21 protein-coding genes (2 of these 21 running past the window's edge) are annotated in these 57,671 nt (G+C 47.4%); 1 reads left to right on the plus strand and 20 read right to left on the minus strand.

The features are described 5' to 3' along the window. From nuoH to ACEW9O_RS18945, 20 genes are all read right to left on the minus strand, one after another. Window positions 1-406: the 5' portion of an NADH-quinone oxidoreductase subunit NuoH gene (nuoH, locus tag ACEW9O_RS18850; protein ID WP_373551741.1), read on the minus strand. It extends 614 nt beyond the left edge of the window; only the first 406 of its 1,020 coding nucleotides appear in the window; the start codon lies at window positions 404-406; its stop codon lies beyond the left edge, outside the window. Further along, window positions 403-1,353: a 2Fe-2S iron-sulfur cluster-binding protein gene (locus ACEW9O_RS18855; protein ID WP_373551742.1), complete on the minus strand. Its 951-nt coding sequence runs from the start codon at window positions 1,351-1,353 to the stop codon at window positions 403-405. The genes nuoH and ACEW9O_RS18855 overlap by 4 nt, the downstream gene beginning before the upstream one ends. A 229-nt stretch (window positions 1,354-1,582) precedes the next feature. Beyond that, on the minus strand, window positions 1,583-2,932 hold the full coding sequence (gene nuoF / locus ACEW9O_RS18860) for an NADH-quinone oxidoreductase subunit NuoF (protein WP_373551743.1): 1,350 nt from the start codon (window positions 2,930-2,932) through the stop codon (window positions 1,583-1,585). Continuing rightward, window positions 2,929-3,438, minus strand: coding sequence for an NADH-quinone oxidoreductase subunit NuoE (gene nuoE, locus ACEW9O_RS18865; protein WP_373551744.1), 510 nt, complete (start codon window positions 3,436-3,438; stop codon window positions 2,929-2,931). The genes nuoF and nuoE overlap by 4 nt, the downstream gene beginning before the upstream one ends. An 86-nt stretch (window positions 3,439-3,524) precedes the next feature. After that, window positions 3,525-4,739 carry an NADH-quinone oxidoreductase subunit D gene (locus ACEW9O_RS18870; RefSeq protein WP_373551745.1) on the minus strand — a complete coding sequence of 405 codons (1,215 nt, stop codon included), beginning with the start codon at window positions 4,737-4,739 and terminating at the stop codon, window positions 3,525-3,527. After that, window positions 4,739-5,251, minus strand: coding sequence for an NADH-quinone oxidoreductase subunit C (locus tag ACEW9O_RS18875; protein ID WP_373551746.1), 513 nt, complete (start codon window positions 5,249-5,251; stop codon window positions 4,739-4,741). The genes ACEW9O_RS18870 and ACEW9O_RS18875 overlap by 1 nt, the downstream gene beginning before the upstream one ends. Window positions 5,252-5,263: 12 nt before the next feature. Next, entirely contained in the window at window positions 5,264-5,803 is a 540-nt protein-coding gene (locus ACEW9O_RS18880; protein ID WP_373551747.1) for an NADH-quinone oxidoreductase subunit B, read from the minus strand. Between the two features lie 69 nt (window positions 5,804-5,872). Further along, window positions 5,873-6,247 carry an NADH-quinone oxidoreductase subunit A gene (locus tag ACEW9O_RS18885; RefSeq protein ID WP_373551748.1) on the minus strand — a complete coding sequence of 125 codons (375 nt, stop codon included), beginning with the start codon at window positions 6,245-6,247 and terminating at the stop codon, window positions 5,873-5,875. A 517-nt stretch (window positions 6,248-6,764) separates the two neighbouring features. Continuing rightward, window positions 6,765-8,666 carry a hypothetical protein gene (locus ACEW9O_RS18890; RefSeq protein WP_373551749.1) on the minus strand — a complete coding sequence of 634 codons (1,902 nt, stop codon included), beginning with the start codon at window positions 8,664-8,666 and terminating at the stop codon, window positions 6,765-6,767. A gap of 88 nt (window positions 8,667-8,754) precedes the next feature. Next, complete coding sequence (locus tag ACEW9O_RS18895) at window positions 8,755-10,575, minus strand: hypothetical protein (RefSeq protein WP_373551750.1); 1,821 nt, start codon at window positions 10,573-10,575, stop codon at window positions 8,755-8,757. Window positions 10,576-10,648: 73 nt separating this feature from the next. After that, window positions 10,649-12,478, minus strand: coding sequence for a hypothetical protein (locus ACEW9O_RS18900; RefSeq protein ID WP_373551751.1), 1,830 nt, complete (start codon window positions 12,476-12,478; stop codon window positions 10,649-10,651). Window positions 12,479-12,541: 63 nt separating this feature from the next. Next, on the minus strand, window positions 12,542-13,042 hold the full coding sequence (locus tag ACEW9O_RS18905; protein WP_373551752.1) for a T9SS type A sorting domain-containing protein: 501 nt from the start codon (window positions 13,040-13,042) through the stop codon (window positions 12,542-12,544). A gap of 77 nt (window positions 13,043-13,119) precedes the next feature. After that, window positions 13,120-32,709 (minus strand): GEVED domain-containing protein, encoded by a 19,590-nt coding sequence (locus ACEW9O_RS18910; RefSeq protein ID WP_373551753.1) that lies wholly within the window; start codon window positions 32,707-32,709, stop codon window positions 13,120-13,122. A 342-nt stretch (window positions 32,710-33,051) separates the two neighbouring features. Further along, window positions 33,052-47,994: a GEVED domain-containing protein gene (locus ACEW9O_RS18915; protein ID WP_373551754.1), complete on the minus strand. Its 14,943-nt coding sequence runs from the start codon at window positions 47,992-47,994 to the stop codon at window positions 33,052-33,054. A 59-nt stretch (window positions 47,995-48,053) separates the two neighbouring features. Then, entirely contained in the window at window positions 48,054-49,922 is a 1,869-nt protein-coding gene (locus tag ACEW9O_RS18920; protein WP_373551755.1) for a hypothetical protein, read from the minus strand. A 75-nt stretch (window positions 49,923-49,997) separates the two neighbouring features. Next, a complete protein-coding gene (locus ACEW9O_RS18925) occupies window positions 49,998-51,806 on the minus strand; it encodes a hypothetical protein (protein WP_373551756.1) in 1,809 nt (602 codons plus the stop codon). A gap of 64 nt (window positions 51,807-51,870) precedes the next feature. Further along, window positions 51,871-53,679 carry a hypothetical protein gene (locus tag ACEW9O_RS18930; RefSeq protein WP_373551757.1) on the minus strand — a complete coding sequence of 603 codons (1,809 nt, stop codon included), beginning with the start codon at window positions 53,677-53,679 and terminating at the stop codon, window positions 51,871-51,873. A 60-nt stretch (window positions 53,680-53,739) separates the two neighbouring features. After that, window positions 53,740-54,216 (minus strand): T9SS type A sorting domain-containing protein, encoded by a 477-nt coding sequence (locus ACEW9O_RS18935; RefSeq protein WP_373551758.1) that lies wholly within the window; start codon window positions 54,214-54,216, stop codon window positions 53,740-53,742. A 627-nt stretch (window positions 54,217-54,843) separates the two neighbouring features. Next, complete coding sequence (locus ACEW9O_RS18940) at window positions 54,844-55,539, minus strand: response regulator transcription factor (protein ID WP_373551759.1); 696 nt, start codon at window positions 55,537-55,539, stop codon at window positions 54,844-54,846. A gap of 6 nt (window positions 55,540-55,545) precedes the next feature. Further along, complete coding sequence (locus tag ACEW9O_RS18945; RefSeq protein WP_373551760.1) at window positions 55,546-57,027, minus strand: sensor histidine kinase; 1,482 nt, start codon at window positions 57,025-57,027, stop codon at window positions 55,546-55,548. Between the two features lie 175 nt (window positions 57,028-57,202). Between ACEW9O_RS18945 and ACEW9O_RS18950 the strand changes: the two genes are divergently transcribed. Further along, window positions 57,203-57,671, plus strand: partial view of a GLPGLI family protein gene (locus ACEW9O_RS18950; RefSeq protein ID WP_373551761.1) — the 5' portion only. 314 nt of this gene lie beyond the right edge of the window; the window shows 469 of its 783 coding nt (coding positions 1-469); it begins with the start codon at window positions 57,203-57,205; its stop codon lies off the right edge, out of view.

Consider the following 57,671-nt stretch of genomic DNA (forward strand, 5'->3'; position numbering starts at 1 on the left):
TGCCATATACCCCAAGAGAAACTACCCCAAAAATGTAAAGAATCCCCACATTGAGATCAGCAATTTGCAGCGCATATTTTTGTCCGCCGATTTCGAAATACTTGGGACTCCAGGGAATCACTGCACTGGTCATCAAGGCCGTCAACATCGCAATGCTGGGACCGAGAATAAACAAAATCCGATTGGAACCAGCCGGACGGTGTTCTTCCTTGAAGATCATTTTGACCCCATCGGCAATGGGTTGCAACAACCCTAAGGGACCCGCCCGGTTGGGGCCGATCCGATCTTGCATGAATGCTGCAACTTTGCGCTCAAAATAGGTGCTGTATGCAGCAACGCCCAGGGTAATCACAAACAGGACCACCGCCAACAATATTTTGAAAGTAAATACAGATGCTAGTATCATTGCGCTGCTCCAATTTGAGGATGAACAACATCCAATTCGTAAGGCAAGTGATTTTGAGCAATGACCGAATGGGTATCAATTCGGCGTGGCCCTTCAATCACCCAATCTGATTTTTGCTTGGTTTCAAAGCGGCAGGTGTTGCAGATGAACTCGTCCACTTCGCCATACTGGTCTTTTCTTCCGGTTACCCGCAAGACTTCTTCGCCCTGGAACCACAAAGTGACCTTGCCACTACACTTGTCGCAATGGCGATGTGCATTCATTGGGTTGGTGAACCAAACCCGGCTTTTGAAGCGGAAGGTTTTATCGGTCAATGCACCTACTGGACACACATCTACAACGTTACCTGAAAAGTCATTGCTGATGATGTTTTCAATGTAAGTGCTGATTTCAGCGGCATCGCCACGGTTGATGATGCCATGTACCCGTCCATCGGTGAGCTGATCAGCAACGTATACGCAGCGGTAGCACAAGATGCAACGAGTCATGTGCAACTGGATATAGGGGCCAATGTCAATTTTATCGAAAGTTCGACGGCCAAAATCATACCGAGTAGTGGCTGCACCATGCTCGTAGGAGAGATCCTGCAAGTGGCACTCGCCCGCCTGATCACAAACCGGGCAATCCAATGGGTGGTTGATTAACAACAGTTCTACAACTCCCTTGCGTGCTTCGATGACTTCGGGAGAAGTGACGTTTTCTACTACCATCCCATCTGCAATTTGGGTACAGCAAGAGGCGACCAGTTTGGGCATCCCCCGTGGGTTCTGTTCCGAAGATTTGGTCACTTTTACCAAACAAACCCGGCACTTGCCTCCACTGCCTTTCAGCTTGGAATAGTAGCACATGGCTGGTGGCACGTTTTCTCCGATCATCCTGGCTGCATTCAGGATGGTGGTACCGGGTGCTACGTCGATGGTGATGTTGTCGATGGTTACCTTTGGCATTGTTTTCGTCGTGTCTCCCACGGCTAAAGCCATGGGTTGAGTTTGCCCCACGGCTAAAGCCATGGGTTGAGTTTTTATATGGCCTCCCATGGATGAATCCATGGGGTGGCAAGATCGTAGGGGCAACCCTATGTGGTTGCCATTGGTAGGGGCAACCCTATGTGGTTGCCTTTGGTAAGGGCAACCCTATGTGGTTGCCTTTGGTAGGGGCAACCACGCAGGGTTGCCCTTACGCCGTTACCGGTTCAGCAGAGCGACCCATGCCATAATTGCGGCGGGTAGCTTCCTGAGGCTGGAGGACGTGCCACTCGAATTCATCACGGAAGTGACGAATGGCAGCAGCTACCGGCCATGCCGCAGCATCTCCGAATGGACAGATGGTGTTGCCTTCAATTTTGCGTTGTACGTCCCACAGCAGGTCGATGTCTTCCATGCGACCGTGGCCGTGTTCCAGGCGGTGCAGGATTTTCTCCATCCAGCCGGTACCTTCCCGACAAGGGCTACACTGGCCACAAGATTCGTGGTGGTAAAAGCGGGAGAAATTCCAGGTATTGCGCACTACACATTGGTCTTCATCAAATACGATAAAGCCACCTGAACCCAGCATACTTCCGGTAGCAAAACCACCGTCGGCCAGTGACTCGTAGCTCATCAAGCGCGGCTCACCTTTGGCGGTTGTAGTAATCAGGCGTTGGGGCAGAATGGGTACAGAAGACCCACCAGGTACGAGGGCCTTGAGTTGTTTTCCTCCTTTGATGCCCCCACAATATTCGTCGGAGTAAATGAATTCTTCAACTGGAACGCCCAATTCAATTTCGTATACGCCAGGCTTGTTGATGTTGCCGCAAGCGGAAATCAATTTGGTGCCAGTACTTGCTCCGATGCCAATTTTGGCGTAAGCCTCGCCACCTTCATTGATGATGAAAGGGACTTTACAAATGGTTTCAACGTTGTTAACGATAGTGGGACAGCCCCACAAACCTTCCACGGCTGGAAATGGGGGTTTGATGCGCGGGTTACCCCGTTTGCCTTCCAGGGATTCAATCAGTGCGGTTTCTTCACCACAGATATAAGCACCACCACCGGGGTGGACATGTAAATCGAGGGAGTAGCTGGTACCCAGGATGTTTTCACCTAGGTAACCTTTGGCATAGGCTTCATCGATGGCCTGCTGAAGGATGTGCAGGATGTACATGTACTCGCCACGAATGTAAATGTAGGCAGTACGTACGCCAAGTGCAAAACTGGAAGCAATCATGCCCTCAATCAACAGATGAGGAATTTTTTCCATCAGGAGCCTATCCTTGAAAGTACCGGGTTCGGATTCATCAGCATTGCAGAGCAGGTAGCGAGGTTTGTCGCTGCCTTTAAAAATGAAACTCCACTTCATGCCCGTTGGAAAACCAGCTCCACCACGGCCACGCAAACCAGATTTTTTCACTTCTTCGGTGACTTCGTCGGGTTGCATTTTTTTCAATGCTTTTTCCAGCGAACGGTATCCACCGTTTTTGATGTACCCTTCAATCCCCGTGATTTCAGGTTTATTGATGTGCTCGGTCAATATTTTCAACCTACTCATAGCTGTGTGGCGTTTTGTCTGAAGGCCTCCAATAGTTGATCAATCTTCTCCTCGGTCAAAAACTCGTGGTATTTTTCACCCACTTGCATCATTGGCGCGTAACCGCAAGCTCCAAGGCATTCCACCGTTTTGATGGTGAACATACCATCTGGAGTAGTTTCCCCATCCTGAATGTTCAACTTTTGCTCCAGGTACTTCACAATGTTGTCGGAGCCAACCAGCATACAAGGCCCGGTACGGCATACTTCCAACACGTTTTTGCCAACGGGATGCACGTGAAACATGGTGTAAAAAGTAGCCACTTCATACACCTCAATGTGCTGAATATCGAGCAACCCAGCTACATAGTCCATCACCTCTACGCTGATCCAACCAAAGTCTTTTTGAGCCAGGTGCAGAATGGGCAAAATGGCCGACTTCTGCTTTCCTTCCGGGTAACGCTTCAGTAGCGTTTGAACCTGGGCCAGACGTTCTGGTGAAAAAGTTATATTTTTTGTCTCGATCATTGATCAACTTTTAACATCACTACTAAAAAAGGCTTTCGTCGTACGGGTACCCCTCGCGGGTACCCCGGCACCCGCGAGGGGTGCCGCTACGCATCTAATTCACCCGCAATCACGTTCATGCTACTCATCGTCAGGATGGCGTCTGAAAGCATCGAACCCTTGATCATTTCGGGGAAAGCCTGGTAATAAATAAAGCAGGGGCGTCTGAAATGTAGGCGATAGGGCTGGCGACCACCATCGCTGATGAGGTAGAAACCCAATTCACCATTTCCACCTTCCACAGCGTGGTATACTTCACCTTTGGGGACATCAACTTCACCCATCACAATTTTGAAATGCCAAATCAGAGCCTCCATTTTGGTGTAGACGTCCTGCTTAGGAGGCAGGTAAAACTCGGGTACATGGGCGAAATAATCCCCTTTGGGCATTTGTTGCAACTTGGCGTAGGCTTGCTCAAGGATGCTCAAACTTTGCCAAATTTCTTCATTTCGCACACAGAAGCGATCGTAAACGTCCCCGGATTGGCCAATGGGAATGATGAAGTCGAAGTCTTGGTAGGAAGAATATGGATTCATCACCCGTACATCGTAGTCCAAACCAGCAGCGCGCAGGTTGGGCCCTGTGAAACCATAATCGAGTGCGTCTTCTACACTGATGCCACCAACGCCAATGGTCCTGTCCATGAAGATGCGGTTGCGGGACAACAAACCTTCAAATTCTTTCCACACTTTGGGGAATTCATCCAAAAACTTGCGGATGCGGCGCATCACATTGTCATCAAAGTCGCGTTCAAAACCGCCGATGCGGCCTATGTTGGTGGTCAGGCGTGATCCACAAATGGCTTCATAAATTTCGTAGACATGCTCCCGTTGCTGGAATACGTAGACGAAGCCGGTTAAGGCTCCAGTATCTACCCCGACCACACTATTACAAATCAAGTGATCAGTGATGCGGGCCAATTCCATGATGATCACCCGCATGTAGTCCACCCGTTTGGGGGTTTGTACATCCAGGAGCTTTTCTACAGTCAATTGCCAGCCAATGTTGTTGATGGGGGAGGAGCAATAATTGAGCCGGTCGGTGATGGGGGTGATTTGGTAAAAAGGCCGATGCTCCGCCAATTTTTCAAAGGCGCGGTGGATGTAGCCAATGGTGGCCTCACCGGATACGATGTATTCGCCATCCATTTGCAGCACGTTTTGGAAAATACCGTGCGTGGCTGGGTGGGTAGGACCTAGGTTGAGCGTGTTGTACTGCTTTTCCTCTTGGAGTCCGGGTGGAGTGGTTTGTAATGTATCCATCAGCGGCCAAAATATTTGTCGTCCTTGTCGGTGCGGGTTCCATCTTCGAGTGGATACTGCTTCAACAAAGGGTGATAGTCCATATCGTCAACATTCAGGATGCGGCGCAAATCAGGATGCCCGATGAACCGAATGCCAAAAAAATCAAAAGTTTCTCTTTCCATCCAATTGGCAGCTTTGAACACTGTCGTAGCGGTTGGCACCACTGGATCATTGGCTGGAAAAAAGGTGCGCAAGCGCAAGCGAACGTTGTGCACCAGACTATGCAAGTGGTAAATAACGCCTAATTCCTGTCCGCTTTGTTCAGGAAAATGGACACCACAAAGATCAGTCATGAAAATGAACTGGAACGCAGCATCTTCCTTCAGCCATTTGATGATGTCGATCACGTCTTCACGAGGCACGTTTAACGAGAGCAGACCAAATGGTTCATCATGGCTAAGAATTTTACCCGGGAATTGGGCAGAAAGTCTTTCCACAATTGATTCGTGGGTAATATCGGTAGCAGTCATAATGGACTTCGATTATTCAATGCCGTAAGAATTCAATAATTGTTGGTATTCATCACTGTTGCGGCGGCGCAAAGATTCGTTTTTAATCAATTCCTGGATCTTCATCACCCCGTCAATGATGGCTTCTGGGGTAGGGGGGCAACCTGGCACATACACATCTACCGGAATCACCTTATCGATGCCCTGCAAAACACTGTATGTATCAAAAATTCCCCCTGAAGATGCACAGGCACCCACCGACAATACCCAGCGAGGCTCGGCCATTTGCAGATAAACCTGCTTGAGTACCGGCCCCATCTTTTTAGCAATGGTACCCATCACCATGAGTAAGTCGGCCTGGCGAGGTGAAAAGCTAAGGCGTTCGGAACCAAAACGGGCCAAATCATAATGTGCACCCATGGTTGCCATAAACTCGATGCCGCAGCAGGAAGTAGCAAAGGGAAGTGGCCAAATGGAGTTGGCACGAGCCAAACCAATGGCTTTATCAAATGAGGTGGCAAAAAAACCTTGTCCAGTGTGACCTTCGGGACCTTCAACCAGTTTAACAGCCATTTTTTTTAGTTATGAGTGATGAGTGATGAGTGATAAAACCCATGCCTCTACTTGTTTTAAAAATCAGGATTACATCTGTCCTTTTTCCCAATTGAGGGCTCCTTTTTTCAAAACATAAAGATAGCCTAAGAACAGGGGGGCGATGAAGAGCAGCATCTTCAAGTAGCCTGCTCCACCCAATTCCTTGAAATTGACTGCCCAAGGGTAAAAGAAGATCACCTCCACGTCAAACAACACGAAGAGGATGGCAGTAAGGAAATACTTGATGGAAAAAGGCAAACGAGCGTTACCTACCGATTCAACCCCACACTCAAATGCCTCGGCTTTTTGAGCGGTGTAACGTTTGGGCCCCAACATGTGGGTGGCCACCATTGTAGTGACAACGAAACCTCCGGCTACCAGTAGTTGAATCAGAATTGCGATGTAATCAAATTGACTCTCCATAGTTCAAATGTATTTGGGCGATTACCATTGCAACAATTGGCACCAACAATCCATGAATATATTCGTGGGACAGTGCAACTTATTCGGTCAAAATTGTGTCAATGGGAATTCGGAAGCAAAAGTATCAAAGCATTTTCAAATTATTAACAGTATTGCAAAGTAAAGGTTTGTAATGATTTTATTTGTACGAAGTCTAAATAAATAAATTAAAGCCTTGATTGCTAGTGACTTGTATTTTCAATCGATACTGAAAATACAGTTTGATTTGGAAAAAAAACCAAAAGCGGAATAAAATGTGGAGGATTGGGGAAGGAGTAGAATAAGGTTTCCTGCAGCAAAGGATAAAAAAGTCGCCTTGTAGCCTAAGCAGTCAGGTGAACGAGGGAATGGAAGACATATTTTTTTATTTTGTATTTTTTGTAGGACGGTTTGCTGAAGTTGCAATTGTGTGACAATAAATCCGGTTTTGGAAAACATTTTTCCAAAACCGGATTATCCTTCAGCAAATAAAACAGCATCAGCGATTGACCATCGCTTGTTGTAAAAATTCATTCGGATTGCGGTGCATCCTTTTTAAGGTATTGACTGGATCATTGAACATTTGAGCCAAAACAGGATGGGACAAATCGTACCCTTTCCCTTTTAATCTAGCTGCTGTTCCAGCGAACAATTTTTTGATCAGGGCAGCATTCAAATCTACATTCCGGTCAAATGCTGCATCATCCATTATGTTGTTTTGGAATACCGAAGTGGGTGTTGAAGCAGTGCCAGTCAAGGCCAAAGCTGGATCCTCGGTTACAGAAGTGGCATCAAGCACGTCTTTTTCCCCCAAAAGAGTGAGGGCTTGATCTAATTTACGTTCTATTTCATCCACTTTACCCGCCAAAGCATTGGATTTGATACCCACCCCAGCATTGATTAAATTGAAAGGCAAATTATTTTCAGCACTTTCCCAAGCAACGCCTACGATTTTTGCATAATCTGCAATCGACAACGCATCAGGATTTACGGCAATTCCAAACCCATCATTGTTTCCAGAGGGAAGGATGTAGTCGCCAGCTTTAACTTTCCCCATCACCCGCACTGGAACTTGGCCCATGAAGGCAATTTTTTCAAATTTGTCTTCTGAGCCTGGAGCAGGTGTTTTTCCTAAGAATGCAGGGAATGCTGAAACAACCATATTTCGACTGGAATGTGCCGTATTCAGTGATGCAACACCCCCATTAACGCCAACAATTTCACCATAAACCATGTCTCTTTCACCCTTATTGCGCAGCAGCCATTCTGCATAATCCCCTGCTCCCGAAGAATAAGAAACGCCAACTGCACTGCGGATTCGATCGAAAGAAGTACCAGTAGCAGTAAGATAAGATGCTAATTCTACAACCCAAACATCCAGCTTAACTCCACTGGCGACAGCACCAATTACAAGTGCAGGAACATCACTGCAAGCGATTGTTCCCAGCGAAACACCACAAATTACAGAAGCTAAAACTCCGGAAGCTGTTTCCCCCGCAATTTTGAGGCTTATTTCTGCAATTTTCCCGACCAGTGCAGCAGCATTCAGGGTGGTTACAGCGACCATGGTTGCGTAGGAATCACTTGCTTCTAATTCCGAAAGTGTTTGGCCTTCAATCCGGCCTTGAACACCGATATCGTCAGCAAAAGTGACAAAATTGTTGGATTTTGAACGGGAGCCGTTAATTTCCACCCAAACGCCCTGTGTATTGTTCGCACCTTCCACGACCACTGGATAAAAACTCTTATCATGATCAGGTCCTGCCGCTACCTCGGAAATCAATTCCAATTTACCAAGGGTAGTTAGCGTTAGAAAAGCTTTGTTATTGGTTTTGAAAACCAAATTGGCATTGTCCTTGGTTCCAACAAAATGGACATTGGGATTGGTCGCCAAGTTGCCAGAAGTGGTCCAATAAATAGATTGAAATCCACTTTTTTCAATAGGCTGATCGTCATCAAGGATGCTGGGATCATAGAGCGCAGAAGTAGTAGCAGCATGCATGGCGTAAGGCACTGCCAGCAATGGAGATTTGCTAACTAGATCAAATTGGTTGGTCTCTTTCTGAGCCATTTCAATCTGCAACCAAAGTTGTTCACTAGCCCAGGGGAGCGCAGTGAGTACCCCATTTTTTTGTTCCCCTTTACCAATCATCAACTCAAACCTTCCATTTTGATCAGTGAGTACCTTTTGGATCTCGGAATAATACCCTTCGTGAGCTTCATTGTTGCTTTTGATGCTAATTTTAAGGGTTACTTCTTGATTTACAATGCCTTGGCTAGCCGCATCCCGCAGCATGGCTTGGTATCTAAAACCAGTGGAAAAAGTGGACTGTCCAGACAGTGTTAAGGACATTAAAAGGCAAAAAACAGCCGGATACCACCACAAAAAATACTTTTTCATGTGTTTTTATTTTTGCCACCAGCATGATCAGGTTATTGAAAAAATTAAGCTTGGCGAAAATTTTCAATGACCTGATCATTATTAGCGGTTATTTTTTCATCTGGATTTTTTGATCAATCATACCCCATTGTGTGGTGTATGCAGGATCACGACGCAGTTTTTTGGTTGTTTCAATGGGGTTGTTAAATAACTCTACCAAAAGTGGATTAGCATGGTAATTGATGTTCTGCGTTTCAAAGTGAGTTTTGACCTGCTCGTAGAGCAGCTTGATGTCCCATGCATGCTCATCCAGATATTGATCAAATTCAGTATCGCTCAAGGTTTTCGAATAGTTTGTACTGGCACTTTTGAGTAAATTTGGATCTAAAGCATGGCTTGAATTGGCATAATCAGCATTGACTTTACTCATCAGGTAGGATTCAACCTGGGCAATCTTTTTTGCTAGCGCTTCTACTCTAGGTGCTAAATCATTGTTGTTTATGCCAACTGCCACCGTGACAATATTCATTGGCCGGTCCTCTGCTGCCTCCCAGGCTACACCCAAAATTCTGCCATAATCCAGGGTTTTCATATCCACCGGATGAACTGCAATGGCAAACCCGTCATTGTTTCCAGAGGAAAGGATGTAGTCGTTTAGCGCTACTGGTCCAGCAACTCTTACGGGTACTTGCCCCATAAAAGCTATTTTTTCATATAAATTTTGTTGGTCTGGTTGGGGGGAATTGCCCAACACAATTGGCGCTTTGGAAACCACCATCAGATGGTCTGCGTTTTTGGTATCTAAAGAAACTTGTCCGTTTTTAACCCCTACTACTTCTCCAAAGGTTAAATCTCTGACCCCGGGCTTGCGCATTAACCATTCTGCGTAGTCCCCATTTCCCGATTTGTACGCTACCCCAACTTTACTTAGGATTTGATCGGCCCAAGCTCCATAGGCGGTTGCCAACGAAATACCTTTAACGGTCAAGTTGGCAATTTTGGCAATGACGGCAATACCCGCCAAGGTAGACCAGCCACTGGCAACTTTTGCGGGGGCTTCAATAGCTAAGGCCGCAATTTCACCAATCAGCGAGACGTTGTTAATCGCATAAAGAACGGTTTGGGTAACGAATATTTCCGAAGTTTCCAGTTCAGAGCGGGTCTGACCTTCAATTCTTCCCTGAATGCCAAAGTCATCTACAAAAGTCATAAAATTGTTGGCACTGGAGCGCGAGCCATTGATTTTGATCCACATGCCCTGAATATTCTGCGTGCCTTCTACCACCATTGGATAGCTGGCCTTCTTATCCTGTGAACCAGCAGCAATTTTTGACCTCAATTCCAACTTACCTTGAGTGGTCAAGGTCATGTGAGCAATGTTGTTTGTTCTAAAAGTGACATTTTGGTTGTCCGCGGTTCCCAAGAAATGAGTGGGCGGTTGGGTTCCTGCGTTGCCGGAGGTATTCCAATAAATGGACGACGCTTTTTCCAAACTACTTTCGGTGGGTGGTATCAGGTTTCTCGATGTTTTTGCATGAAAAGCAAAAGGCACCGCCAACAATTGTTTATCACTTACCAATTCATAGGTCTGTTGTTCATTGGAAGCGATCTCAATCCGCATCCAAATTGATTCTTTTGACCAAGGGACCTCGACCCAACGACCATTGAGGGGATTACCTCTACCGATTGCAATTTTAAAGGCACCTATTTCATCGGTAGATACTTTATGGTTTTCTACATAAAATGGAAGGGCCGAATGGTCATTGCCAGATAATGACACGCGCAACCGAACTGAACGGTTTTTCATGGGCTGGCCATTGTCATCCAGCGCAACTGCTTGATAGTTCAAGGCTTGCCATGCTGAAGATTGAGCCTGTGCTGAAATTGACCAGCCAAGGGCAACAAAGCATAGGATGAGCATTTTTTTCATGCGCTTTGCATTTTTTTATCAGAAATCAAGTGCAATCATTTGAAATAAATTCTGCATTTGTAAGGCCTGATGCTTATTTTGTCGATTGAATGGTGTGATCGATGCTGTTCCAATAAGTTAAAAAATTTGGATCTCGACGCAAGGTTTTGATCGCTTTAACGGGGTCAGCAAAAATTTGGTTGAATTGCAGAATGGTTTGGGCGTTGTACCCTTGTTCGATCATTTTGGCTTTGGATAAAGTAAATATTTGTTGGATTATGGCCTGATTTTGGTCGATATATTGGTCAAAACCCTCATCAGAAATTAATTTGCCAAAATTGGTACTGGTTTTTTGAGGGGATGAATTTGTTGCAGCTTGTGGGGAATAAGGCTTAAATTCAGCTTTCCCTTCCAAGTAGGCTAAAATATTGTCCATTCTCTGGTTGAGTTCATCCACCTTGCCTGCCAAATCATTCGCGTTGATTCCAACAGCTACGTTGATGTAGTTTGCCAGACCGTTTTCCGAGTTTTCCCAGGCTACACCCACAATTTTATCGTAATCCCCGGGCAGCATTTTAGCAGGAGAAATGGCTACACCACAGCCATCATTGTTCCCAGAAGGAAGAATGTAGTCCCCTATTTTTACCTCGCCGACCACCTTTACCAGAACTTGCCCTAAAAATGCTACCTTTTCGTATTGATCTGCATCTGCCTTGGCTGGTGTATTTCCCAACACAATCGGATCTTTTGACACAACCATCAAGTGTCGGGCATTTTTGGTATTCAAACTTATTTCTCCGGCATCCACGCCTACAATTTCACCAAAGTAGATGTCTCTTTCTTCTGGTTTCCGTTTCAACCACTCTGCATAGTCTCCGTTGCCTGAACTATAAGCTACCCCTACGGTTTTATGAACGCGTACACTCCAGGCAATGGAGGCCGCCAGCAAGGAAGCTGCTTGAATGGTGTAAGTGACTGCTTTGGCAATCATTGGAGGAGCTTTGGGGCTTTTCCAAAATCCTACACCAACGTCTGCTATTTCAAGACCTAAGGCTACAATGTTGGCAGCCAGAGCGATGCCGTTTAAGGTAAATACAGCAGTTGTATACTGATAGGTAAAAGAGGATTCCAACTCTGCAACAGTCTGGCCTTCAACTCTTCCCTGAATCCCACTTGCATCTTCAAAAGTGAGGAAATTATTGGCTTTTGACCTGCTTCCATTGATCTCAATCCAAATTCCCTGAGTATTTAGGGTGCCTTCTACAACCACCGGGTAGCTTGATTTTTGACTATCAGGACCTGCGGCGGTTCGGTTGGTTAGTTCCAGGCGCCCCGTGGTGGTCAAAGTCATGGCAATCACATTGTTCGTCTTAAATACCAAGGGTTTATTGTCGGTTGTGCCAATAAAATGAGTAGTAGGTTTGGTACTTGTATTTCCTGAAGTAGTCCAATAAATGGATTGATTTTTTTCACTAGGTAAATCCAGCTCGGTGTCAGTGACAATTTGTTCAGCAGTAGCGGCATAGTAGGCATAAGGTACCGCAGCCAGTTCAGTTCTATCGACCAATTCAAAATTTTGGCTGCCAGATGTAGTAATCTCGGTTTGTAAAAAAATCGAATGATCAGCCCAGGGAATGCTATCTAAGCCACCTTTTAAGGCCCCGCCAGATCCGATTACAAAATTGAATAGACCCAGGTTATCGGTGGTTACTGTATGGGTTTCCGAAAAATGCTCCTGATCAACTCCTGCCTCATTTTTTGAAACAAAAGAAAGCCTGAATGTGACCCTTGAATTGGTCAATAGTTTACCAGCAACATCTCGGGCAACTCCTTGATAATTAATTCCCTGTAGGGCTGATTGAGCCGAGAGAAATGAAACACCCGTGATGGCAAAAAGCAAAAGGGCAAGTAGAATTTTTTTCATTTTCGCTACAATTAATAATGGAATAGTTGAAGCTGATTAATGGCCTCCTAACAAGGAACTAAATTATTGCGTTTTGACCACTTTAAAGGTCTGTAAAGGCGCTTCGTTGTAGTACTGAAGGGATAAGAAATAAACTCCTGCTGGGTATTTATTTAAATCCAATTCGGTATTGCCAATGGTTAAATGGCGCAATTTTGTAAGTACTCTCCCCTGAACATCGCTGAGGATGGCGGACAATTCTTTTTCTTCCTTTTGATCAATGGTCAGAAATAGTTGGGATTGAACTGGATTTGGAGCGATGCGTACCAACGCAATGCTTGGGTTTTGCAGGTTGCTTACCTGCAAAACAGGCTGGTGAAAACCTTCCGTGACTGAACCACCCCCTGGAGTTGTCCAACGCAATACCGCAGTTTCACCCAAAGTCCAGGCTAAGCGAATTTGCTTGGAAGGACTGTTAATGGTTCCTCCCGCGGTACTCAGTACTTCCGGAGTCAAAGACTGAGCCTGGCCTGAAAGTGCAGCTACAATAATTGCGACCACCAACGTAAACTTGCAAAATTTCATGATTGAAAAATTGACAGCTGCCTTCCGATTTTGCCCCGATCAAAGATCGTGACAAAATCGGAAAGTACACTGGGTGATTAACGGTTCAACAGAATCATCTTCTTGGTATCGGTGAAGTCAGCGGTTTCGAGGGTGTAATACAACACGCCGCTGGCTCTCAAATCAGCTTGCTTCAGAATGACCTTGTTTTCACCTTTGACATAATTGCTCTCCGTGCGGTAAACCAAACTTCCTTTGGTATCGCGGATGGTCAAAGTGCCCTTGGCGGCCTTTGGCAGATAGAACCCGATGAGGGTTTCATCCTGGAAGGGGTTAGGTGTATTCTGGCGCAGTACAGCAAGGTCTTGAGTGACATCGGCACCGAAGCTGAGCTTGATACCGATGGACTCATTTTGCTTATCGTAGGCTTCGGCAGGAGTAAGGCGACTGCTGATGTTCAGCACCTCGCTCAATTTCACCCCCGTTTTGGCTTTCAATTTCAAGGTAAACAGCACCTCATTGCCAGCGGCATTGAGGCCACTGCTGAGGTTCCAGCTAGTGGTGATCATTCCCTTGTCCTTGAAGATTCCAAAGTTATCAGCCTTGGCTACTCCATATTCAATGCCTTCCAGCTCAACGGCATTCAGGTCGTAGTTCAGTGTGAACTGGTAACCCTGAATGTTTTGCAAGTCTTTGGCACGGATGGCAATGTTGTATTGATTGTTGGCCTTCATGGCTACTTCTTCCGCGTTCAACAGCATCGTGCGGTCGGTACGGATTTCGGTAGCAGCTAGTCCAGAGGTGGTTGCTGCATTGCCATTGACATCGCCCATTTTGACAGCGATGAAGTCGGCTTTGACATTACCAACCAGGTCGTTGACGTTGACTACCTCTGGATACTCAGCCGTGAATGGGTTTTGAGCATCCGGGAACTTGTAAGTCGCATCAATGAATTTCCAGCTTGGTACATTGTTGAACTTGGTATCGATGTTCAGAATCAACTTGCGAATCTGGATCATGTCCAGGGTACTGATCGACTTGGAGTTGTTGACGTCAGCGGCAATCATGCGGTATGCGCCTTCCAGCGGCTTGACCCCAAGGATGTGCTTTTGAATCAAAACAAGGTCGAAGGTAGATACCCCGTTGAGGTGATCCTTATCCAATTGAGCACTTACACTGAAGTCACTTCCTTTTACCAGCGAATTGAAGGTGAAGGTACCTACTGCAGGCGTATTGTACTTCATGGTTGCGGCACCACTCAGGTCTACTTGTACACCCAAGACTGGTTCAGCTTCGTCGGTGGTGATCAAACCAGAGATGCTACCCAGGTCTACATTGCCCGAACCTCCGCAAACTTTACGGTTGTCCTGTACTTCTATGTAGGTTACACAGAAGTCGTGGTTGCCCGCATTGTCCCAGGCATGCAATTCAACCAGGATGTTTTTGCCAGCGTCAGCACAAGTGAGCGGCAAGCTGGTCTGAGCCTCAACCACTGGGCTACCCACCCGGTTGATGGAGTACTTGGTGACCAGTTTAGCACCCGCTGCATTGGTTTCAGTACCCTGACCGTTGCAATCGTAGATTTTGGAAGCTACGAAGTCGGAAGCCCACACGGTCATCATACCAGCACCAGCGCCATCCGGCATCAGTTCTGTACTCAAGCCATTGATACAAATTGGAGCCGGAGCCTTACAGTCTTCGACCGTAAATGGAATCCGAGTGGCATCACTGAGGTTACCACACTCATCGCGGACTACTATGATGAGGTCATGTTTGCCTTGAGGCAAGTTGCTGACGTTGATCTCGAACTGGCCGTTGCCCAATGCTTTAGTGCTCCAGCGAGGAGTACCGAATAGAATCATGCTACCTGTATTCAGGGTCTGGAATGGAGCAATCATCAAGTATTGGGTTTCGAGGGTCACTTCGTTGCTGCAGTTGTCCTTACCTGTAACGATCATTTTGATGTTGGCCAGGCAATCGCCACCTTCGCGGATGCAGAACTTGGCTGGATCACCGGTCACCACTGGTTTCACTTCGTCGTATACCTTAATGATCTGGGTATACATGAAGGAGTGGTAGAACTCACCCACGGGCAAACCATAAGGATTGTCGCGGAAAGCATCTTCACAGAATGGTGGAACAAAAGCTTCATCGTTTCCAGAAAGTACTTTGCCATCGCTAAGGGTATTGACTGGCGTTTCATTGACCGTTTCGTCCAAAGACAAGTAGAATTCTTCGCGTTGGTTTTTGTCTTTGTCGCGAACCAAGACATAGATTGGCGTTTTGCCGTATTCATTGTAAGCGCGATCCACCACATAAACGCTGCCTTCCTGCATTGGATCACCACAACGATCATCGTAAGCACACCAGTCGATGACGGTGTAGGTACGGAAGATTTTGTAGCACTCTGTATCCGAAGCATCGTAGCGCTTATCACTAACGTTGACTGCGAGGATGTCACAACCCAACTCTTTAACGAAGGCGGTATCGATCACTGGTACTTTGCAGTCGCGTTGATCTACGTCTTTAGGGAAGCAGATGTTGTATTCGCGAACGGGCAGTACCCGGATGATTTGTCTGCAGCTCAAGCTTTGATCCCCTTTGACCGTCTTTTTGGTGAGGGTCCAAATCCGTTCAATGGTACCCGCTCCACACTTGAGGCGTTTAATAACAGTGTAAGTAGTATCGAAGTCAGCACACAGGTTGCCACTGGTAATGATCACATCACCAAAAATTCTGGCTGACTGTATTTTATCGTCAATGAAAGCGAGGTTTTTATCATCGCAATAAATGGTCTGTTCCCAAGGGGCAGCACATTGTGGCGCAATTTTATCCTCAATTTCGATGTTGTTCCAGCAGTAGTTGCGGTTGCCAGCTTTGTCTCCTCCCCACAATTCAACCATGACCGAACCGCGATCACAACAGAAGAAAGGCACGGAATCCATAAGCGGAGTCATCAACAACTTGGAGTTCGAATCGATGGTGAAATATTCTCCGGGATCGGCCTTGCGGTTGCGGTTGACGTCCACATAATCCTGTTCTGTGGTCAGCGCTGGATTGTAAGCATCAATTTTGCCGTTTCCGTTGGCGTCTACGACCCCTTTGATTCCGATGAAGTTAGGATTGCAGGCATCAGAAATGGGTCGGCGCAGGCGTTTCCATTCTACAGCGCCACAGTTGTCCCAACTGCCTTCGTCCACCTGTTCACCGCTGACAAAACCAAGTCCACCATTGTTGAGGCTGAGTACCAATTTGTCATCACACTTCATCACGGGTGAGATTTGATCGGTAGCGCGGATGGGGTAATAAATGACGGTGTCCTTGTTGCACACATCATAAACCCTGAGGCGGAGGAACCAGTGGCCGAGCATGGGGATGCCTGAAATGGCGTAACCTTTGTCACAATCGCCTTTTACAGTTACACCTGGATCGGTTTTCCATTCATAACTTCCAGTTGGGCGTTTGAATGGATCCAGGATTGGTGCCCGTTGGAGTACTTGCAGATCGAAGCACCAGCTACTTTGTTCCGTTACTTCCAGGTCTTTACGGGTAAAGAAGTAACCACCTTTGCACTCCATTGGTCCCGTAGAGATGATCAGTACATCTCCGGCGTCGTATTGTGGCAGTTTGTCGTCTTCTGGTTTGTCGCGTTCCCCACCAGGGTAGCCACTTCCTTGAACGCCGTCGCGATCATAATCGGGAATAGTAACAATGGGATCGCCATTGTCTCCGACGATCAATTGTTGTTCCCAGGTCAGCATCTTTGCCCCTTCATTCCAGAACAAGCCTGCATAACAAGCTGAGTCTGGATGGGAAACGAGGTGGTAAACCGGATAATTCGCTTGATCACCTTTCATGCCATAACACCAATCCAGAATGGTCCAGCGGCGGATGATTTTTTTGCCACAAGCCCCTACGTTGAACACACTTTCGTCGGTGAAATTTATGGCAAAACCGCAATAATCCCGACCCGTCAAATAAATCCGTTTACCTGCACCATTGAGGTAATAGGGTACCGATTCAGTTAAATTGAATGGTGCCTTGATCAAATCTGCCGGCAATAGGTCTTTGGAAAGACCAGAAAGATTGTTGGGGATATCCACTCTACATTCCGGCAGGACTATTTTTGGTCTGCGGAAGGTGATGATTTGATTGCAGGTGACTTTGTTGTTTTTCTCATCTACAAAGGTGAAGGTACGGGTAATCCGTGCGTAGGCAAAAGCTGCATTGGCAGAGGCATCACAATCGGCCAATACTTCCAGTACGTCCTTGACATTGTCCAACCAGGTTTGACCACAAGAATCGTTACCTACTGCAATACCAGTATAATAAGGATAATTAGGATTGGTCCAGGACTTGGCTACATTCAGCACGCTGTCGATATCGGTACAAACAAAGCTGTAAGTACCTGCTGGAAGGTGATTGATTACTTTGCGATCGGTATTGGGGGCACATTTCACCACTGGAGCAATTTTGTCTTCCAGGATAAAGTCACCCCACAGTTCCACACAACTGTTGGCTACACTGATAACGGTATAGATGAGTTTGCGGTCCAAAAACTTCTTGGCGTCAAATGGCCGGGGATCATCGGAAGTCCAAAGGGTTTCTTTGGTCCATTTATCCTGAATGATCACAGCGTAATAACTGCCTTCGGTGTATTTGTCAAAACCACAAGCTGGGTCAAAGTTGGGAACAAAAATATCCGCATTGATGATGGACTCGCATTGGCTATTCAGGGCAACGCGTACGTCCTTGATGCCACTGTTCCAACGGGTTTTGATCCAACATTCGTCATTTTGAACGGTTTTGTCATTTTCATCTTCGTACTTGTCTCTACCTGTTACGTTTGGTGAGACATAAGGTGGCTGGTAATCTCCTTTCAAACCTCGATCAGCAACCATACCTTCAAAAGCAATCATGTCACTTCCAGGCATCGGATCGTTGAATTCATCGGTAGCATCAAACACCACAATGGATTTGCCAAAACGCGGGTGGAAGAAGCGGAAGTCGGTCAGTGGCCGTTTAGTCCCAGTTTGTTTGTTGAAACCAACCGCACGTGCAGTGACCTGACCTTGCGACATCCAAGGGTATTTCTCAGTTTGAGACGGATCGATTTCAAACTCAACCCGGATGCACACTATCGAATCGCCGCGCAGCAAGAAGTTGGTGTTTTCGGAAGTAGGCACCAACAAACGCAGATCGGTGACCCCATTGTAGTTGGGGTTGGGCACCAATTGTTGTTTTGCACCCAACTGTGACTTTCTGTATTTGCCATATGCTGGCCCTTTGATGTAGGCACTGTCGGCAATGCTCACCTTAGGTTTGGTACCAGTATACAAGGCATTGCCATAAGCAGCTTTCAGATCAAGGAAGGCTTGCAAACTATCGAGCGGTACTTCTTGTGGGTTTTTCACACACAAGTGCATGATCACATTGAAGTTGTTACACAGTTTGCTGGTCGGGAAATAAACCCCTACAATATCTAGGTTGGCCTCAATATTTGGCTCGTCAACCCAACCAAAATCTACCGTTTTATCCCACTGATTATCGGGGAAGAAAGCAGTTGTGAATGGATTGGCATTGTCTTGAGCATCACGTTTGCCATTTTCGAGCGCATCATTTGCCCTTAGCTCAGGGTTTGGATTCCGTTCATTGAAAGCAGGTCCGAGTAGTGGCCGGTCATTTACACAAACTTCAGGTTGGCGGCTGTTGCCATCCAGGATTTTGACAAAAGCACCAGGGCCTCTGCTGGTTCCACTTACCCCTGAAGTTAACCCGTCGCTATCTTGCCCGTCGCTCACTCCGGGGTTATCCTGGAGGGTGACCACGCGGTGTTTCGGCCAGGCATTGACAAAGCTGGCACTATCGGTGGCGAAGTATTTCATGGGCAACACGTAGTAGATACCCGGTATCAAACCGCGGAAGGAATACAATCCGCTGTCAGCTGAGGGAGAAATACCGGATTTCACCAGCGCTCCCGGAGCATAAGTACCCACCGAAGGTGGTGCGATGGTACGGTTGTACAAGATGTCAGTAATTGAACCTAAAGAAGACAAACTGGTTTGGTAACCCACGGTGTCAAATGCACCCGTAGTACCATTCACTCCACCCCAGATGAGTACGAGGTGCAGTGAGTCCACCACATCTTCGTTGGCATCCTGATCGCCAAATACATCGTGGTCAAACCAGGCCAGGTTGCCAATTTTGGCAACTGGAATGGCGTAATCTTCCACTTCCCCTTGTGGGTATGGGTATCTTCCGGTATTGCCTGTCGCGTCCACAAAAGGCTCGTAAGCTTTTATGTATGGCGACACGCTCATGTGGAAGTTGTTGTTGTCCGCACCCAAACCGTTGGGGAATGCATTGGGGAAGCTTGCAGCATAGTTGGTCCAGCCCAGGCGGAAGCGCATGAATACCGTACCCGAGTCAAACACGGCGGTAGTAGGCACCCGGAAGGCCAGGATGGTACTATCCACACCGTTTGCACCCGTTGCGGGCAGGGTTGCGGTGCGGGTATCGGTAATGTCTGCGACGTTGTTGGTGGTCAATGGCGCATTCGCCGAAGTGGATTGATGCGTGAATTCTATTTTTTCCGCAGGAATGTCCATCACGCCGTTGCCGTTCCAGTCGATGAAGGCATCGAGGTAAGCAGTACGGTTGACGTAGCCACCAGCTGAAGTATCCTGCGAAGTGTAGTTGACTTTGATGTAAGCAAATTCACCAGGGAGCAGTGGCGAAAGCAGGCGTACACCTGTTTCATCATCGGCAGTTATACCTTTTTTGAAGGCACCCTGGTCATCGTCATCACCACCCGCTTTGCTGCCAGCATCGGCGTCGGGTTTGCCATTCAGTTCGCCATCTACCCCTTTACCGAGGTACAAACGAGGTTGGATGGCGTGCCGTGGACCAAACTTGTTGTTGAACAAAGCGTTCATCGAATCGCGCAGCGTCAGATAATTGGAACCTGGCAATACGGAAGCAATCGGCAAATCACCATAATCAAACCCAGTGTAACCAAAGTCACGGGTTTCGTCGTATTGGTTGTCTGGGAAGTTGTTCAAGGCATCGGGAGAAGGTGGTCGATTGTTGCCTGCGACCAAACCACCCACATCGTTGCGAGGAGCGTTTTCATCCAAACACAACATCATCGGATTGGTGATGGTGAAGGTGTCGGTCGTGATGCGGTTGTCGATCAGCAGGTCGTCGCCATTGCTATTGTCATCAATACAAGCATCGTCAGATGGATTTGGATTGTTAAACGTAGCGGTCATCCCCGCTGGGTCAGATACGATCAGCTGGTAAACTGGATTCGGAATACCAGAAGGATCAACGTTGCCGATCAAGCCACAGAAGAAGTAGCGGCCATTGGCATCGGTGGTATCATGATACGTAAATTCGTAAGGATCACCCGAGTTCAAAATGCCATCAGCACCTGCGAATTGCAGTTTGATGGGTACATTTTTGATGCCTGGTTCGAGCAGATCCTGGAAGCCATCGTAATCGCGGTCTTCAAATACGGTGTTACCCACTTTAGACAGCGAAATGAAATAATCTTCGACTTCCCCGTAAGGAATCACGCCACCAGGAACCTGTGAATTACGAGCCCCGGGCTGAGGATCAGGGAAGTTGAGGTTGGCTGCTAAAATTCCGTTTGGCCCCAAACGAGGATCATAGCTGATGCGGAAACGAGACAAAATATTGCCATTGTTGTAAGCCACATTAGCAGGAACTTTGAAGGTCAGGGTGATGGAATCCGCAGCCGAAGTCAAGTATTCCATTTCCAACTGCACCGCTTGGGTATTGGGTTCCAGCACCGTTGGTTTGCCATCGAGCAGGCTGAAAATAATGTGTTCGTTCGCATCAATGTTGCCCGCGGCATCGTCAAAGTTGCCGTCACCGTTCCAGTCCATCCAAGCATGCAGGAAGGCATCGGGGCCATCAAAGTTGTTTTTGGCCTTGTATTTGACCGAAATCATGGCATTGTAACCAGCGATCATCGGAGTCAGGAAGCGGATACCATCTTCATCATCCCCACAAGTATTGGCTGCCTCGTGGAATGGCCAGCGACGACCTTGTGAAGGATCGTAGGGGAAGTTGGGATAATTGCTGAAGTTGGCGATAGGATCATCCCCACCTGAATCTGGGCCGGGTTTGAATTCAGCGCCAGCATCCTGGTCAGGTTGTCCCAACCATTCTACATCCTGACAGTTACCCAAACGGAGGTCTGGGGTAACGATATGCTTAGGACCTTCTGGTTTGGTACCATTTTCAGTAGTGATAAAATTGGTATTGGAAGGATCACCAGCTGGAATGTTGGTGGTTTCCGCCAAATCGCCTAAGTCCAGACCAACATAACCAAAGTCGATGCGTTGTTCTACGCGGTTATCGGGAAAAACACCCACTGCATTTGGATCGAGCAGTTGTGGGTTGCCCTGGTCAAGGATTCCTTCTTCATCGGTGCCGATTTGATCAGCTTTGAACTTGATTTGTTGGCTTTTTGACTGACGTCTTTCGCCACTGACATAATCCCACGGATTGTTGAGTGGTTTGCCATCACTGTCAAGGTCTTCTTCGGTTACGTTTTTGATGTGGTCAAAACGAGTTGGCGTCAAACCAAAAGTATCAAGCGCAATGATTTGATAAATCCCTTCAATCATCCCAGTGAAACCATAAACCCCATTTGCATCGGTGTAGGTTTGTAGCACATAGTCCTGAATGAGGTCACTTCCACCATTGACCGCCAAGGTGTTGGGGTTGGTATTCGTATTTTGATTAACCGAGTCACATACTCCAGTGAAAGGAACAATACCTCCAAAACGAAGGATCACCCGTACATTCTGGATGCCGAGATTGATTTCGGAAGCATCCTGCAGGCCATTGTTGTTGCGGTCTTCCCAGACCAAATTGCCCAGTTTGAACACTGGAATGACGTAATCTTCCACTTCACCATCCAGTGCTAAACCGTTGGGTGAAGGTGCTGCATTAAAGATGGCATCACTAGTCAAACGGAAGCGGAAGAAAACTTTACCTTCATCAAAAGTGGCATTGGCTGGTACGTTGAAGGTGACGACCTGAGCAATCGCTGCTGCATTAGCCGGTAGGGTGGTAGTGGTCACTGGATCAAGGGTGCCATCGTTGTTCCAGTCCGCATAAATGTGCAGGATCGCGCCACTGGCCGAAGCATTGCTGGCGGTAAAGGCGATTTTTGCCGGATTACCAGGTGCCAATGGAGTAAGGAATACAATGCCGTCTTCGTCATCGGGTAAACGATTGAGGTCGTCGCCATCGCCTTTGGCCGAAGGTTGCCCGTCGGGTTCGGTATCCACAACAGTACCCAAAATGACCAGCGGGTGCACAGGTACCGCATGGCGGGCACCATTGCGGGCGCGTAAAGTTTGGAAGTCATTTGGTCCAATTCCTACCGTAGCATCTGGCAAATCGCCAAATTCTTCGGTTTGTAACTCCACCATAAAATCTTCCACTTCCCCATCGGGTGCTTGACCGTAGGCATCCAGGATTTCACCGGAAGTGAGGCGAATGCGCACCCCAATGGAATCAGAAATGCCAATATTTGGAATGATGTAATCAAAATCAATGTTGCCAGTGAAAGCCGCAGGTACCGTTTTAAAGCTTGTTTCTTTTGGCCCAGTGAAAATCCCATCCCCGTTCCAGTCGATGAAAGCCCATAGGGTAGCTGTTTTTGCAGGGAAATTATTCACTACAGGCACACGCAGACGAATCGGTTCTCCAGCGATAAGTGGATAAGGAGCAAGTGTAGTGGGATCAATGAAGTTAGCAATCGTTAAATCTTCATCGTTGAATCCATTGAAATCGTCACCCGAAGCAGCTTGATTGGGCTGACCTTCGTTTTCAGCATCCGGGGCTGTAGCGCCGATGTAGAGCGAAGTAACGGGCGGGTTGCTGCCATCGCCATCCAGGTCAATCGCATAGATTTTGTGGCTTGGGCCAGGCTGTCCGCCTTCATTATCGGTAATGTAGCGTGGTTCTACCAAATCCCCCCAATCATAACCCACTATGTTGACATACAGGTCTTCTACTTCTCCATAAATATCGGTAAGCAAGCCTTGCGCGGGCCCGGTTGACAGTTGCACCGACACACTTTCATTACTCAATCGGAAGCGGGAAGCTACGCGGTTCGGCAGTGGGTTTGGTTCAGTAGGAACGTTGAACAATACTTCATAATAACCACTAAAACCAGGAGGAATGGTATCAGGACCAGATTTTTGATTTTGGTAACCATCTTCAAAAGACCCATCGTTGTTCCAGTCCACAAAACCCATCAAATAGGCATCGCTGCTGGTTTTGTTGGTCACAAAAACCTGGAAACGCGCAGGTTTGCCCCGTACAATGGAGTCAGGAGGAACCACCCCGTCTTCATCATCGATGCCGTTGATGTCGTCACCAAAAGCATTGAATTGAGGTTGGCCATCTCCTTCTGCATCAATGGTATTGCCAATGCGCAGGTTTTGATCGATCAGGTGGCGTGGGCCACGAGTCCCATTGAGGGCAAAGATGGTTTCGTAATTCCCGGTTCCGGTGCCTGGCGCTACATCGGGCAAGTCGGCATAATCAAAGCCAAATACCGTAACGAAGAAATCTTCTACTTCCCCGTCGGGCGCTGGCCCATTGGCGTCAACTACAGTTCCGGTAGTTAAACGTATCCGCACTCCAACCCGCAGGGCATTATCCAGCGCAGGAATGGGAATATTGTTGAACACCAAAGTACTACCCACTGCAGGTGGCGCAGGCAATTCAACCCTTTCCTGAAGATCAATAAAATCTCCATCGCCATTCCAGTCCAGTAACACAATCATATTGGCATTGCGGGCCAAACGGTTGGTATAAGGAATGGTCAGGGTGATGGTATTGCCCGCAATCAAGCGGTCACCAGTAGCGGGATTGGTGAAATTGGTTTGACCCAAATCTTCATCGTCGATGTAATTGTTGTCATCGCCACTGGCATTGGCATCAGGCTGTGCATCCTTTTCGGCATCCGGTGAGGTTGCCCCAATGAACAGGGTATTTTGATAATTGGCCGTAGTCGAACTAGGATCAATGTCAATTGCACCAATGCGGTGGCTTGGCCCAGGTGTTCCACCAATGGCGTCGGTATTGAACAATGGTTCGGGTAAATCTGCCCAGTCGTATACCAGCACTGGTTTAATGTAGTCTTCAATTTCCCCATCCTGAGCCAACCCAAAGGTTCCTGGATTGGCCTGGGTGCTGAGGCGAAAGCGGAAGAAAGCCACATCGCCACCATATTGTGCATTCAGCGGCAGTGGGAAAGTCAACTGGCGGCTTACAGTCCCCGCATTCGCAGCGATTACTGCATCAGCAGGCACTGTAAAGGTGATGGGCAACAATGAATTGACTCCATCATTATTGAAGTCTGCGTACAAATATAAAGTGGCAGGGCTCGCACTAATGTTGGTAGCGGTAAACTGAACCGTAACGGGCTGACCAGGAACCAATGGTGAAGTGATGAAAGTAATTCCATCTTCATCATTGATATTAATGTTGTTCAGATCATCCCCGGTGGCCAAAGCAGAAGGCACCCCATCGGCTTCGGTATCAGTGGCATTGCCCAGGTACACCAGGCGGTTAACAGGGACGGCATGGCGTGCACCATCATCCGCTCTTCTGGTTTGGTAGTTGTTTACACCCAAACCAGCCGTAGGATCGGGTAAGTCGCCAAAATCTTCGGATTGGAGCTCCATCATGAAGTCTTCCACTTCCCCATCTGGGGCCTGACCATAAGCATCGATAATGTTTCCAGTAGTGAGGCGAACCCGCACCCCGATAGAATCAGGCTTGGCAATATTAGGAACGGTATAGCTAAAGTCAACATTGCCGCTGAAGGCAGCCGCCACCGTTTTTGAAGTTGTTTCTTGTGGCCCAGTAAAAATGCCATCGCCATTCCAGTCGATGAATACCCACAAAGTAGCTGCTTTGCTGGGGTTGTTGTTGTCTACCGGCACTCGGAATAAAATGGGCTCGGATGCAATCAGTGGATACGGAGTAAGTAGAGAAGGGTGAATGAAGTTGGTTTTACTCAAATCTTCATCATCCAAATAAGTATTGTCATCTCCCGTAGAAGCTTGGTTGGGTTGTCCTTCCACTTCAGCATCAGGTGAAGTAGTGCCAATGTACAAGGAGTTTTGGTAATTGATTCCACTAGTTGGGTCGGTATCGATGGCATTGATCCGGTGGCTGGGGCCAACAATCCCGCCCTTGGCATCGGTAATGTAACGGGGTTCAGCTAAATCTGCCCAATCGTATACCAATACAGGCCGCTGGTAGTCTTCTACTTCACCGTCGCTGGCCAGTCCAAAAGTACCTGGATTGACTTGAGTCGTGAAGCGGAAGCGGAAGAAGGCCTGGTCCCCGCCGTATTGTGCATTTAAAGGGAAGGGGAAAGTCAATTGGCGGGTAACAGTGCCCCCATTGGCAGCAATGACCGCATCAGCGGGTACCGTAAAGGTGATGGGCAGCAATGAATTGACCCCATCATTGTTGAAGTCTGCATACAAATATAAGGTAGCTGGACTGGCACTGTTATTGGTAGCCGTAAATTGAATGGTAACTGGCTGACCAGGAATCAACGGGGAAGTAAGGAAAGTAATGCCATCTTCATCATTGAGATTGGGGTTGTTTTGGTCATCGCCGACGGCTAGACTGGAAGGTACTCCATCGGATTCAGTGTCGGTGGCGTTACCCAGGTACACCAATTTATTCACTGGAACAGCGTGTCGGGCGCCGTCATCGGCTCGGCGAGTCTGGAAGTTATTGACGCCTAATCCAGCAGTTGGATCGGGCAAATCACCAAAATCTTCAGCCTTCAGTTCCACCATAAAGTCTTCCACCTCACCATCAGGTGCCTGGCCGTAAGCGTCCAAGATTTGCCCAGTGGTCAAACGAACTCGTACTCCAATCGAATCTGGGTTAACAATATTGGGAATGGTGTAATCAAAATCTACATTGCCAGTAAAGGCTCCGGCAACCGATTTGAAACTGGTTTCTTGTGGCCCGGTAAAACTGCCATCACCATTCCAGTCAATAAATACCCACAAAGTTGCTGCTTTGCTGGGGAAATTATTGACCACAGGAACACGCAAACGAATGGGCTCGGAAGTAACCAGCGGAGCAGGGGCAAGGGTGATGGGGGAGATAAAATTAGCTACGGTCAAATCCTCATCATTCACCCCATTGTTGTCATCTCCAGAGGCAGCTTGGTTGGCCTGGCCTTCTTGTTCTGCATCGGGCGCAGTAGCTCCGATGTAGAGGGAGGTCAAAGCCAGCGTTGCTGGGTTGTTATCATGGTCAATGGCATAAATCTTGTGGCTAGGACCAGGTTGGCCACCTTCATTGTCGGTGATGTAACGTGGTTCAGTCAAGTCACCCCAGTCGTAGCCTACAATGTTTACGTAAGTATCTTCTACTTCCCCGTAAATATCGGTAGCCAGGCCTTGGGCAGGCCCGGTAGAGAAGGTGACGGCGGTATTTTCATTGCTCAAACGGAAACGCGCTGCTACTCGCTCAGGCAATGGATTGGGCACATTGGGTACACTGAAGATTACGTCATAGTAACCACTGGTTCCGGGAGCAATGGTGATTGGCCCGGATTTTTGGTTAGGAGACGCATCTTCAAAACTGCCGTCGTCGTTCCAATCCACAAAACCCACCAAGTAAGCATTGGCAGCAGTATTGTTGGTGACAAAAACTTTGAAGCGGGCGGGTTTACCTCTTACCACTGAGTCTGGTTGAATCACTCCGTCTTCATCATCAATACCATTGATGTCGTCACCTACCGCATTGATTTGGGCTTGTCCGTCGCCTTCGGCATCAATGGTATTGCCAATTTTCAACCTTTGATCTACCAAATGGCGTGGGCCACGGGTACCATTGAGGGCAAAAATAGTTTCATAGTTTCCAGTAGCTACGCCTGCGGCTGCATCCGGTAAATCACCATAATCGTACCCGTACACGGTAACAAAGAAGTCTTCGACTTCCCCATCTGGTGCTGGGCCAAAGGCGTCAAAAACTGCACCCGTAGTCAAACGTACCCGCACCCCAACATTGGAGGCATTGTTCAATGCAGCAATTGGAATATTGGGAATGACCATTGTTCCCCCAATGGTATTAGCTGGAACAAGGGTATCAATTCTTTCTTGAGCGTCCACAAAATCACCGTCACCATTCCAATCCAAAAACACAATCAGGTTGGCGGGAGTAGGGTAGCGGTTGGTGTAAGGAATGGTCAGGGTAATGGTATTGCCTGCAATCAGTCGATTGCCGGTAGCAGGATTGGTAAAATTGCTTGGTGACAAATCTTCGTCATCCGGGGAGAGCGCATTGTCATCACCGGAAGCTGTGGCATCAGCCTGCCCACTGATTTCCGCATCGGGAGTAGTGGCACCAATCGACAAAGCGTTTTGGTAATTGACACCCCCCGCACTTGGATCAATGTCGATGGCTCTGATGCGGTGGCTTGGTCCTACGGTTCCGCCGGAGTCATCAGTAGTATACAATGGTTCGGGTAAATCGCCCCAATCATACACCAATAAATCGTCACTGCTGATGTAATCTTCCACTTCACCATCCAGGGCGAGGCCATTGGCAGTAGGGTTGGCGCCAGTATTGAACCGGAAACGGAAAATTACTTTATCGCCACCATAAGCTGCATTCAGGGGCAGGGTGAACGTCAAATTTCGGGTAACTGTTCCCGCATTTGCTGCTACTACGGCATTGGCCGGAACCGTGAAAGCTACCGGAAGTAAGGAGTTGATTCCATCATTGTTGAAATCTGCGTACAAATATAAGGTAGCTTGATTGGCACTGTTGTTGGTACCCGTGAATTGGATGGTAGCAGGTTGCCCGGGAGTCAAAGGGGAAGTCAGGAAAACAATCCCGTCTTCATCATCTACATTGATGTTGTTTTTGTCATCCCCGTCGGCAAGGGAAGAGGGTTCACCATCTGCTTCCGTATCGATGCTACTGCCTAAATACACCAAAGGGGTCACCGACTGAGCATGTCGGGCGCCGTTGTCCTGCAACCTGGTTTGGTAGTTATCGATTCCTAAACCAGCGGAAGGGTCGGGCAAATCGCCAAAATCCAGGGCTTTAACTTCTACCACAAAATCTTCCACTTCCCCATCTGGTGCAGGGCCATAAGCGTCAAAGATTGCTGCTGAAGTCAGGCGCACCCGTACCCCGATGGAATCGGACTGGGAATTGGTAGGTATGTTGAAGTTAAAAACTTCGTTAAAGTTAGCACTGGCAGCTACGGTTCTGCTGAAACGTTCGCCAGTATTTTGGAAAACGCCATCGCCATTCCAATCAATAAATACGACCAGGTTAGCTGTAGTAGGCAGGTTATTTCTACCGGGTACTGTGAAAGCAATCGACTGACCTGCAATCAATACATTATTGGTGCTTGCATTGGTGAAATTGGTGATTGCAAGGCTTTCGTCATCCTGATCCGTATTGTCATCGCGGTTGGCCAAATTTGAAGGGAGGCCATTGTATTCCGCATCGGGAGGGGTTGTGCCAATGTACAACGAAGGCTGACGGTTGGTAATGCTTGGACTCGGATTGATGTCGATGGAATCGATCCTGTGGCTTGGGCCTACCAGTCCGCCCGAAATGTCGGTGGCATATCTTGGCTCATTCAAGTCCCCAAAATCCCGCAGGTGGTAGGTGACGCGAATGTCATGCTCTTCAGAAGGGGCAAAAACGATCCCGTGAAATTGGTACACTGGAATGTCAAAGTCATTTCCGGACAAGGACAAACCGATTTGGAACAAACCATCCCCTTGCAAGCTGGATTGTACATCCAAGATACCCTGAGGCCCTAAATCTGTCCAGGGGCCAGTGGCGTCTCCTGAAATGGTAAAGTCATTGTATTTTTCATTAAAAATATCGTCAAATGCGGTTTGATTGAAGCCCAGTGGATAAGGACCGTAATTCGCCTTTTTTACCTGGGTAACATCAAATTGAATGTCGCCTGTTGCACTTTGTACCGGAACTTCACAAACCATGTCCCAGGGCCCGGTCAAGGATTTTGGCCGGTATTCCACTTTTTCAATGTAGGCATTGGGTGGAATGGTACCTGCGAGGTCGAATTGAACCCAGCCCCGCATTTCAATTTTATCATTGACGGTATTGTTACCCGTTGGGGTAGCTTTGGGTTGCCGAATGCGGCCAACCGCAATGGCATGCGCCTGATCGTCGAAATGTACACTATTGCCTACACAGGAGGCAGGGTTGGAACTGTACTGGAAATAACCACCCGTATCGCCCCAAACTTCTTCTTCGGTTTGGAGAGCACTTCCTCCAATTGGATCTACCGGAGGCACCAAATCGCTGGGATCAAAAATGATCACGGAATTGAGCGGATTGGATACACATTGGGTTGCACCAGTGGTGGTTACCGAGATGCCATTGTAGGCACCACGGGCCAAGCCCGAAATGGTAATCCGACCCAAGCCATTGCTCATGGTAGTAGTGGCAGAGGCAGGCGTACCCGTAGATGGGCCTGAATAATTGAGTAAATAACTGGTGTTGGCAGCCAAACCCTGAATGGTAATGGATCCATCGCTGCCTCCATCCGAAGTGGTATTGGTGGTTCCTTGCAGCGTTATGGCCGGATTGGGTATGATCGTATAGGGGATTTCAATCGTATCACTTTTGCACAAGGTGACCCGATCCCTTTTGCTAACAAAGAAGCTGCCATTCACTATAGGAATAGCTACGGGCGAATAAGTATCGGTTTGAGTGACCGAGGGATTCGCATTTAAATTGCCATTGGCATCCACAAACCAGACATATTCTTCATCGGTGCCCAATCCGTTGGGTGTCAGGTTGATGATGATATTGGTTCCTGCACATACCGGGTCGGCAGCCCCTACCGGGATGCTGGGCTTGGGCGGATCAAATAATTCGATGCTTAAGGGCACCAACGGAGATGTACAATTGACATCCAAAAGACTGGCCACCTTAATATTGGAATAAACGCCGGCAAAAAGAAAATTTACAGTAATGGAACCATCCGTGGCGGTAGTAATGGTGTCACCACTTTCCGGCGAACCTGCCAATGGGCCATATAGCCCAGTATACGTATAGGTCAATACATATTTAGTGGAGGGAATCAGACCATTGAGCGTAAATTTGCCATCAGAACCTCCGCAGGTGGTGGGGTCAAATTTAGACAAATTGGAAGAGGTCAGGGCCGGAGGAATGTCCGCCAGGCGGGCCATCGAACTGGTTGCGCTACAACCGCCGCTACTCACTACCACCTGATACCGACTTAAGGCATCAGTGGGTAAAATACCATTGATATTGAGCATATTGCCACTGGCCACAATATTTCCACCAGTGGATAAACCCATTGGATTGGCATAATCCGTAATGGATAATCCGCCAACCGTTCCTGCATACAAGGTTGTACCCGAAAACAATACACTGAATACACTGGTACTACCCAAGCCACTGATATAATTGGTAAATGAACTGGAGCCCAGATTGGACACAGACAAACCACCATCAGTAGCGGCATAAATCCGATCAGTGGCCACAAAAACCTCTCTTACTTTAATGCCACCCAGGCCTGCGGTAATGTTGGTAAAAGAGACACCGCCATTGGTAGAATAGGAAACACCCGAATTGGTAGCTGCAAAAATAATTCCATTGTAAACGTATACATCATTGACTTGGTTACTACCCAAGCCATTGGCCGTAGTATAATTTACAAAACTTGTACCCCCATCAACCGAGATGGACAAACCATCACTTGTGGCGACATATACATTGGTGCCTTCGGCAAAAACGTCATTGAGCAAAACGCTACCCAAGCCATCCGCCGTTGTTCTGACCGTACTAAAGGATGCGCCTGTATTGGTAGAAATGGCCAATCCACCCGTAAAGGTGGCCACATAAACCGTTGAACCAACCACGGCAACTCCCCTTAATGAATTTTCTGGCAAGCCGTTTACCGTAGTTGTATTGGCAAAGCTGGTTCCATTGTTGCTGGATATCCCCAGACCTCCATCAGTGGCCGCAAAAATTCGGGTTCCGTCATAAAAAATGTCATTCACCAGGTCATTCACCAAACCGCTATTGGCATTCGTACGGCTGCTGAAAGATGTACCATTGTTGGTCGAAACTGCAACCCCCATTCCCGTGGCCAGATAAAGGTTCGTACCATTTTTGGCGATACCAAAGATGGCATTGGATCCCAAACCATCGGTAGTTGTACGGGTTACAAAGGGAAGGGTACCCACAAAAGCAGGCTGTTTTTGCCAGGCATAAGTGGGCGAAGCTGCACCTGTATTGGCTGTAAAAGTAGCCATGCCATTCAAACACAACAATTGATCCAAAGGATTGGTCAGTGGGCGAAGACCAATAATGGTGTAATTTCCATAAATACAGCCTTCCACTGTGGGTGTACTCGCCACAAGTTTGATGCGGTAGCCAGTACCTCCAGCTTGAGTGTAAGGAATGACGGCCTGGATGTTGCCACTTAAAGCCGAACTTCTCAGGGTGCCAATGGTGGTCGGGGAGGCAAAACTGCCGCTGGCGTCACTCAATAAAATCGAATAAACGTTGCCTGCATTGATGACCTCATCACTGGGATACGAATAAGTTAAGGTAAGCCGTTGCCCTTGGCAAATCGTAGCATTGGCAACAGGCATGGTCATCAACTTACCACTCAAAATGGTGAAAGCGCTAGACTCAGTGCCAATTATGCTTGGATTATTGGCCACTACTCGTACCTGATAACCGGTTCCATAACGGATTTCAGGGATGGTACCACTAATGGAACCATTGGAAGTTGCACTTACAGATCCGATATTGGTCGGTGAACCAAAGTTTCCAAAACGGTCGCTGAGCTGTAAGGTAAAAGTATTGGGGCTAATGAAAGGACAGTTTACGGTATATCCTACGCTAATGTTGTCTCCAGCGCAATATGGATCAGACGGAGTTGGGTTACTCGTAGTAATGGTTCTGGTCAAAATGGTAAAAAACCCAGATGGAGAACCCGTTACACCAGGGCTATTGGCCACTACCCTTACCCGGTAAGCATTACTACCCACAGCGGTTTCGGGAAGTGTACCAGTGACAGATCCACTGGTGGTGGAACTCACTGTCCCAATATTGGTAGGTGAGCCAAAATTACCCGCTGCATCACTGAGCTGTAGTGTAAAGGTATTTGGACTGACAAAATTACAATTGACTGTATAATTTACACTGATTGAAGCACCTGGGCAATATGGCCCAGCAGGGCTCGGGATTCCAGTAGTTATGATACGACTCAGTACCGTGAGGTTATTGCCATTGTCGTCATCACTAGCATTTAGGTGATTGGCTGCAGGGCTGGTCGATACCACTCTAACCCGGTATCCTGAACCCGAAGCCTGGAGATTAGGAATCGTAGCCGTAATGCTGCCCGCAGCGACCGAAGTCACCGACCCAATGACATTAGATGAATTGTTATTATCTGGAAAAAGACCAGATGCATCACTCAATTGAACCCGGAACTCGTTTCCTGCGGAGAAGACTCCCGTGATGGTATAACTTACATTGAGGGTTTGCCCGGGGCATAAATTTGTGGAGGCAATATCGGTAGTTGTTATGGTTTGGCCATTGGCTAGGAATGCCCAAGCCAACATTCCTATTGAAAGGAGCCATATCCGATTAGGGATACGTATAACTTGATTCAATTGGCTAAAAAAAATCAAATAAGATGTGTGCCCCAAAGCACGGGTGCTTAGGTGTAAATATTTTTTCATGAGAATGAAAATTGTAGCGTAAAAGTGTATTTGTATTGAAAAAAACTGAAGCTAGGTTGCTTTACTCATCAAAGTAATTAGGTCGAATCCAAAGATAGGGTATCAAGTTAGGACAGATATGATTTTCTATGTTAAGTTTTTGTTTTTAATAAAAAAAACGCCGCCTAAAGTTTCCCTTAGGCGGCGTTGACTTACAATTCTGAATGTCCTGCTAATTCAAAATTAACGGTTCAAAAGAATCATCTTCTTCGTATCGGTGAAGTCAGCGGTTTCGAGGGTGTAGTACAACACGCCGCTGGCTCTCAAATCAGCTTGCTTCAGAATGACCTTGTTTTCGCCTTTGACATAGTTGCCTTCCAGGCGGTAAACCAAACTTCCTTTGGTATCGCGGATGGTCAAAGTGCCCTTGGCGGCCTTCGGAAGGTAGAACCCGATGAGGGTTTCATCCTGGAAGGGGTTAGGGGTATTCTGGCGCAGTACCGCAAAATCTTGAGTGACATCGGCACCAAAGCTGAGCTTGACACCGATGGCTTCATTTTGCTTATCGTAGGCTTCAGCAGTGGTGAGTCGGCTGGAGATGTTCAACACCTCACTCAACTTCACCCCAACTTTGGCTTTCAATTTCAAGGTAAACAACACCTCATTGCCAGCGGCATTGAGGCCGCTGCTGAGGTTCCAGCTAGTGGTAATCATTCCCTTGTCTTTGAAGATCCCAAAGTTATCGGCCTTGGCTACTCCATATTCAATGCCTTCCAACTCGACTGCATTCAGGTCGTAGTTCAGCGTAAACTGGTAACCCTGGATGTTTTGCAAGTCTTTGGCGCGGATGGCAATGTTGTATTGAGCGTTGGCCTTCATGGCTACTTCTTCCGTGTTCAACAGCATCGTGCGGTCGGAACGGATTTCGGTAGCGGCTAGTCCAGTGGTGGTAGCTGCATTGCCATTGACATCGCCCATTTTGACAGCGATGAAGTCGGCTTTGACATTACCCGCCAAGTCGTTGACGTTGACTACCTCTGGATACTCAGCCGTGAATGGGTTTTGAGCATCCGGGAACTTGTAGGTCGCATCGACGAACTTCCAGCTTGGTACATTATTGAACTTGGTATCGAGTTGCAAGATCAACTTGCGAATCTGAATCATGTCCAGTGTACTGATGGACTTGGAGTTGTTAACGTCAGCAGCAATCATGCGATATGGGCCTTCGAGCGGCTTAACCCCGAGGATGTGCTTCTGGATCAAGACGAGGTCGAAGGTAGATACCCCATTGAGGTGGTCTTTATCCATTTGAGCACTTACACTGAAGTCACTTCCTTTCACCAACTGGTTGAAGGTGAAGGTACCTACCGCAGGTGTATTGTACTTCATGGTTGCAGCACCACTCAAATCTACTTGTACACCCAAGACTGGTTCTGCTTCATCGGTGGTGATCAAACCAGAGATGCTACCCAGGTCTACGTTGCCCGAACCTCCGCAAACTTTGCGGTTGTCCTGTACTTCTATAAATGTTACACAGAAGTCGTGGTTACCAGCATTATCCCAGGCATGGAGTTCAACCAGGATGTTTTTGCCAGCATCAGCACAATTTAGCGGCAAGCTAGTTTGAGCCTCAACTACTGGGCTACCCACCCGGTTGATGGAGTACTTGGTGACCAGTTTTGCACCTGCTGCATTGGTTTCAGTACCCTGGCCGTTGCAATCGTAGATTTTGGAAGCTACGAAGTCGGAAGCCCACACGGTCATCATACCCGCACCAGCGCCATCAGGCATCAATTCAGTACTCAAGCCATTGATACAAATTGGAGCCGGAGCCTTGCAGTCTTCGACGGTGAAAGGAATCCGAGTGGCGTCACTCAGGTTACCACACTCGTCGCGTACCACCACGATCAGGTCATGTTTGCCTTGTGGCAAGTTGCTGACGTTGATCTCGAATTGACCGTTGCCCAATGCTTTGGTACTCCAACGTGGAGTAGCGTACAGAATCATGCTACCTGTATTCAGGGTCTGGAACGGAGCAATCATCAAGTATTGGGTTTCGAGGGTCACCTCGTTGGTACAGTTGTCGGTACCAGTTACGACCATCTTGATATTGGCCAGGCAGTCGCCACCTTCGCGGATACAGAACTTGGCTGGATCCCCTGTTACCACTGGTTTCACTTCATCGTATACTTTGATGATCTGAGTGTACATGAAGGAATGGTAGAACTCACCTACCGGCAAACCATAAGGATTATCCTGGAAGGCTTGCTCACAGAATGGTGGAACAAAAGCTTCGTCGTTACCAGTTGCTACTTTGCCATCGCCCAAGCTACCTTCTTCTGGTGTCTCGTTCAAGGACAGGTAGAACTCTTCACGTTGGTCCTGGTTTTTGTCGCGAACCAATACGTAGATTGGCGTTTTGCCGTATCCATTGTAAGCGCGATCGACGACATAAACGCTGCCTTCAGTCATTGGATCACCACAACGATCATCGTAAGCACACCAGTCGATGACGGTGTAGGTACGGAAGATTTTGTAGCACTCATCATCGGAAGCATCGTAGCGCTTATCGCTAACGTTGACCGCGAGGATGTCACAACCCAATTCTTTGACAAAGGCGGTATCAATCACTGGTACTTTGCAGTCGCGTTGATCTACGTCTTTAGGGAAGCAGATGTTGTATTCTCGTACTGGCAGTACCCGGATGATTTGTCTGCAAGTAGTGGTGATTGGACCATGAGCCGTTTGTTTGGTCAATACCCAAATCCGTTCAATGGTACCTGCGCCACACTTCAGGCGTTTCACCGTACTGTATGCTGTATCTGCCTGGACACAAACTGCGCCACTATTGATGATTACATCACCAAATACTTTAGCAGAAAGAACCTTGTCGTCAATGATTCCAATGCTCTTATCGGTGCAGTAGATGCTAACTTCCCAAGGAGCAAGACACTGAATTGGCGTTTTGTCGTCTACCTGGATGTTATTCCAGCAGAAGTTGCGGTTGCCAAATTTGTCCTGACCCCACAATTCAACCATTAGCGCACTTCCATCACAGCAGAAGAATGGAACGGTATCCATCAATGGCGTCATGATCATGCCCAATCCATTACCAGCTGCTGGTGGATTCTTCGTGAAGTATTCACCAATGGTAAAGTATTCTTCGATTTGCGGAGTTCCGTTGCTGTTGAGGTCGATGTAATCGTAATCGTCAGCTTTGCCATTGTTATTCAGGTCAAGTAGCCCTTTAGATGGATCATAAGGATCAAGCTTGCCATTCTTATTGGCGTCAACTACACGTGGGAATTTCAACATCGTTGCTATGCAGGCATCGCTAACAGGACGGCGTACTTTCACCCACATCAACTTACAGTTGTCCCAGCTACCTTCGTCCAGATCTTTAGCAGCTACAAAGCCGTTGCCCTGGTTGTCGAGGGTAATGTTCAACTTGTCGTCGCACTTCATTACTGGCGAAATCTTATCTACAATGCGAACAGGGATCCAAACAACACTGTCCTGATAACATGCATCGTAAACCCGTACTTCTACAAACCAGTCGCCGAGAATTGGCACCCCTGATACGGTGTAACCTTTCGCACAGTCTCCAGTTACTTTCACACCTGGATCAGTTTTGAGCACGAATACACCAGTGGGGCGCTCATCCAAGTCAAGGATGGCTACACGCTCGACTACGCGGATTTCGTAGCACCAGTCACTTTGCTCAATTACATTGAAGCTAGAACGGTTAAAGATAAATCCACCCGTGCAATCCATTGGACCCGTAGAGAATTCCAGTACATCATCTGGATCGTAAGTTGCGGTAGCTGTTTTTGGATTGGCTTGAGGTGCACCAGTATAGGCACCTACTTTGCCATCTTTATCAACATCTAGTGCAGTGATGATTGGTCTTTCACTGTCACCTACAATGATGGTCTGTTGCCAGGTATAGCGGTCACCATTCCAAACGCTTTCAGCATAACAACCATTGTTGGTTTCTGGCTGCATCAAGTAGTTTGGATAAGCAGTTCCGGTTCCATAACACCAGTCGAAGATTGACCAGGTACGGATGATCTTCTTGCCACACAAGCCTTGGCCAGTAGAGAAAGAAACTTCATCCGTGTAGTTAAAGGCAAAACCACAGTAGTCTTTTCCAGTGAGGTAAACCTTCTTGCCTGCACCATTAATGTAGTAAGGCACACTTTCAGCGATGTTGTATTTCTTACCCGCCAAATCAGCAGGTAGAATCAAATTGTCTCCTTTCGCTTTGTCATTCGGCACTTCAATTTTGCACAAAGGCAATTTGATGACTGGACGGTAGATGTTGATCAACTGGCTGCAATTTGCCTTGTTGCCCATCAGGTCTATGAAAGAGAATGTACGGCGAATCTGCGCGTAGATGTAACCCTGAGCAGCAGATGCGTTGCAATCGGCAAAGTATTCAATTTCGTCCTTAACGTTTTCCAGTCTTGGATCACCACAAGCATCAGTAGCAGTAGCTACACCAGTGTAGTAAGCGTAAAGGCTATCCTTCCAAGATTTGGTCACATTGTAGATGCTATCTACATCCGAGCATACAAAAGTGTACGTTCCAACGATCTTGTTCTTGGAGTTCAACTTGCGTGAAGTATTCGGTGGACAAGTCACTACAGGTGGAATCTTATCCACAAAGATGATTGGGCCCCAGATTATATTACAATGGTTGGCAACACTTCTCACTTTGTAGATCAAGGTACGATCCCGATACTTCTTCACGTCAAATGGAACACGATCTACCGAAGCCCAGAGGGTTTCTTCTGTCCACTTGTCCTGAATGATTACCCGGTAGTAACTACCCATTGGGTACTTGTCAAAACCACATATCTTTTTGAAGTTGGGCACCAACAGATCTGCATTTACTACAGCTTCACAGTTGGCATCCAATGCAATTTCAAATTCTTTGTAACCACTGTTCCACTTCGTCTTGATCCAGCAAGAGTCGTTCATGATGGCCTTGTCGTCCTCGTCTTCGTATTTATCGCGGCCAGTTACGTTTGGAGAAACGTAAGGCAGTTGATAATCACCTTTCAATCCACGATCAGCAACCATACCCTCGAAGAGGATACCATCACCACCATCAGGATAGGTCAAACCAGCCATTGGCATTGGATCGTCGTACTCATCAGTAGAGTCGAATACTACGATTGACTTGCCAAAACGGGGGTGGAAGAAACGGAAGTCAGTCAGTGGCCGCTTGTTGCCATTTGATTTGTCGAAACCAATGGCACGTGCAGTGACGGAGGCAGACAACATCCATGGATACGCTCCGTCCTTAGTTGGATCAATTTCGAACTCAATTTGTACGCACAAGATTGAATCACCACGCAGCAAGAAGTTAGCATTTTCGGAGGTTGGCACCAACAACTTGGTATCTGTAGTACCGTTGTAGTTGGGGTTCACCACCAGCAAATCCTTCGGCTTGGCGTTGACCGCAGTTTTGAAATTAACCAGAGAAGACTTTCTGATCTTCTGATGTGGCAAATTGGTCACAAAAGCGCTGTCTACAATGGTCACAATTGGCTTGGAAGCCGTGTACAATGCAGGGCCGTAAGCATCCAGCAGGTTGAAGAACATCTGGAAGCTATCGAGTGGCACTTCTTGTGGGTTTTTCACACACAAGTGCGTAATCACGTTGAAGTTGCCGCAAATTTGGCTGGTTGGGAAGTTCACCCCAACGATGTCCATACTTGCTTCTACGTTTGGCTCGTCTACCCAACCGATGTCCACCGTCTTGTCCCACTGGTTGTCAGGGAAGAAGGCTGGAGTAAATGGATTGGCATTGTCGTCAGCGTCACGTTTGCCGTTTTCAATGGCATCATTGGCCCGCAACTCAGCACCAGAACCACCTTCACGTGCATCATTGATTGGATTTGGCGCGGCGAACAGCGGACGATCATTGACACATACTTCAGGTTGGCGGGCGTTGCCATCGGTGATTTTTACAAAAGCACCTGGGCCACGACTTGTTCCTCCTACCCCTGAGGTCCGGCCATCGCTATCCTGGCCATCACTTACTCCTGGATTGTCCTGGAGGGTCACTACCCGGTGCTTAGGCCAAGCATTTACGAAGCTGGCACTATCCGTAGCAAAGTATTTCATCGGCAACACGTAGTAGATACCAGGGATCAAACCGCGGAAGGAATACAATCCGCTGTCGGCTGCTGGAGAAATACCGGTTTTTACCAGTGCTCCAGGAGTATAAGTACCTACTGAAGGTGGTGCAATCGTACGGTTGTATAAGATATCAGTAATCGAACCCAGAGAAGCCAAGCTGGTTTGGTAGCCTACGGTGTCAAATGCACCAGTAGTACCATTTACACCACCCCAGATGAGTACGAGGTGCAGTGAGTCAACCACTTCTTCACGGGTATCCTGATCACCAAACACATCGTGATCGAACCAGGACAGGTTGCCAATTTTGGCAACAGGAATGCCGTAATCTTCCACTTCCCCTTGTGGGTAAGGATATCTTCCCGCATCTCCGGCCACATCGTTGAAAGGCTCATAAGCCTTCACGTATGGTGACATTGTCATGTGGAAGATATTGTTGTCGGCACCCAAACCGTTCGGGAACGCGTTGGGGAACTGCTGCGCATAGTTGGTCCAACCCAAACGGAAGCGCATGAACACTACCCCGGAGTCAAACACTGCGGTAGTCGGCACCCGGAAGGCCAGGATGGTACTGTCAACGCCGTTTGCACCCGTTGCAAGCAACACTGGGGTACGTGTATCTGGAATATCGGTGATGCTGTTGGTCGAAAACGGTACAGCATTGGAATTCGATTGATGCGTGAACTCTACTTTTTCCGCAGGAATATCCATCACCCCGTTGCCGTTCCAGTCGATGAAGGCATCAAGGTAGGCTGGTTTGTTTAAGTATCCACCATTGGTGGTATCCTGCGAAGTATAGTTGACTTTGATGTAGGCAAATTCACCTGGGAGCAACGGAGAAAGCAGGCGTACGCCTGTTTCGTCATCCGCAGTTATACCTTTTTTGAAGGCGCCCTGGTCATCGTCATCACCACCCGCTTTGCTACCTGCATCGGCATCGGGTTTGCCATTCAATTCTCCGTCTACTCCTCTTCCGAGGTACAGACGAGGTTGGATGGCGTGCCGTGGGCCAAACTTGTTGTTGAACAAAGCGTTCATCGAATCGCGTAGGGTCAGGTAATTGGAACCTGGCAATACGGAAGCAATCGGGAGATCGCCATAATCAAATCCAGTATAACCAAAGTCACGGGTTTCATCGTACTGGTTATCCGGGAAGTTGTTCAAGGCATCTGCTGAAGGCGGTAAGTTATTGCCTCCAACCAGTCCACCTACATCGTTGCGCGGAGCATTTTCATCCAGGCACAACATCATCGGATTGGTGATGGTGAAGGTGTCGGTGGTAATGCGGTTGTCGATCAGCAGGTCGTCGCCATTGCTATTGTCATCAATACAAGCATCATCTGATGGATCCGGATTGTTGAACGTAGCGGTCATCCCTGCTGGGTCAGACACGATGATTTGGTAAACCGGATTAGGAATACCAGAAGGATCAACGTTACCAATCAGACCACAGAAGTAGTATCGGCCATTGGCGTCAGTAGTATCGAGATAAGTATATTCGTAAAGGTCACCGGAATTAAGGATGCCATCCAAACCTGCGAATTGCAGTTTGATTGGAACATTGGCAATACCTGGCTCAAGTACATCCTGGAAGCCATCGTAATCGCGGTCTTCAAATACGGTGTTGCCTACTTTGGAGAGCGAAATGAAATAGTCTTCTACTTCACCGTAAGGAATGATGCCACCAGGAACCAGACTTGTGTCTGCTCCAGGTTGTGGGTCAGGGAAGTTGAGGTTTGGTGCCAGAATTCCGTTTGGTCCGAGGCGTGGATCAAAGCTGATGCGGAAACGCGACAAGATATTGCCATTGTTGTAAGCCACATTGGCAGGAACTTTGAAGCTCAAACGTACGGAGTCACCGGCAAATCTGAGGAAACTCATCTCTAATTTCACCGCCTGAGTATTGGCTTCCAATACAATTGGGGTGCCATTCAGGTGGGTAAAGATGATGTGTTCATTGGCATCAATGACGCCAGCACCATTGTCGAAGTTGCCATCACCGTTCCAGTCAAACCAAGCGTGCAGATAAGCATCTGGCCCGTCGAGGTTGATCTTGGCATGATACTTCACGGTGATTTGAGCCTCATATCCAGGTACCATTGGCGTTACAAAGCGGATACCATCTTCATCATCTCCACAAACATTGGTTGAATCGTGGAATGGCCAACGGCGACCTTGTGAAGGATCGTATGGGAAGTTGGGATAGTTGCTGAAGTCGGCGATTGGATCATCACCACCGGAATCTGGGCCTGGTTTGAATTCAGCACCAGCATCCTGGTCGGGTTGTCCCAACCATTCTACATCCTGGCAATTACCCAAACGCAGGTCTGGGGTAACGATGTGTTTAGGACCTTCAGGTTTGGTGCCATTTTCGAGAGTTACGAAGTTGGTCACTGAAGGATTGTTGCCAGATTCGGCCAAATCACCCAAGTCCAGACCAATGTAACCGAAGTCGATGCGTTGTTCAACGCGGTTATCGGGAATTTCACCAAGCGCGTTAGGATCGAGTAATTGTGGATTGCCTTGATCCAGGATACCTTCTTCGTCGGTGCCAATTTTGTCAATGGTGAGTTTGAACATCTGGCTCTTCGATTGACGGCGATCGCCACTCACGTAATCCCATGGATTTTTAAGTGGTTTGCCGTCACTGTCTCGGTCTTCTTCAGTTACGTTTTTGATCCAATCAAAACGCGTAGGCGTCAAACCAAATGTATCGATGGCGATGACTTGATAAACCCCTTCAATCAAACCAGTGAAGCAATAAAGCCCTTTTTCATCGGTAAAGGTCTGCAAAATAGAGTCTCTGATGACGTCGGTACCACCGTCGACAAAGCTATTGTCGTTAGGGTTGGCGGCAGTATTTTGCGTAACAGAATCACAACGTCCGGTAGTACGATCAATCCCACCAAAACGCAGTACAACACGTACATTCTGGATACCCAGGTTGATTTCTTCAGCGTCTTGGAAGCCATTGTGGTTGCGGTCTTCCCAAACCAGGTTGCCCAGTTTTAAGATCGGTAGGAAGTAGTCTTCTACTTCACCGTCGGCAGCAGAACCGTTCGGACTTGGTGCCTTATTGAATGTAGTATCCGTCGTAAAACGGAAGCGGAAGAACACCCTGCCCCCACCAAAAGTTGCATTGGCAGGAACGTTGAAGTTAACAACTTGTTCAGTTACGGTTGTAGTTGGACCAACCTTTACACTGTCAACATACTCCAGGATGCCATCGTTATTCCAATCCGCCCAAATATGCAGATGTGCAGTATCCAAGGTATTGTTGGTACCCGAGAACGACAATTGTGCTACACCACCGGGTACCAATGGCCCGAGGAAAATGATGCCATCTTCATCATCTGGTATCTGATTGGTATCGTCGCCATTGGCCTTTTCCGTTGGCTGACCATCCGTTTCGGTATCGATTACTTTACCTATAAACACCAGCGGGGTAACTGGAACCCCGTGACGAGCACCGTTGTATGCGCGCAAGGTCTGGTAATCGCCAGGACCGGTACCCGCAGTCAGATCCGGTAAGTCGCCATATTCAGCACCGCGTAGTTCCACCATAAAGTCTTCCACTTCGCCGTCGGGTGCCTGGCCGTAGGCATCCAGTGAATTACCTGTGGTGATACGGATGCGCACACCGATGGAATCGGGTTGAGGAATATTGGGAATTTTAAGTCTGAAGTCGATGTTTCCAATGAAAGCAGCAGGAACTGGTCTGGAATTGGTCTCGTTTGGACCATTGAACAACCCGTCGCCATTCCAGTCAATAAATGCGCGGATTACCCCGGCTTTATTTGGGAAATTGTTCGTAGCAGGTATACGCAGTACGATTGAATCTGAGGCAATCAACGGATAGGGCAACAAGGTTACCGGATTCAGGAAGTTGTTGGCGCTCAGGTCTTCATCGTCAATGCCATTGTTGTCATCACCAGTAGCAGGCTGATTGTCTTGCCCTTCAGGTTCAGCATCGGGAGGTGTTGCACCGATAAAGATTGTAGGAACTGGTCCAGCACCATTGTCAATCGCATAAATTTTGTGGCTTGGTCCAGGCTGTCCACCTTCATTGTCGGTGATGTAGCGAGGTTCGGGCAAGTCGCCCCAGTCGTAGCCGACGATAGTCACCCAGGAATCTTCGACTTCACCGATGATATCGGTAGTCATACCTTGAATAGGCCCAAGTGAACTTTGAACAGCGGTAAAACCATTATTGCTTGCTCCTGTCAAACGGAAGCGAGCGGCAACTCTTTCTGGTAGTGGATTTGGGTTAGTGGGTACAATAAAAACAACATCGTAGTATCCACTAGCGCCAGGAGGAATGGTAATTGGGCCAACTTTTTGATTAGGCGAAGCATCTTCAAAAGAACCATCGTTGTTCCAATCCACAAAACCCATCAAATAAGCATCAGAAGCTGTTTTATTGGTAACAAATACCTTGAAACGAGCAGGTTTACCCCGTACTACTGAGTCGGGCTGAATCACCCCATCTTCGTCGTCGATGCCATTGATGTCATCACCAAAGGCGTTGGCCTGTGGCTGACCATCTTCTTCAGCATCAACGGTATTGCCAATTTTTAATTTTTGGTTGATCAAGTGGCGAGGGCCACGAGTACCCAGCACGTCGAAAATCGTTTCGTAGTTGCCAGTTCCTGTACCAGCCGCAGCATCGGGAAGGTCTCCATAATCGAAACCAGCCACCCCGCGCAGCAAGAAGTCTTCTACTTCACCATCAGGTGCGGCACCGTAAGCATCAATTTCAGCAGAACTCATCCGAATTCTCACCCCAATATCACCAAAGCTGGTAATAGGAATTTGCAGCGTAAAGGTCAGGTTATGGAGTCCATTGCCTACAATTGTATCGTAACGTTCGGTATCGTTTTCAAAAACACCATTGTTGTTCCAATCTACGAACACTACTACGTTTACGTCTGTCACCAAGTTGTTGGTAACAGGGAAACTCAGGGTAACAAAGTTTCCAGCAACGAGTGAGTCATCAGTAGCAGGGTTGGTGAACCAGGCGCGTGTGATGTCTTCATCGTCGATAGCTCCTGTAGCCATATCCACCAGATCATCACCATTGGCCCCTGCACTTGGCTGGCCATCCAGTTCCGCATCGGGAGGTGTAGCTCCGATGAACATGGCAGGTTGCATATCCACCATAGTTGGATCGGTATCGATATCGATCAAATCGATGCGGTGGTTTGGTCCTTCAACTGCACCCGCTTTGAGGGTAAAGAATTTAGGTTCAGCCAAATCACCATAATCCAACAAATGGTAACAAACCCGCAATTCATGATCTTCAGATGGTGCAAAGACCATTCCATGAAATTGCAATACGGGGATATCGAAATCAGAACCGGATAATGACAACCCGACCTGGAATTTGCCATTGGCGGCCAAACGCGATTGTACATCCGCTACCCCGGTAACACCCAGGTCAGTCCATGCTCCGGTTGCATCAGAAGAAATGGTAAAGTCGTTGTATTTATCGTTGAAAATATCATCAAAGGCAGCCTGGCTATAGCCAAGGTTGTAAGGTCCGTAATTTTTTGGATCCATCCGGGTAACGTCAAACTGGACGTCGCCAGTTGCACTAGTGACCGGATTGATGTCACAAACAACGTGGCCGGAAGTTTGTAGGGTGCGGGCGCGGTATTCTACTTTTTCAATAACCGCATTTTTTGGAATGCCCAGTGCGGCCAGGTCAAATTGTACCCAGCCTTTCATTTCCACATTGGTGGGTGTTTTGGGCGGGGTTCCTGGGTTGCGAATGCGACCGACCACCAAACTGATGGCGCCTTCAGGGTAATGATCATTGGTGCCGGCACAAGCAGTTTCAGGGTCGTTTTTCTGATGGAAACCGCCCAAGTTGGTTGGCGCACCAATACCAGTTTCAACTACGGTTTTGAGCGGACCAAGTACATCTGGAGACAAAATTAGGTCACTTGGATTGAACAAGCGACAAGAATTCAGGATATTGGATGGGCAACCACCAGGAACAACCAACTTGATGTTGGTATAATTTCCGGCTACCAAGTTCATGATGGTGAACTGGGTGGTTCCATTGTTAATGGCCACTACCGTTGGGGCCATAGCTCCAGGCAAGGTATATTCAAGTGAATAACCGTTGGCTGGAGTTCCCCAAATAATCGTAAGGGATCCATCATTGCCACCATCTGTGGTTGGATTGACCTTGGTTGCCGAAATGGTTGGTGGAGTGGTCAATGTGTAGGGTACTGCAACCATGTTGCTCAAGCACTCCGTAGCATTGTTCCTTCTGCGGACGAAAATCGTACCATTGGTTGCGGGTGGAACCGATGGCGAATAAGTGGTGCCCGTTGAAGAAAATGGAGAAGCCGCCGTAGGCAACATTGGCAGCATGGGGTTGTTGGTAAACCACTGGTATACGTGATTGACCCCAGCCGCATCTGCCAGATTGACCACAATATTTTCCCCAAAACATACCGTGAGCGGAAGGGTTGGTACCGGATCGGCAGGATTGGGTGGATCAGTCAAGGTCTGGCTGATCTCGTTGGACACGCACCCGGGGGCAAGAAGGCTGGTCACCTTGATGGCAGTGTAATTGCCCTGCTTTAAAAAATTGATATAAACAAACCCTTTGAGATCGGTGGTTACCGTATCACCGGTAGCTGGATCACCTCCTGTAGGCCCACTATAGGTTATTTGATAGGAAGTGCTAGGCACCAATCCCCCAATGACAATGCGCCCATTGTTTTGAGTACATTTAGACGGATTCCGGATAGAGTCAGTAACGATGGAGATCATTGGTGGAATGTCGCCGATAGCGGCAATATTGCTCACCGCGTCGCACATCGGCGCTGCGGTTTGTGTTACTACGACCTCATAACGGCAGGTGGTATTGCCGTTGGCGTAACTGATCGGAACATTCAAGGTTGTTCCGGTCTCACCTACCAGATTGGAAGTGGTCAAAATAGTAGATGCAAGACCGCTGCCAGTACCCGCATAAATTTTGGGGTTGGCACCACTGTTGTCTGCAAATACGCCAAATACGTTAGGATTCGCTGGCAAACCCACGGTGTAGTTGGTAAAGGCAGTTCCTCCCTCATTGAGGATGGATACCCCAGCGGAAGTAGCTGCATACAAACGACCGCCGACAAAATAGAGGTCACCCACCTGCGGAGAACCCAAACCAGTGAGAATATTGGTGAAATTCAACCCACCGTTGGTTGAAACCGATACTCCGTTTTGGGTGGCTGCATATATGACTCCATCGGGAGTTACAGCTAAGGCGTTGATCTGGTTGTCGCCTAAGCCATTTGCTACCGTGTAGTTGATAAATGTTGTTGAACCATTGCGCGCGATCGACAACCCACCGTTGGTGGCGGCGTAGATGGTGCGGCTGAGGCCAGTTCCAACAACGTAAACATCGTTGACAGCATCGCTGCCCAAACCGTTGGCAACTTTCCATGTATTGCTTAAAGGCAGGAAAGTGCCTCCGCCATTACTGGAATAAGACAAACCTCCTGCAGTGGCAGCATACACTTCCGATCCTACCACAAAAGAATTGTTGACCAAATTGCTTCCCAATCCATCGGCCACTAATTTATTGGCAAAAGTAGCCGTGGTGCTCAAGTTATCGGAGATGGCCAACCCAAAAGCGGTAGAGGCGTATATTCTTCCTCCATTTATATGAATACCCGATACAATATTATTGCCTAATCCAGAAGTTATGGTGGTGAACAACCCACCACTGTTGTCGGATACACCAACTCCTCCACCGGTACCAACAATCACTTTGGTGCCATTGGCATAGATATCAAAGACAACGGGTGTAGTCAGCCCATTGGCCACGTTGGTAAAAGGTGCTGCACACACACTGCGCCATTGGCGGTTAGTACCGGCAATGGCGTTGGTTGAAAAGATTGCAGTACCATTCAAACAGGTCATCGTGTTGGTAGGCTGGGTGAATGGACGAATCTGGGGAATGATGTAATCTCCATAGATGCAACCTTCGAGAACCGGACTACTGGATACAATTCTGATTTTGTAACCAGTACCTCCGGGTTGTACAAAAGGTATGGTGGCCTGGATGTCGCCACTTTTGGCGCTGCTGTTGAGGGTGCCGATCACGGTACCTGGGAAATTCCCAGCAGCATCGCTCAATTGTATCGAAAAAACGTTATTTGCATTGAAATTCGGATCATCCGGACTAAACTCGTAAGTCAGAAAAAGCCCCTCGCCCTGGCAAAAGGTTGAACCGTTGGCTTTCATGGCCATCATCGGTTTTACCATGAGCCTTCCGCTGCCAATCGTAAAGAGATTGGATAAGAGAGGGGGTGTCGCCGGATTTGTCGACCTTAATCTTAATCGATAATTGCTCCCACTTGGTACATCGGGAATGACTCCGCTTAGGTTTCCATCAAATGTTCCTTCACTGTCGATGATTTTGGGGAAACCTGGATCCAGGTTCATGCCACTGAAGTCACCATCGTTGTCACTTAACTCCAGGATGAATTGGTTCCCGCCCAGAAACGTAGTACAGTTTACGGTAAAGTCGACAGAGATATTGTCGCCGATACAATACGGCCCTAACGGGGTAGGATAAGTAACCCCAGTGACTTGAGGGGTGCGAACGGTGAAGGTGGGACTTGCGACAGAAGTAACCCCACCAGTTGTGGTTCTGACTCTAACGGTATAAGTACCCCCCGGCTGGTTAGACGGAATTTGAACCACTGTTGCCGTTCCAACATTACCAACAGGGACGGTGATAGTATTGACCAGAGTTACACATCCCATGCCCACACTATTGCATAAGTCAACAGCAATATTGGTATGTGTAGCGGGAGTAAGATCAAAGACACCGTAGCTCACCGTTATGTTGTCACCTGGACATACAACGCCGGGGAGAACATTGGGTTGAGAAATGGTTTGCCCCAATGCCATATGAGCAAAGAACAAAGAGAATAGAAAAGAAAGGAAGACTTTAGGTGCACCGTACAAAATAGGTGCATTTGAGTTCATTCCCAGAAAATGTTCTAGGTGTACAAGTCTTTTCATGAGATAAAAGTTATGATTAGGTCGCATAAGTCAATTTCTTTGGTATGTTTAAAAGCCAATCAGCGATCCGCTTTTATTTTTTGGTCGATGAGTTTCCACTGGTCTTGCAAAGCGGGATCGCGGCGCATTTTTTTCAGAGTTTTCACCGGGTCCTTGAACAGGGCCTGTATTTCAGGGAGATCGGGAATGTTTGCACCCTCGGCCTGAATTTTCTTTTCAAGATCGCGGTAGAATCCCTTGAGGTAGTCGGCCTGGCTGTCGATGATCTGATCGAACTCTTCATTGCTCAACATTTGTTCCTGAGCGGTGGCCGTTGCCGAAGCAGACGGGATCAATTCGGGTGCAGTGGTCAGGGGACTTCCCGGACGCAGCGGACCCTTTCCTTCCAAATAAGCGATGATATTGTCCACTTTAGCGGAAATATCTTCCACCTTAGGCGCGAGATCGTTTTTATTTAATCCGATGCCAATATTTACCAGATTGATGGGATTTTCTTTAGCAGCTTCCCAGGCAACCCCTACAATTTTTTTGTAATCGGCAATACTCACTTTAGAAGGGTGCAGGGCAATACCGATGCCATCATTGTTTCCGGAAGCCAGAATGTAATCACCGATTTCTACTTTTCCCCTCACCCTTACTGGCGCCTGGCCCAGGAAAGCTACCTTTTCAAAAAGGTGTTCCTGATCCGGTTGAGGGGCATTACCCAGAACAATCGGGCGGGTAGAAACGACCATAATGTGATCGACATCGGTCGTATTTAGAGAAACTTTTCCTGCTTTCACTCCAACAATTTCTCCGAACTGGAGGTCGCGCTCCATTGGACTGCGCTCCAGCCATTCAGCATAATCACCTGCGCCGGAAGAATAACTCACCCCGATCAATTCACGGGACTTGATGCCAAATTCAATAGATTGAGCCAGTAAAGACGCAGCTTCAACCCCGATCACGATCGCTTTTGCTGTAGCGGCCACAGCGGCAGCATAAAAACCAGGAGCTGCAAAGGCAAAAATCAAGCTGGCAGCCGCACCAGTTCCCGCAGCATACAAGCCTACGGCTTCAGCCACCACAGCAGGCACGGTTGTGATCAATGCTGCCCCGTTTAAGGCGAAAATGGCAATTTTGAATCTGTACTGCCACCATTCTTCCAATTCGGCGAAAGTTTGGCCTTCAATATTGCCCCAGGTCCCGAAATCATCGGCAAAATTCACAAAATTGTTGTCGTATGATCTCGACCCGTTTACTTTGATGTAGATGCCTTGTTTGCTGCCTTCAATTAAGATCGGATAACTATCCGGGTTGCTATCTGGGCCGCTTGGTACACCACCTGTGATGATCATTTGCCCGGTATTGGTGATTTCTGCACGGGTTATGAGGTTCGTTTTGATGGTCAGGTTTTTATTGTCGCGGGTTCCCAGAAAATGGGTTTCAGGTTTGGTACCAGTATTGCCCGTGGTTGTCCAACGAATGGATTGGTTCTTTTCAGAAGGGGCGTTCTCATTTTCCACCAGTTGGTTGGCAGAATTTGCATGAAACGCGTAAGGGACGGCGTGTAACTGGGTGCTTTGTTTGGTATTGAAGCTTTGCAAGCCATTAGCGCCCATTTCTACATCCAGCCAAATCTTTTTTTCTGCCCATGGAATCACGGAAAGGCTCCCAGAGCGTTCAGCTCCTTCTCCAATGATCAGGGAAAACAATCCTGAAGCATCGGTGGTTATCTGGTGCGTTTCGGTATAAAAAGGCAGACTTGGCCCTTCTTTCACGGAAAAAGCGAACTTGATTTTTATTGGCACATTGGCCATAACTTTACCAGATGCATCAAACGCAACCGCCTGGTAGTTCATTCCTCGCATCAATTCGTCTTGCCCATTTAAGGTGAGCGCAAGGCAAACTTGTGCGGCAATAACCAATGAAAGAATCAAATTTTTCATGCCTGTATTTTTTATCAGCTAAGCGCCTAAGCGCCCATTGGTTGAAAGCTAAAACAATGTTTATCAATGCCTGGGCTATTTCCCGGATTTTAGTTTTTTATCCACTAAGGCCCACTGCGATGCAAATTGAGGGTCACGGCGGATCATTTTAATCGCCTCAGTGGGGTTTTCAAAGAACTCAACCAGCAAGGGATTGGCATTGATGTCGTACCCACGTTCTTGCAACTGGGTTTTTACTTTTGCATAGATATCGTTGTAAAGCGCTCGATTGTCATCGATCATTTTATCAAACTCATCATTGCTGAATTGTTTTTCCAAGGTGGTTTTTTGCTTTGGTAAGGTAGCGGATGCAAAATCAGCGTTTCCGGCAAGCAGAGGATTCTGACCTTTCAAATAGCCTTTGATGTTTTGCACTTTTTGCTCCAGCAATTCGACTTGTCCGGATAAATCATTGGAATTGATACCAACGGCTACATTGATGTAATTGATGGGGGCTTCGGGGGCAGCTTCCCAAGCTACGCCAATGATCCGGGCATAATCACCGATTTTCATTTCTTTGGGATGAACAGCTATCCCGAAACCATCATTGTTGCCAGAAGGAACGATGTAGTCACCTACGGCTGCTGCCCCCGCTATCTTAACCAACACCTGACCCATGAAAGCAACTTTTTCAAACTTTGCTGCTTGAGTAGGATCCGGCGCATTGCCCAAAACGGCAGGGTTTTTAGAAATTACGCGGTAGTGATCTGCTTCGGAGGTATTGAGTGAAATTTTTCCAGCCCGAACGCCTACTATTTCGGCAAAGCGCAAATCCCGCTCTCCTTCCTTTCTTTCCAGCCATTCGGCATAATCTGCTGCTCCTGATGAATAGGAAACACCAATTTGATTGTGAATTTCAGTACTCCAGGTCGTAGCATTGGCAATCAGGCCTGCAATATTCACCACCAACACTGCTGCACTGATAAAATCAGCGGCACCAGCACCAGCACCAAAAACAGAAACCATGAACCCAATCGCCTCGGCAATCGTGGTGACCAGTTGGGCTGCTAATGAAACGCCTTGCAGCGCATATACCGCAACCGTGAGTTTATATTCCCAGTAATCTTCTAACTCAGCGACAGTTTGGCCTTCAACGGCCCCCCAGGTACCAAAATCATCGGCAAACCTCAAAAAGTCGTTGTCGTAAGACCTTGAACCATTTACTTTAATGTAGATGCCTTGATTGCTTCCCTGAACGACCATCGGGTAACTGGACATCTCGGTATCTTCGCCATCAACCCCGCTTTGGTATTGCATTTGGCCTTCTTTGGTAATTGTGGCACGAGGAACATTGTTGGTTTTGAATACCAGATTTTGATTATCACGGGTACCAACGAAGTGAGTGGTCGGTACCGTTTTAGAATTACCACTGGTTGTCCAGTAGATGGATTGGTTTTTTTCGATGGGCTCATCTTCGTTTTTCGGGACCAGCTTAGTTGCACTTCCTGCGTGCATGGCATAGGGCGCAGACATTAAACGGTTGTTGCTGAGGGCAACAAAGGGCTGTTTGTTTTCTCCGCTTAACTCTACCTTTAACCAGACTTCTTCCTTTCCCCAATCGACATCGGCCAGTGCGGCTGATTTTTGAGCGCCTTCTCCCACTACAATACTGAACAAGCCCTGTTCATTGGTGGTGACCTGATGCTGCTCAGTGTAAAGGATTTTTTGCCCTTGATTGTCACCAACCAAGGAGATTTTCAGCGCAACAGGCATACTCGCCATCGGGAGATTAAACGGGTCACGCGCAACTGCCTGGTATTGAAAACCCTGGGCAATTTGCTGCGCATGCAAATGCGGGACTGCAAAGACAAAGGCGATGACTAATAAGCGTAAATATTTTTTCATGAGTTATCATTTAATAAAATCACCAGAAAATTCAAAAAGCAAGAGCCCTTAACGGGCTGCGTGGCTACTTTTTGATCTTTGCATTTTTAAAGTTTTGATCCACCAGTGACCAGTGGGTCAAATAGGCGGGATCACGCCGGATAGCTTTCATGAAGGTGACCGGATCGTCCAGAAATTCGGTTACTTGGGGATACATGCTCAGATCGGTGCCCTGTTTGATCATGGTGGCTTTTACTTGCGTAAACAAGCCCTTTAAGAATCCAGCATTTTGGTCAATGTAAGCGTCGTATTCCTCATCGGTATACAATTTCTGGAAAGTCGTTTGTGGTTTTATCGGTGGGGTCGTGGCAGCAATTTCCCCCGCATCAAGTAGAGGCGATTTTCCTTCCAAGAAGGCCATGATGTTTTCCACTTCCTTATTGAGCTCATCTACTTTGTTACTGAGGTCATTGGTATTGATACCCACAGCAACTTTTACGAAGTTGATAGGCTGTTCGGGAGCTGCTTCCCAGGCAACCCCTACCACCCGGGCGTAATCCCCGGTTTTCATATTTTTCGGGTGAATGGCTACCCCAAAGCCATCGTGATTCCCGGAGGTAATAATAAAGTCACCTACAGCTACTGGGCCAGCTACCTTAACTGGAACTTGCCCCATGAAAGCAATTTTTTCAAAATTAGATTCTTGACCCGGTTGAGGTTTGTTGCCAATAACTGCTGGTTGAGAAGAAACCACCATAAAATGGTCAGCATCAGTGGTATTGAGCGATACTTTTCCTCCCCGAACGCCAACTACTTCTCCAAAATGTACATCCCGTTCGCCTTCGCTTCTCGGTAACCATTCGGCATAATCCCCCGCTCCGGAAGAATAAGTAACGCCAATGTAGGTGCGAATATTCACCCCCCAACTGATGGATTCGGTGAGCAGGGCAGCCGTTTGAATCACTAGAGTGGCAATTTGGAGTACAGTACCAGCTATGGCACCGGCAGCAAAAAGCGAAGCACCTTCACCGATTGCCTTGGCGGTAAAGGCGGCAATTTGTCCGGCGAGAGCCACCGCTTGAAAAGCAAACTGTTGTACTTGCAGTTTGTATTGCCAGGTTTGCTCCAGTTCTGGAAATGTTTGTCCTTCAACGCGACCCCAGATGCCATAATCGTCGGCGAAAGTCAAGAAGTTGTTACTCCCATTACGCGATCCGTTCACCTTAATATATATGCCTTGACTGCTACCCTGTACCACCAGAGGATAACTACTCATCTCTGTATCGGGGCCATTTACTCCGCTTTTGATTTGCATCTGGCCTCCTTTGGTAAAGGTCAGGCGGGTTTGGTTGTTGGTTTTAATGGCTAAATCTTGCGCATCACGAGTACCCAGGAAATGAGTAGGCGGAGCAGTTGCCGAGTTGCCAGTAGTAGTCCAATAAATAGACTGAGTTTTTTCAGTGGCCTGATCTTCGCTCAATTTCGAGGTTGTAGCGGCATGCATGGCGTATGGAACCGACAACAAGCGGCTGCGGCTATGGATTTTGAGCACACCACTCTTTTCTCCAATTAATTCTATGTTCAGTTCAATTTGTTCTTTGCCCCAGGGAACTTGAGCAATTGTTCCTTTTGCTTGTTGGCCTTCTCCGATGATGATGTTGAACTGCCCCTGGAAGTCCGTACTGACTTTGTGAACTTCTGTATAATATGCTTCAACACTTTTGTTTTCTGACACCAATGCTATCTTGATGCTTACTGGCGCGTTTGCCAATACTTTACCCTGAGCATCACGAACTACGGCCTGGTAACTGATACCATCCGTCCCGGTTTGTGCGAGCATGGATAGAATGCCCAAGCTGCAAAACATGATTAAGGTGAGTAAACTTTTTTTCATTACATTATTATTAAAGCGTTGGTCATTCAGCATTACGCTGGACAACAGTCAAGCGGATGATTACAATTTTACAACTTTATGGTTCTGAATGAGTGAACTTCCAGATTTATGAACAGACAAGAGGTATACTCCTGCCGGGTAAGCACTCATGTCTATTTCGGCTTTTCCCCTTAACTTCAAGTCTTTGATCAAAACTCTACCCTGTGCGTCTTGTAAATTGGCCAGATACACTTCTTGATCATCGGAAATGCTAATCAGGTTGAGCATTGATCGAACCGGATTGGGGACCACTTGCACCATCTGCAGTTCACCAAAACTGATTTGGTTCACCTGAAGAGATGGCTGATGGAATCCTTCAGTAAGGGAGCCAGCATTTCCGGGCACCCTGGACACCGCTACCTCACCAAGCGTCCAACTCAATCTCATTTCAGGGGTAACGATGGTACTTCCAGCATTGCTCAGTACTTGGGGTGAGAGGGATTGGGCACCTAAGCACAGACAGGCAATTGAAAGGATGGCGCTAAAGTAAAATTTCATCAGCCTCATAAGTTTGTATTTTGTAAAAGAACCGCAAATCCACTGGTACCAAATGCAGGAACAATGGTTGAGTTCTTTTCTTGTAAGCAAAAGAATAAATGACCGAAATTCGTAAGGGAAAAGGGAAAACGGATTAACGCAATTTTTTTAACTAAGAGAGACGGTATAACTGAAATGGAAAAAAGGGTAGTGGAGTCAATACAAAGAGTTTGTATTGAAAAGGAATGAGTGGCGCACAAGTCCAAATACTTATAAGGTCTTTTCATGAGATACCGATTTATCAAAAATAACGTTAATGTCAAAATAGTTGATACCAAAGTCATTACAACTTCAGTCATCAGATTCAGTGTTTGAAATGGAATGATTGCGAAATAATCTACTTACTGGTCGTCTCTGAACAGCAATCAGTTCCTAAGAGCAGTAATACAAGGTAGTCAAGAAAAATTCCTTGCGAAGATAAGTTAAAGCTGCTTATGTAGTACAGGCGAGAGGGACTTTTTTTCTGTTTCTTGTAATCTGTATGTTTGGATTTTTTTTCGTTTTTATTTTGTTATAGCATTGGTGCTTATTGTTTTTAATACAGAAATAATATAATGCAATATTCACTTCCCCTTATTTTTCGGGCTTCTAATCTACAATAAATTGATAGCCCACTCCCTTTAGGGTAATGATTTGCACCCGCTCATCCTCGCGCAGATAGTCGCGCAAGCGGGTGATGTACACGTCAAGGTTGCGGGAATTAAAAAAAGAATCATCGCCCCAAATCTGTAGCATGATCACTTTTCGTTCTACCGTAAAATTGCGATGATCTGCCAGAATTTTGAGCAATTCTGCCTCGCGGTGGGAGAGCTTGCGTACTTGAGCCTGAAAGCGTAGTTCATACTTGCGCAAATCAAAGACGTATTTTCCCAAATGGATAATCCCGTTTTGTTCGCCACCAGTTTCCCCTGGATTTTGCCCACTCAGGTTGAGCAAATTGTGAATGCGAGCAATCAGCTCTTCCATACTGAAGGGTTTGCGGATGTAATCATTCCCACCAGAGGTGAAGCCTTTCAGGACATCTTCAGTTTGTGTTTTGGCAGTCAGGAAAATAATGGGTAGGGTAGGGAAGCGTTGGCGAATGTCCTCACCTAATTCATAACCGTTGCGGTTGGGCAACATCACGTCAAGCAGACAGATATCGGGCATAAAATTTTCAAAAACAGCCAAGACCTCGGCACCGTCGCCGACCATTTGTACTTCAAATCCTCGACTTTCAAGGCTTTCTTGGACGATTTTGCCCAAAAACAGCTCATCTTCTACGTACAGTACTTTTGTTGCCACTACACCTTATTTAATATGCCTGGGCAAAAATACCGTAAAACGGGTTCCATTGTCTACTTCGCTGTCCAGAATGATTTGTCCCCCGTGCTGTTGAATCACACCGGCTACATAGCTCAGGCCTAGGCCATAACCTTTGACGTTGTGCCGATCACCATTGGGCACCCGAAAAAACTGGTCAAAAACCTTGCCCTGGTATTCCTTGGGGATACCAATGCCCTGGTCTTTGACACTCAGGGTGAGGGTACCATTGTGCTCGGCCAACGCGATGTCAATTTTAGGCTCGTCTTTGCTGTATTTTAGTGCATTGTCCAAAAGGTTGTACACCACATTGGTCAAGTGAATTGGATCGGCTTCAATTTGAAAATCCTGGCCTTCGGTGGTAAAATTGACTTTGGCCCGATTTTTTTCAAACTGGAGGCTAAGCGACTCCAGGATTTTCTGGACAGCGTTTTTCAGATTAAAAGGTTCACGCTGGATTTGGAAGGTTTGATTTTCAAACATCGACATTTTTAAGACCCGATCCACCAGCATCGCCAGTCTTTGCATTTCGTGTTGGGAAATATCGATGTATTCACGAGTGCGTTTTGGATTGTTCAAGGCATTAAAATCCTTCAGTGCTTCCAGTGCTACACTCACCGTTGCAATGGGCGTTTTTAACTCGTGGGTGATGTTGCTGATGAAATCGTTTTTTAACTTGGTCAACTGTTGTTGCTGGCGCAAACTGCGGAAGATGACCCAAAAAGTCAGCCCGGTGAACAATAGCAGGAACAAACCAAAGATCATTTGAGGGGTCATCCGTTTGAGCAAAAACCAGCGATAGTCTTCCATCTCCAGCCGATAAAATTGGAAGGGTGGAATACTGGCCGGGGCAAAATGCACAATTCCTTCCTTGGACATTCCCTCGGGCAAAGAGTCGATCTTAGTCACTGAAAAAGCCAGCCGCAAGTCATTTTTATCCAATTGACTTTGGTAACGTTTGATCAATTGATCTTTGGGGATCGTATCGTCAGACAGCTCAAACATGGCATTGGCGCCCTTGGGGATTTTGCTCAAGGCCAAACCAATTCCTCGGCGCAAGCCAAAAGTCCGACGGAAACGCTCATCCTTCGGACTGCGTTGTTGCAGGTAAAAATTGATGGGCCGTTTTTCCGGATGGGTATCACGGTGTACGAAAGTCACACTGTCCATCCGCACAACCACCATGGTGGATGGCTTGGATGGGGGAGGAGGCTTGGCTTCAAACTGAAAATTGGGCGGAATGACTTTCCTGATCGAGCGACTCGGGTCTTCCTCCATAAACACGATCTTACGCTGGATGAGCGAGTCCTGCAAATCGCGTACCGTTTGGATAAAAACATTCTCCGATTGGTGGCGCAAAATGCTCTCCTGTTCCTGATATACCTTTTTCAGCCAGTAGATCTGAAACACGGCCAGCAGCAGCAAGCTGCCCGTCATTAAAGCCCGATACAATGTATTGTGCCGATACAAATCAGTAGATTTTGAAAAATGGTAGGGATTTTTTCCCCATTTCTAGCACAAAGTTACGTTAAAGCAAAAGGCTGCGCACCTGTCTTTAACCATTATTAACCTTAAATCAAGGAACGTTAACTTGGGGACTGGCCGATTCCAGCTTAGCTTTGTAGATCAAAAAAAGGAATTACCCATGAGGAATTTATTGCTGTTATTTTTTGGGGTGTTGTCCCTGGCTGTTTCAGCCCAAAACAACGAGGGCACCGTACTGTACAAACAAACGGTGTATATGCGTCGGGAAATACAAGCCAATGCACCGGCCGGAGTTGACCCTAATATGGCTCGGAACATCCCCGAATCCGTGACCAATGAGTTCAACCTCAATTTCACGGCCAAGGTGTCCTTGTACAAAGAAATTGCTTCTGCCGATGATGACAGTCAAGGCGGCCCCGGTGGAGGTGGCGGGATGCGTTTTATGATGCGCCGCTTTAATCCCCCCATTTACAAAGACCTGGCCAACAACCGCCAGGTGGAAGAAATGGACCTGTTTGGCAAGCAGTTTTTGGTCGACGATATCATCCCGACCCGTGCCTGGAAAGTAACTGGTCAGCAAAAGAAGATCCTGGACTACCCTTGTATCTCCGCAACGGTTACAGATAGCC

Origin of the sequence: Haliscomenobacter sp. (assembly GCF_041740695.1) — a bacterium.
Taxonomy (GTDB): Bacteria; Bacteroidota; Bacteroidia; order Chitinophagales; family Saprospiraceae; genus Haliscomenobacter.

Excerpts from the sequence above, each read along its gene's own strand:
- ACEW9O_RS18855 (WP_373551742.1), bottom strand. The coding sequence starts at position 1,353 with ATGCCAAAGGTAACCATCGACAACATCACCATCGACGTAGCACCCGGT.
- nuoF (WP_373551743.1), bottom strand. The coding sequence starts at position 2,932 with ATGAGTAGGTTGAAAATATTGACCGAGCACATCAATAAACCTGAAATC.
- nuoE (WP_373551744.1), bottom strand. The coding sequence starts at position 3,438 with ATGATCGAGACAAAAAATATAACTTTTTCACCAGAACGTCTGGCCCAG.
- ACEW9O_RS18870 (WP_373551745.1), bottom strand. The coding sequence starts at position 4,739 with ATGGATACATTACAAACCACTCCACCCGGACTCCAAGAGGAAAAGCAG.
- ACEW9O_RS18875 (WP_373551746.1), bottom strand. The coding sequence starts at position 5,251 with ATGACTGCTACCGATATTACCCACGAATCAATTGTGGAAAGACTTTCT.
- ACEW9O_RS18880 (WP_373551747.1), bottom strand. The coding sequence starts at position 5,803 with ATGGCTGTTAAACTGGTTGAAGGTCCCGAAGGTCACACTGGACAAGGT.
- ACEW9O_RS18885 (WP_373551748.1), bottom strand. The coding sequence starts at position 6,247 with ATGGAGAGTCAATTTGATTACATCGCAATTCTGATTCAACTACTGGTA.
- ACEW9O_RS18890 (WP_373551749.1), bottom strand. The coding sequence starts at position 8,666 with ATGAAAAAGTATTTTTTGTGGTGGTATCCGGCTGTTTTTTGCCTTTTA.
- ACEW9O_RS18895 (WP_373551750.1), bottom strand. The coding sequence starts at position 10,575 with ATGAAAAAAATGCTCATCCTATGCTTTGTTGCCCTTGGCTGGTCAATT.
- ACEW9O_RS18900 (WP_373551751.1), bottom strand. The coding sequence starts at position 12,478 with ATGAAAAAAATTCTACTTGCCCTTTTGCTTTTTGCCATCACGGGTGTT.
- ACEW9O_RS18905 (WP_373551752.1), bottom strand. The coding sequence starts at position 13,042 with ATGAAATTTTGCAAGTTTACGTTGGTGGTCGCAATTATTGTAGCTGCA.
- ACEW9O_RS18910 (WP_373551753.1), bottom strand. The coding sequence starts at position 32,709 with ATGTTGGCTTGGGCATTCCTAGCCAATGGCCAAACCATAACAACTACC.
- ACEW9O_RS18915 (WP_373551754.1), bottom strand. The coding sequence starts at position 47,994 with ATGAAAAGACTTGTACACCTAGAACATTTTCTGGGAATGAACTCAAAT.
- ACEW9O_RS18920 (WP_373551755.1), bottom strand. The coding sequence starts at position 49,922 with ATGAAAAATTTGATTCTTTCATTGGTTATTGCCGCACAAGTTTGCCTT.
- ACEW9O_RS18925 (WP_373551756.1), bottom strand. The coding sequence starts at position 51,806 with ATGAAAAAATATTTACGCTTATTAGTCATCGCCTTTGTCTTTGCAGTC.
- ACEW9O_RS18930 (WP_373551757.1), bottom strand. The coding sequence starts at position 53,679 with ATGAAAAAAAGTTTACTCACCTTAATCATGTTTTGCAGCTTGGGCATT.
- ACEW9O_RS18935 (WP_373551758.1), bottom strand. The coding sequence starts at position 54,216 with ATGAAATTTTACTTTAGCGCCATCCTTTCAATTGCCTGTCTGTGCTTA.